At 70.8% G+C, this 55,232-nt stretch carries 58 protein-coding genes (1 of these 58 running past the window's edge); 35 read left to right on the top strand and 23 right to left on the bottom strand.

Going from position 1 to position 55,232, the window contains the following annotated elements; all coding sequences use genetic code 11:
• Both JHN45_RS16285 and JHN45_RS16280 read left to right on the top strand, forming a co-directional pair.
• Nucleotides 1–586, top strand: partial view of a S9 family peptidase gene (locus JHN45_RS16285; protein WP_201049505.1) — the 3' portion only. 542 nt of this gene lie to the left of the window's left edge; only the last 586 of its 1,128 coding nucleotides appear in the window; the start codon falls outside the window, past its left edge; the stop codon is at nt 584–586.
• Between the two features lie 168 nt (nt 587–754).
• A complete protein-coding gene (locus JHN45_RS16280) occupies nt 755–2,158 on the top strand; it encodes a hypothetical protein (protein WP_201049504.1) in 1,404 nt (467 codons plus the stop codon).
• Between the two features lie 6 nt (nt 2,159–2,164).
• Here the strand turns inward: JHN45_RS16280 and JHN45_RS16275 are convergent, their stop codons facing one another.
• Nucleotides 2,165–2,590 (bottom strand): VOC family protein, encoded by a 426-nt coding sequence (locus JHN45_RS16275; RefSeq protein WP_200711724.1) that lies wholly within the window; start codon nt 2,588–2,590, stop codon nt 2,165–2,167.
• A gap of 112 nt (nt 2,591–2,702) precedes the next feature.
• Nucleotides 2,703–3,593 carry a neutral zinc metallopeptidase gene (locus JHN45_RS16270; RefSeq protein ID WP_200711723.1) on the bottom strand — a complete coding sequence of 297 codons (891 nt, stop codon included), beginning with the start codon at nt 3,591–3,593 and terminating at the stop codon, nt 2,703–2,705.
• 241 nt (nt 3,594–3,834) lie between these two features.
• Between JHN45_RS16270 and JHN45_RS16265 the strand changes: the two genes are divergently transcribed.
• The 3 genes from JHN45_RS16265 (at nt 3,835) to JHN45_RS16255 (ending at nt 6,932) form a co-directional block, all read left to right on the top strand.
• Nucleotides 3,835–5,433 carry an ABC-F family ATP-binding cassette domain-containing protein gene (locus JHN45_RS16265; RefSeq protein ID WP_200711722.1) on the top strand — a complete coding sequence of 533 codons (1,599 nt, stop codon included), beginning with the start codon at nt 3,835–3,837 and terminating at the stop codon, nt 5,431–5,433.
• A 350-nt stretch (nt 5,434–5,783) separates the two neighbouring features.
• The gene (locus JHN45_RS16260; RefSeq protein ID WP_019060653.1) at nt 5,784–6,002 is read left to right on the top strand and encodes a helix-turn-helix domain-containing protein; all 219 of its coding nucleotides are present in this window, start codon (nt 5,784–5,786) and stop codon (nt 6,000–6,002) included.
• A 117-nt stretch (nt 6,003–6,119) separates the two neighbouring features.
• On the top strand, nt 6,120–6,932 hold the full coding sequence (locus JHN45_RS16255) for an enoyl-CoA hydratase/isomerase family protein (RefSeq protein WP_201049503.1): 813 nt from the start codon (nt 6,120–6,122) through the stop codon (nt 6,930–6,932).
• Nucleotides 6,933–6,979: 47 nt separating this feature from the next.
• On the opposite strand, the gene JHN45_RS16250 is transcribed toward JHN45_RS16255, so the two are convergent.
• Nucleotides 6,980–7,786 (bottom strand): nucleopolyhedrovirus P10 family protein, encoded by an 807-nt coding sequence (locus JHN45_RS16250; protein WP_374195621.1) that lies wholly within the window; start codon nt 7,784–7,786, stop codon nt 6,980–6,982.
• Between the two features lie 87 nt (nt 7,787–7,873).
• Between JHN45_RS16250 and JHN45_RS16245 the strand changes: the two genes are divergently transcribed.
• From JHN45_RS16245 to JHN45_RS16220, 6 genes are all read left to right on the top strand, one after another.
• Entirely contained in the window at nt 7,874–8,359 is a 486-nt protein-coding gene (locus tag JHN45_RS16245) for an Asp23/Gls24 family envelope stress response protein (protein ID WP_019067435.1), read from the top strand.
• A 58-nt stretch (nt 8,360–8,417) separates the two neighbouring features.
• Entirely contained in the window at nt 8,418–8,603 is a 186-nt protein-coding gene (locus JHN45_RS16240) for a hypothetical protein (protein WP_019060657.1), read from the top strand.
• A complete protein-coding gene (locus JHN45_RS16235; protein WP_201049501.1) occupies nt 8,600–8,992 on the top strand; it encodes an Asp23/Gls24 family envelope stress response protein in 393 nt (130 codons plus the stop codon). Before JHN45_RS16240 ends, JHN45_RS16235 begins: the two co-directional genes overlap by 4 nt.
• Nucleotides 8,989–9,663, top strand: a complete 675-nt coding sequence (locus JHN45_RS16230) for a DUF6286 domain-containing protein (RefSeq protein WP_201049500.1) — start codon at nt 8,989–8,991, stop codon at nt 9,661–9,663. Before JHN45_RS16235 ends, JHN45_RS16230 begins: the two co-directional genes overlap by 4 nt.
• Before the next feature lie 5 nt (nt 9,664–9,668).
• Nucleotides 9,669–10,247, top strand: a complete 579-nt coding sequence (gene amaP, locus JHN45_RS16225) for an alkaline shock response membrane anchor protein AmaP (RefSeq protein WP_201049499.1) — start codon at nt 9,669–9,671, stop codon at nt 10,245–10,247.
• Nucleotides 10,248–10,369: 122 nt separating this feature from the next.
• The gene (locus JHN45_RS16220; RefSeq protein ID WP_201049498.1) at nt 10,370–11,020 is read left to right on the top strand and encodes a hypothetical protein; all 651 of its coding nucleotides are present in this window, start codon (nt 10,370–10,372) and stop codon (nt 11,018–11,020) included.
• Between the two features lie 22 nt (nt 11,021–11,042).
• On the opposite strand, the gene JHN45_RS16215 is transcribed toward JHN45_RS16220, so the two are convergent.
• The 5 genes from JHN45_RS16215 to JHN45_RS16195 all read right to left on the bottom strand — a co-directional run bounded on the left by JHN45_RS16215 (nt 11,043) and on the right by JHN45_RS16195 (nt 15,835).
• The gene (locus JHN45_RS16215) at nt 11,043–11,798 is read right to left on the bottom strand and encodes an SDR family oxidoreductase (RefSeq protein WP_201049497.1); all 756 of its coding nucleotides are present in this window, start codon (nt 11,796–11,798) and stop codon (nt 11,043–11,045) included.
• Between the two features lie 5 nt (nt 11,799–11,803).
• Nucleotides 11,804–13,591 (bottom strand): glycoside hydrolase family 15 protein, encoded by a 1,788-nt coding sequence (locus JHN45_RS16210; RefSeq protein WP_200711714.1) that lies wholly within the window; start codon nt 13,589–13,591, stop codon nt 11,804–11,806.
• Between the two features lie 71 nt (nt 13,592–13,662).
• Nucleotides 13,663–14,457, bottom strand: coding sequence for an SURF1 family protein (locus JHN45_RS16205; protein WP_307783116.1), 795 nt, complete (start codon nt 14,455–14,457; stop codon nt 13,663–13,665).
• A gap of 60 nt (nt 14,458–14,517) precedes the next feature.
• Nucleotides 14,518–14,751 carry a hypothetical protein gene (locus tag JHN45_RS16200; RefSeq protein ID WP_078532401.1) on the bottom strand — a complete coding sequence of 78 codons (234 nt, stop codon included), beginning with the start codon at nt 14,749–14,751 and terminating at the stop codon, nt 14,518–14,520.
• Nucleotides 14,752–14,845: 94 nt separating this feature from the next.
• Nucleotides 14,846–15,835: a DEDDh family exonuclease gene (locus JHN45_RS16195; RefSeq protein ID WP_201049495.1), complete on the bottom strand. Its 990-nt coding sequence runs from the start codon at nt 15,833–15,835 to the stop codon at nt 14,846–14,848.
• Nucleotides 15,836–16,007: 172 nt separating this feature from the next.
• Between JHN45_RS16195 and JHN45_RS16190 the strand changes: the two genes are divergently transcribed.
• From JHN45_RS16190 to JHN45_RS16155, 8 genes are all read left to right on the top strand, one after another.
• Nucleotides 16,008–16,805 (top strand): acetoacetate decarboxylase family protein, encoded by a 798-nt coding sequence (locus JHN45_RS16190; RefSeq protein ID WP_200711711.1) that lies wholly within the window; start codon nt 16,008–16,010, stop codon nt 16,803–16,805.
• A complete protein-coding gene (locus JHN45_RS16185) occupies nt 16,805–17,689 on the top strand; it encodes an SDR family NAD(P)-dependent oxidoreductase (RefSeq protein WP_200711710.1) in 885 nt (294 codons plus the stop codon). Before JHN45_RS16190 ends, JHN45_RS16185 begins: the two co-directional genes overlap by 1 nt.
• Nucleotides 17,690–17,699: 10 nt before the next feature.
• Nucleotides 17,700–18,983, top strand: a complete 1,284-nt coding sequence (locus JHN45_RS16180) for an amidohydrolase family protein (protein WP_201049494.1) — start codon at nt 17,700–17,702, stop codon at nt 18,981–18,983.
• A complete protein-coding gene (locus JHN45_RS16175) occupies nt 18,980–20,236 on the top strand; it encodes an amidohydrolase family protein (protein ID WP_201049493.1) in 1,257 nt (418 codons plus the stop codon). The genes JHN45_RS16180 and JHN45_RS16175 overlap by 4 nt, the downstream gene beginning before the upstream one ends.
• Nucleotides 20,237–20,260: 24 nt before the next feature.
• Entirely contained in the window at nt 20,261–20,980 is a 720-nt protein-coding gene (locus JHN45_RS16170) for a VIT family protein (protein WP_200711707.1), read from the top strand.
• Between the two features lie 100 nt (nt 20,981–21,080).
• A complete protein-coding gene (locus JHN45_RS16165; RefSeq protein ID WP_201049492.1) occupies nt 21,081–21,947 on the top strand; it encodes a sterol desaturase family protein in 867 nt (288 codons plus the stop codon).
• Nucleotides 21,944–22,609: a lysoplasmalogenase gene (locus JHN45_RS16160; RefSeq protein WP_201049491.1), complete on the top strand. Its 666-nt coding sequence runs from the start codon at nt 21,944–21,946 to the stop codon at nt 22,607–22,609. Before JHN45_RS16165 ends, JHN45_RS16160 begins: the two co-directional genes overlap by 4 nt.
• A 42-nt stretch (nt 22,610–22,651) precedes the next feature.
• Nucleotides 22,652–23,698: a zinc-dependent alcohol dehydrogenase family protein gene (locus JHN45_RS16155; protein WP_200711704.1), complete on the top strand. Its 1,047-nt coding sequence runs from the start codon at nt 22,652–22,654 to the stop codon at nt 23,696–23,698.
• A 47-nt stretch (nt 23,699–23,745) separates the two neighbouring features.
• Here the strand turns inward: JHN45_RS16155 and JHN45_RS16150 are convergent, their stop codons facing one another.
• The 4 genes from JHN45_RS16150 to JHN45_RS16135 all read right to left on the bottom strand — a co-directional run bounded on the left by JHN45_RS16150 (nt 23,746) and on the right by JHN45_RS16135 (nt 28,201).
• The gene (locus JHN45_RS16150) at nt 23,746–24,756 is read right to left on the bottom strand and encodes a CopD family protein (protein ID WP_201049490.1); all 1,011 of its coding nucleotides are present in this window, start codon (nt 24,754–24,756) and stop codon (nt 23,746–23,748) included.
• 100 nt (nt 24,757–24,856) lie between these two features.
• Nucleotides 24,857–26,242, bottom strand: a complete 1,386-nt coding sequence (locus JHN45_RS16145) for a CoA transferase (RefSeq protein WP_200711702.1) — start codon at nt 26,240–26,242, stop codon at nt 24,857–24,859.
• A 22-nt stretch (nt 26,243–26,264) separates the two neighbouring features.
• Nucleotides 26,265–26,579, bottom strand: a complete 315-nt coding sequence (locus tag JHN45_RS16140) for a hypothetical protein (RefSeq protein WP_201049489.1) — start codon at nt 26,577–26,579, stop codon at nt 26,265–26,267.
• 89 nt (nt 26,580–26,668) lie between these two features.
• Complete coding sequence (locus JHN45_RS16135; RefSeq protein WP_201049488.1) at nt 26,669–28,201, bottom strand: S8 family serine peptidase; 1,533 nt, start codon at nt 28,199–28,201, stop codon at nt 26,669–26,671.
• A 311-nt stretch (nt 28,202–28,512) separates the two neighbouring features.
• Between JHN45_RS16135 and JHN45_RS16130 the strand changes: the two genes are divergently transcribed.
• The 3 genes from JHN45_RS16130 (at nt 28,513) to moaA (ending at nt 31,644) form a co-directional block, all read left to right on the top strand.
• On the top strand, nt 28,513–28,869 hold the full coding sequence (locus JHN45_RS16130; protein ID WP_200711699.1) for a DUF485 domain-containing protein: 357 nt from the start codon (nt 28,513–28,515) through the stop codon (nt 28,867–28,869).
• Nucleotides 28,866–30,485, top strand: coding sequence for a cation acetate symporter (locus tag JHN45_RS16125; protein ID WP_200711698.1), 1,620 nt, complete (start codon nt 28,866–28,868; stop codon nt 30,483–30,485). The genes JHN45_RS16130 and JHN45_RS16125 overlap by 4 nt, the downstream gene beginning before the upstream one ends.
• Before the next feature lie 169 nt (nt 30,486–30,654).
• A complete protein-coding gene (moaA, locus tag JHN45_RS16120; RefSeq protein WP_307783117.1) occupies nt 30,655–31,644 on the top strand; it encodes a GTP 3',8-cyclase MoaA in 990 nt (329 codons plus the stop codon).
• Between the two features lie 46 nt (nt 31,645–31,690).
• Here moaA and JHN45_RS16115 read toward each other — a convergent pair whose 3' ends face one another.
• Together JHN45_RS16115 and JHN45_RS16110 are read right to left on the bottom strand one after the other, a co-directional pair.
• Nucleotides 31,691–31,909, bottom strand: coding sequence for a hypothetical protein (locus JHN45_RS16115; RefSeq protein ID WP_201049487.1), 219 nt, complete (start codon nt 31,907–31,909; stop codon nt 31,691–31,693).
• 223 nt (nt 31,910–32,132) lie between these two features.
• Nucleotides 32,133–32,531, bottom strand: coding sequence for a DUF3099 domain-containing protein (locus JHN45_RS16110; protein ID WP_201049486.1), 399 nt, complete (start codon nt 32,529–32,531; stop codon nt 32,133–32,135).
• Between the two features lie 246 nt (nt 32,532–32,777).
• Between JHN45_RS16110 and JHN45_RS16105 the strand changes: the two genes are divergently transcribed.
• Nucleotides 32,778–33,056, top strand: coding sequence for a GlsB/YeaQ/YmgE family stress response membrane protein (locus JHN45_RS16105; RefSeq protein WP_043685229.1), 279 nt, complete (start codon nt 32,778–32,780; stop codon nt 33,054–33,056).
• Nucleotides 33,057–33,114: 58 nt separating this feature from the next.
• Here JHN45_RS16105 and tyrS read toward each other — a convergent pair whose 3' ends face one another.
• From tyrS to JHN45_RS16090, 3 genes are all read right to left on the bottom strand, one after another.
• Entirely contained in the window at nt 33,115–34,383 is a 1,269-nt protein-coding gene (gene tyrS / locus JHN45_RS16100; protein ID WP_201049485.1) for a tyrosine--tRNA ligase, read from the bottom strand.
• A 68-nt stretch (nt 34,384–34,451) separates the two neighbouring features.
• Entirely contained in the window at nt 34,452–35,846 is a 1,395-nt protein-coding gene (locus JHN45_RS16095) for a metallopeptidase TldD-related protein (RefSeq protein ID WP_201049484.1), read from the bottom strand.
• The gene (locus tag JHN45_RS16090) at nt 35,843–37,366 is read right to left on the bottom strand and encodes a TldD/PmbA family protein (protein WP_200711692.1); all 1,524 of its coding nucleotides are present in this window, start codon (nt 37,364–37,366) and stop codon (nt 35,843–35,845) included. The genes JHN45_RS16095 and JHN45_RS16090 overlap by 4 nt, the downstream gene beginning before the upstream one ends.
• A gap of 241 nt (nt 37,367–37,607) precedes the next feature.
• Between JHN45_RS16090 and fabG the strand changes: the two genes are divergently transcribed.
• From fabG to JHN45_RS16075, 3 genes are all read left to right on the top strand, one after another.
• The gene (gene fabG, locus JHN45_RS16085) at nt 37,608–38,327 is read left to right on the top strand and encodes a 3-oxoacyl-[acyl-carrier-protein] reductase (RefSeq protein WP_200711691.1); all 720 of its coding nucleotides are present in this window, start codon (nt 37,608–37,610) and stop codon (nt 38,325–38,327) included.
• Nucleotides 38,328–38,332: 5 nt separating this feature from the next.
• On the top strand, nt 38,333–39,100 hold the full coding sequence (fabI, locus tag JHN45_RS16080; RefSeq protein ID WP_200711690.1) for an enoyl-ACP reductase FabI: 768 nt from the start codon (nt 38,333–38,335) through the stop codon (nt 39,098–39,100).
• A 175-nt stretch (nt 39,101–39,275) separates the two neighbouring features.
• The gene (locus JHN45_RS16075; protein WP_200711689.1) at nt 39,276–39,632 is read left to right on the top strand and encodes a hypothetical protein; all 357 of its coding nucleotides are present in this window, start codon (nt 39,276–39,278) and stop codon (nt 39,630–39,632) included.
• On the opposite strand, the gene JHN45_RS16070 is transcribed toward JHN45_RS16075, so the two are convergent.
• On the bottom strand, nt 39,607–40,326 hold the full coding sequence (locus JHN45_RS16070) for a FadR/GntR family transcriptional regulator (RefSeq protein WP_200711688.1): 720 nt from the start codon (nt 40,324–40,326) through the stop codon (nt 39,607–39,609). The two genes, JHN45_RS16075 and JHN45_RS16070, sit on opposite strands and share 26 nt — an antisense overlap.
• A 70-nt stretch (nt 40,327–40,396) precedes the next feature.
• Between JHN45_RS16070 and JHN45_RS16065 the strand changes: the two genes are divergently transcribed.
• The 4 genes from JHN45_RS16065 to JHN45_RS16055 all read left to right on the top strand — a co-directional run bounded on the left by JHN45_RS16065 (nt 40,397) and on the right by JHN45_RS16055 (nt 42,833).
• The gene (locus tag JHN45_RS16065) at nt 40,397–41,707 is read left to right on the top strand and encodes a CynX/NimT family MFS transporter (RefSeq protein ID WP_201049483.1); all 1,311 of its coding nucleotides are present in this window, start codon (nt 40,397–40,399) and stop codon (nt 41,705–41,707) included.
• Between the two features lie 48 nt (nt 41,708–41,755).
• Complete coding sequence (locus JHN45_RS54040; RefSeq protein WP_019060691.1) at nt 41,756–41,872, top strand: SGM_5486 family transporter-associated protein; 117 nt, start codon at nt 41,756–41,758, stop codon at nt 41,870–41,872.
• 170 nt (nt 41,873–42,042) lie between these two features.
• Complete coding sequence (locus JHN45_RS16060) at nt 42,043–42,249, top strand: hypothetical protein (protein ID WP_201049482.1); 207 nt, start codon at nt 42,043–42,045, stop codon at nt 42,247–42,249.
• A 65-nt stretch (nt 42,250–42,314) separates the two neighbouring features.
• Nucleotides 42,315–42,833 carry a histidine phosphatase family protein gene (locus JHN45_RS16055; protein ID WP_200711685.1) on the top strand — a complete coding sequence of 173 codons (519 nt, stop codon included), beginning with the start codon at nt 42,315–42,317 and terminating at the stop codon, nt 42,831–42,833.
• A gap of 107 nt (nt 42,834–42,940) precedes the next feature.
• Here the strand turns inward: JHN45_RS16055 and serB are convergent, their stop codons facing one another.
• Together serB and JHN45_RS16045 are read right to left on the bottom strand one after the other, a co-directional pair.
• A complete protein-coding gene (gene serB / locus JHN45_RS16050) occupies nt 42,941–44,149 on the bottom strand; it encodes a phosphoserine phosphatase SerB (protein ID WP_201049481.1) in 1,209 nt (402 codons plus the stop codon).
• 255 nt (nt 44,150–44,404) lie between these two features.
• Nucleotides 44,405–46,480, bottom strand: coding sequence for a streptophobe family protein (locus tag JHN45_RS16045; RefSeq protein ID WP_201049480.1), 2,076 nt, complete (start codon nt 46,478–46,480; stop codon nt 44,405–44,407).
• Nucleotides 46,481–46,726: 246 nt separating this feature from the next.
• Between JHN45_RS16045 and JHN45_RS16040 the strand changes: the two genes are divergently transcribed.
• Nucleotides 46,727–49,231 carry an FHA domain-containing protein gene (locus tag JHN45_RS16040; protein WP_200711726.1) on the top strand — a complete coding sequence of 835 codons (2,505 nt, stop codon included), beginning with the start codon at nt 46,727–46,729 and terminating at the stop codon, nt 49,229–49,231.
• A 90-nt stretch (nt 49,232–49,321) separates the two neighbouring features.
• Here the strand turns inward: JHN45_RS16040 and JHN45_RS16035 are convergent, their stop codons facing one another.
• The 3 genes from JHN45_RS16035 to JHN45_RS16025 form a co-directional block, all read right to left on the bottom strand.
• A complete protein-coding gene (locus JHN45_RS16035; RefSeq protein WP_200711682.1) occupies nt 49,322–50,074 on the bottom strand; it encodes a transglycosylase SLT domain-containing protein in 753 nt (250 codons plus the stop codon).
• 298 nt (nt 50,075–50,372) lie between these two features.
• A complete protein-coding gene (locus JHN45_RS16030; protein WP_201049479.1) occupies nt 50,373–51,458 on the bottom strand; it encodes an S-adenosylmethionine:tRNA ribosyltransferase-isomerase in 1,086 nt (361 codons plus the stop codon).
• Nucleotides 51,455–52,150: an SDR family oxidoreductase gene (locus JHN45_RS16025; RefSeq protein ID WP_201049478.1), complete on the bottom strand. Its 696-nt coding sequence runs from the start codon at nt 52,148–52,150 to the stop codon at nt 51,455–51,457. The genes JHN45_RS16030 and JHN45_RS16025 overlap by 4 nt, the downstream gene beginning before the upstream one ends.
• A gap of 184 nt (nt 52,151–52,334) precedes the next feature.
• On the opposite strand from JHN45_RS16025, the gene JHN45_RS16020 reads away from it, so the two are divergent.
• The 4 genes from JHN45_RS16020 to JHN45_RS16005 all read left to right on the top strand — a co-directional run bounded on the left by JHN45_RS16020 (nt 52,335) and on the right by JHN45_RS16005 (nt 54,977).
• The gene (locus JHN45_RS16020; RefSeq protein WP_200711679.1) at nt 52,335–53,480 is read left to right on the top strand and encodes a GAF domain-containing sensor histidine kinase; all 1,146 of its coding nucleotides are present in this window, start codon (nt 52,335–52,337) and stop codon (nt 53,478–53,480) included.
• Nucleotides 53,473–54,114 carry a response regulator transcription factor gene (locus JHN45_RS16015; RefSeq protein WP_019067391.1) on the top strand — a complete coding sequence of 214 codons (642 nt, stop codon included), beginning with the start codon at nt 53,473–53,475 and terminating at the stop codon, nt 54,112–54,114. The genes JHN45_RS16020 and JHN45_RS16015 overlap by 8 nt, the downstream gene beginning before the upstream one ends.
• 169 nt (nt 54,115–54,283) lie before the next feature.
• Nucleotides 54,284–54,523 carry a chaplin family protein gene (locus tag JHN45_RS16010; RefSeq protein WP_093625129.1) on the top strand — a complete coding sequence of 80 codons (240 nt, stop codon included), beginning with the start codon at nt 54,284–54,286 and terminating at the stop codon, nt 54,521–54,523.
• 214 nt (nt 54,524–54,737) lie between these two features.
• The gene (locus tag JHN45_RS16005; protein WP_019067389.1) at nt 54,738–54,977 is read left to right on the top strand and encodes a chaplin family protein; all 240 of its coding nucleotides are present in this window, start codon (nt 54,738–54,740) and stop codon (nt 54,975–54,977) included.
• Nucleotides 54,978–55,232 lie beyond the last annotated feature (255 nt).

The following is a 55,232-nucleotide window of genomic DNA, read 5'->3' as shown; positions in this document are numbered from 1 at the left end:
CCGCTTCCCGGTCCTCGCCCCCGCCTACCGCGGCGACCTCGGCGCACCCCGCAACCCCGACGGCCTCAACCATCTCGGCGAGACCGAGTGGCGCGACCTGGACGCCGCGATCCGCTACGCCGTGCGCTACGGCGCCGAGCACGTCGTCGTCTACGGCTGGTCCACCGGTGCCACCATGGCGCTGCGCGCCGCCGCCCACTCCGGGATGCGCGACCGCGTCTCCGGACTGGTGCTGGACTCGCCGGTGCTCGACTGGGAGACGACGCTGCGCGCCCTCGCCACCGCCCGGCACACCCCGGGCGCGCTGCTGCCGCTCGCGGTCCGCGCCGCCCAGGGCCGCACCGGTCTGCACGGCGACCGCATCGCCGAGGCCGCCGACCCCGCCCGGCTCAGGGTGCCGACCCTGATCTTCCACGGACCCGACGACACCGTCGCCCCCTGGTCCCTCTCCCGCCGTCTCGCCGCCCGCCGCCCCGACCTGATCACCCTCCAGCCGGTCGCCCGGGCCCCGCACGGCGCCATGTGGAACGCCGACCCGGCAACCTACGAGGAGATCCTGCGCCGCTTCCTGACTCCGCTGATGTGACCCCGGCCCACTCACCGGCCCACCCCCCTCCGACCTTCCGTTTAGCCCTGTACCACTGGCCTGAACCCGGCCCCCAGCAGCCCGCCGGCCCCCCTGCCTTGGCCCTCCCCGTCGCCCGCCGTGACATTCCGTTTGGGTTTTCGGACCGTCAACCGGAAGACTGCACCCGTGACGTCCCGTATCCCGCGCGACTCCAGGCTTCGACTCGTCCGCCCGCGACCCCTGGCCGCCGCCCCCCGAGCGATGAACCAGCGGCGCTCGCGCCGCCCCGCACCCCGCCCTCCGGAGGGCACACCGGCCCCCGCGGAACTGGCCAGAATGGCACGCTCCGGCCTGGCCGGAGCGGCCCGCGTCGCCCACTGGGCCGACGCCGCACTACGACCCGGCCGTGACGGCGCGAGCCCCGACGGCAAAGGCACCCTCTCCGAAGCGACCGCCGAACTCGCGGCCGAGGATCTGGGTCTGACTCCGGCCCAGGTCCGCGCCGACTGGGACACCGCCCGCCTCGCCGGCCTCGTCGAGGTGCACGGCGACAGCGCCCGCCCCGGCTGGCGGCTGCGCGCCTGGGACCGCGACGACAGCGCCGTACTGCGCGGCTGGGTCGCCCTCTTCGACGCCTGGTCGCTCGCCCACCCGGAACCTCGGGAGCACGAGCCCTCAGCCGTCGCCGAGGTCGTCTCGGCCATGCCTCAGGTGCTCTCCTTCCTCCAGCTGTCCGCCGGGCCCGTCCCCGTCGCCCAGCTCCTCGACCTCCTCGAACAGCGCGTCACCGAACTGCGCACCGAGCGCTGCGAGATCCCCTACGGCCCGCAGCCCGAGCCGGTCCAGCAGCCGCCGGCCGCCGCCGACGCCCCTCTCGACCCCCTCCTGGACTGGGCCCTGCACGCCCTCGCCTCCGTCGGTGCCCTCACCTACGGCGACGCCCAGGCCACCCTCACCCCGCTCGGCAGCTGGGCGGTCTGGGTCAAGCTGGAGCAGATCTGCGTGGCCGCGCAGAGCCCCGCCGGGAACATCGAGCAGTCCGCCGAGGACATGCTCCGCGGCTGCTCCCAGCTCCGCCCGAACGCCGCCCGCGCCGAGTACCGCGCCTGGCTCGCCGCCCGCACCGTGGGCAGCGCGGTCGGCCAGCTGATCGACGCCGCCCGCGGTGAGGACGCCCTGCTGCGCGGCCTCGCCTTCGAGGCGCTGCGCGTCGTCGGCGCCCCCGCCGAGCCCGACGTCCGCGCGGCGGTGGACGAGGCGACGCTGCGGCCGTACGCCCTGCTGTGGCTGGCGGAGCACGACGGGATCGACCCGGAGGACGCCCACGAGGTCCTCACCCGCGAAGAGGCCACCTGGATGTGGGTCGACACCGCCGCCGCGGTCGCCGACCACGGGGAGGCCCCGCTGCTCGTGCGCCATCTGGAGTCGGCGATCCAGCCGACCGTCCCCATGCTCCTCGACGAGGTCCGCGCGGTAGGCCACCCGCGTACCGTGCAGGTGCTGGTCGCGCTCGCCGCGGCCCACCCCGACCCGGCGCTCGCCAAGGCCGTACGCCGGGCCGCCTTCCAGGTGCACACAGGGGGCAGCTAGGCGGGGTCAGGCGCCTGCCGTCCCGGGTATCTCCGGGGCGTAGGTACCGAAGCTCCAGATGTTGCCCTCGATGTCCCGGGCCATATAGTCCCGGGATCCGTAGTCCTGGTCCGTCGGGGGCATCAGGATCTCCGCGCCGTGCTCCACGGCCCGTCGGTGGTGGGCGTCGACGTCGTCCACGACGAGGTACACCCCGACGGGTCCCGCGCTCTTCATCGCCTCGTCGAAACGGCCGCCGCGGCCCTTGGATCCGAGCATCACCGCGCCGTTGCCCTGCACCAGCTCGGCGTGCATCACCGAGCCGTCCTCGCCCTCGTACACCGCGAGTTCGGTGAAGCCGAAGGCCTCCGTGAGCTGCCGGATCGCCGCCTTCGCGTCCGTGTACAGCAGGGACGGGTAGATGCTGGGACGCCCGCTGTCCTTGCCTGCCATGCCGACCACTTCCTTGTGCATCGGGTGCTTTCGCTTTTTTCTGCTGCTTTGACCGTTTCGACGAGTCTTGCACCCGCCACTGACAACGCCCCGAGCACCGGCGTCCCGGCCGTCAGCGGAAGGTGTCGCACCGCGCCATGTCACCGGTCCGGTAACCCTCGTAGAACCACTGCTGCCGCTGCGCCGCCGAGCCGTGCGTCCAGGTCTCCGGCGTGACCCGCCCCTGGAACCGCTCCTGGATCCGGTCGTCGCCCACGGCCGCCGCCGCGTCCAGGCCGTCCCGGATGTCGGCCTCCGTGAGGCTGGTGATCAGCGGCCGCCCGGTCGACTCGTCCTTCGTGGTCGTCGCGTGATGCGCCCAGACCCCCGCGTAGCAGTCGGCCTGCAGTTCCACCCGCACCGCGTTGCTGTTCGCGCCGGTCCGCCCGTCCTGCGACCGGCTGAGCGTGCCCATCAGATCCTGCACGTGGTGCCCGTACTCGTGGGCCACGACGTACGCCTGCGCGAACGGGCCGCCGCTGGAGCCGAACTTCGTCCGCAGCTCGTCGAAGAAACCCAGGTCCAGATAGACCTTCCGGTCGCCGGGACAGTAGAACGGCCCCACCGCGGAGGTCGCCGTCCCGCACGCGGTGGCGACCTGCCCGCTGAAGAAGACCGTGGGGGAGCGGGTGTACGTCCCGCCGCGCCGCGCGAACTCCTGCGCCCAGAAGTCCTGCACGCTGTTGACCACCGCCACGATGCGGCAGTCCTCCTTGGTGTTCGCGTCCTGTCCGGTACGGCAGCTCGACTGCACCTGGGCGAGCGAGGACGCGGTCGCCGCCGGTGCGTCACTGCCCGACGACAACCCCAGGTTGTCGGGGCCGACGCCGAAGAACAGCCCCAGGAGGAGTGCGATCAGCCCGGCGAGGCCCCCGCCCACGGTCGCGCGGCCACCGGGAATCCGGCTGCCGCGCACGTCCTGCACCTCGGAGGTGTCCAGATCGGCATCGTCGTCGAACTGCATGGGCCCCGCTCTCCGCGCGTGTGGACCCCCTGGCGCCCATCCTCGCCCGCGGCCCGCGCGGGGGCGCCGGGCGATCGGCCGAACGGGGGACGCCCCTGGTGGCGCCGAACACACCCGCGCACCGGAAAAACGCTTGCATTGCCCCGTTAGACTTGGCCCATGGCCATTCTCCTCGCGCATTAGACGGCGGGAACGTCCTCAGCCGCCCCTTCCGCCTACGACCCCGCTCTGGAGTCTGACCGTGATCTCCGCCTCCGGTATCGAGCTGCGCGCCGGTGCCCGCGTCCTCATCGAGTCCGCGACCTTCCGCATCGCCAAGGGCGACCGCATCGGTCTGGTCGGCCGCAACGGCGCCGGCAAGACCACCCTGACCAAGGTCCTGGCCGGTGAGGGACAGCCCGCCGGCGGCACCGTCACCCGCTCCGGCGAGGTGGGCTACCTGCCGCAGGACCCCCGCACCGGCGACCTGGACGTACTCGCCAGCGACCGCATCCTCTCCGCGCGCGGCCTGGACACCCTGATCCGCAAGATGCGGGAGAACGAACAGCGCATCGCCAACGGCAGCGGCGCCACCCGTGACAAGGCCATGCGCCAGTACGAGCGCCAGGAGACCGAGTTCCTCACCAAGGGCGGCTACTCCGCCGAGGCCGAGGCCGCCACCATCGCCGCCGCGCTCAACCTGCCCGACCGGGTGCTCGGCCAGCCCCTGCACACGCTCTCCGGCGGTCAGCGCCGCCGTATCGAGCTGGCCCGCATCCTGTTCTCCGACGCGGACACGCTCCTGCTCGACGAGCCCACGAACCACCTCGACGCCGACTCGATCGTCTGGCTGCGCGACTACCTGAAGACGTACCGCGGCGGCTTCATCGTGATCTCCCACGACGCCGACCTCGTGGAGACCGTCGTCAACAAGGTGTTCTACCTGGACGCCAACCGCGCCCAGATCGACGTCTACAACATGGGCTGGAAGCTCTACCAGCAGCAGCGCGAGGCCGACGAGAAGCGCCGCAAGCGCGAGCGGCAGAACGCCGAGAAGAAGGCCGCAGCCCTGCACTCGCAGGCCGACAAGATGCGCGCCAAGGCCACCAAGACGGTCGCCGCGCAGAACATGGCCAAGCGCGCCGACCGGCTGCTCGCCGGGCTGGAAGCCGTGCGCGTCTCCGACAAGGTCGCCAAGCTGCGCTTCCCGGAGCCCTCGCCCTGCGGAAAGACCCCGCTCATGGCCGAGGGTCTGTCGAAGTCCTACGGCTCCCTGGAGATCTTCACCGACGTCGACCTGGCCATCGACAAGGGCTCGCGCGTCGTCATCCTCGGCCTGAACGGCGCCGGCAAGACGACCCTCCTGAAGCTCCTCGGCGGTGTCGAGGAACCGGACACCGGCGAGGTCATCAAGGGGCACGGCCTCAAGCTCGGCTACTACGCGCAGGAGCACGAGACCCTCGACCCGGAGCGCACGGTTCTGGAGAACATGCGCTCCGCCGCCCCCGATCTGGACCTGGTCGAGGTCCGCAAGACGCTCGGCTCGTTCCTGTTCTCCGGAGACGACGTCGACAAGCCCGCCGGGGTCCTCTCCGGCGGCGAGAAGACCCGCCTCGCCCTCGCCACCCTGGTCGTGTCCGCGGCGAACGTCCTTCTCCTGGACGAGCCGACGAACAACCTCGACCTGGCCAGCCGCGCGGAGATCCTCGGGGCACTGAGCACCTACAAGGGCGCCGTCGTCCTCGTCACCCACGACGAGGGCGCCGTGGAGGCGCTGCAGCCGGAGCGGATCATCCTGCTGCCGGACGGAGTCGAGGACCTGTGGGGCGCGGACTACGCGGATCTCGTCGCCCTGGCCTGATCGCAGCGGCTTGATCGAATGCTTGATCCACGGCGTATGGATCATTCGGCCTACCGGTGATCCACCATCTGTGTGAGATCTCCTCGTACCGAGGTGTGTCGTACATCGATTTTCCGGCCGAGTCCTTTATCGACAAGGGCTCGGCCGTTCCGCGTCTCTGACCAGGTATTTCGCGGAGCAACTCGTTCGGCCGTGCGGACACGACCGTATGGAATTCCACATTCCACTTGTGGGGACGCGCTCCTGTCGTCAAAACCTTGTCTCACGGACCTTGCCGAATGGGTGGCCATGAACGCTTGGAGGGGTGATCATGAGGAGACCAAGAGCGCACTTCCCATGAGGAGGCACGGGTGGCCGAGACTCTGAAGAAGGGCAGCCGGGTAACCGGCGCCGCGCGCGACAAGCTCGCGGCAGACCTGAAGAAGAAGTACGACTCCGGTGCGAGCATCCGGGCGCTGGCCGAGGAGACCGGCCGCTCGTATGGCTTCGTCCACCGGATGCTCAGTGAGTCGGGCGTCACGCTCCGTGGGCGTGGCGGGGCGACCCGGGGCAAGAAGGCTTCGGCCTGACCCCGAGCGGCTCGACGGCTTCGATGGTGACCACCCGGTCGGACGACTGACCGGCCGGGTGGTTACTGTGCAGTCACTTAGCTCTGCTCTGTTGACCGCACACATCGGAGGCGCCCCATGGCTTCGCCCGAACAGGACGACAAGGACCTCGGTCCCGTACTCGACAAGGACGGCGTACGGCTCACCGTCGACGACGCGATCGCCACGGTGACGCTGACCAACCCGGCCAAGCGCAACGCTCAAAGTCCTGCTCTGTGGCGGGCGTTGGCGGAGGCCGGGCGGTTGCTGCCGGGCTCCGTCCGGGTCGTGGTGCTGCGTGCCGAGGGCAAGTCCTTCTCGGCCGGACTCGACCGACAGGCGTTCACGCCCGAGGGCTTCGACGGCGAACCGTCGTTCATCGACCTCGCGCACAGCAGTGACGCCGTGCTGGACGAGGCCATCGCCGGGTACCAGGCGGGCTTCACCTGGTGGCGACGGAGCGACATCGTGTCCATCGCCGCCGTACAGGGGCATGCCATCGGGGCCGGCTTCCAACTCGCGCTCGCCTGTGACCTGCGCGTCGTCGCCGACGACGTGCAGTTCGCCATGCGCGAGACCAGCCTCGGACTGGTGCCCGACCTGACCGGCACCCACCCCCTGGTGGGACTCGTCGGCTACGCCCGCGCGCTGGAGATCTGCGCGACCGGGCGCTTCGTCGCGGCCGAGGAAGCGGTGAGCACCGGCCTGGCCAACATCGCCGTGCCCGCCGACCAGGTCGACGACGCCGTACGCGACCTGGCGACGGCTCTGCTGGCCGCGCCGCGCGACGCCCTCATCGAGACCAAGGCGCTGCTCCAGGGCGTCCAGGGGCGTGCGTACGACGACCAGCGCGCCGCCGAGCGGGCCGCCCAGGCTCGACGGCTGCGGGACCTCGCCGGCGTCGGCGAATAGGCGCCGGCGAATAGGCGTCGGCCGACAGCGGTTCGGCCGGTCGTGGTTCAGTCGATCTTCGTGACGAGCACCGCCACGGTCGGGTGACCGGGCAGCACCTCGCCGGCCCTCGCGCGGACCTCCCGGGCCACATCCAGGGCCCGGTGGTCCGCGCGTACGGCGATCTCCACGCGCGCGTGGAGGCGTGACAGCGCGCCTTCGCCCTGCCGTTCCTCGATGTGCACCGCCCGCCCCAGCCCGCCCAGCGCACCGGTCAGCCGGACCACACCGGGGGCGCGGAGCACGGCTGCGACGATCAGGGACTCGCCGCCGTCATCAACATTGACCATCAGGTCGATTTCATCAATGTGGTCAATATCGGCGGCGGAATGATCCACATCGTCCATACGGTCAATATCGTCCATGTGGTCCAGCAAGGCTGTCACCTGTAGATCAACCTCCGTCACCACCAGCCCGAGCCGCTCCGCCGCGGCCGTCGCCAGCGCCGCGCGCAGCCGGGAGGCGGTCTCCGGAAGGGGGTCGGTCGCCACGGCCGCGAAGTCGGCCGTGATCCGCAGCGGACCGGGCGGCAGCGCCCCCGGCGGTGGCGGTACGGCGGGCTCGTGCACGTTCTCCGGATCGGCGAGCCCGATGCGCAGCGCGCTCAGCCGCACGCCCCGTACGTGCTGCGCCACGCCCCGCAGTACGGCCTCGGCCGCCCGCTCCGCGATCCACGCGCAGTCCCGCCGGTCACCCAGGGGCAACAGCCTGCCGAGCCCCAACTGCTGCCGTACTGCCCGCCCGTCGCCCACCACCGCCCTATTCGAAGGCGCTGCGCGCCGCCCCTGATTCCCAGTCCATGAGTCCGCCGTCATTCCTCCAGCCTGCCGCATCCCCGGCGCGGGAGAATGCAACCGCACTTACCGTGGTCGAAGGACGACGACCGAAAGGGACGTACGGCGATGACCGACATGACGGAGCGGAACCGGACGCAGGACCCCGACGGCGAGAGGGAGCCGCTGCAGACCCGCAAGACCCCCACCAAACGCGGCGGGGGCGATCCGGCGTCCAGGGGGCGTACGACCATCGCCGACGGGGTCGTGGAGAAGATCGCCGGGCTGGCCGCCCGGGACGTCCTGGGCGTGCATGCCATGGGCAGCGGGCTCTCCCGCACCTTCGGGGCCGTGCGCGACCGCGTGCCCGGCGGTTCCAAGTCGGTGTCCCGGGGCGTGAAGGCCGAGGTCGGCGAGGTGCAGACCGCCCTCGATCTGGAGATCGTCGTCGACTACGGGGTGTCGATCGCGGACGTCGCCCGGGCCGTACGGGAGAACGTCATCGCGGCCGTGGAGCGGATGACCGGACTCGAGGTCGTCGAGGTCAACATCGCGGTCAGCGACGTGAAGCTGCCCGACGAGGAGGACGACGAACCGGAACCCCGTCTCCAGTGACCGAGCCGACGGATGAACCCATGAACAGCGGGCCGACGAACGAGCTGAGGAGCGCAGGATGAGCAGGGCCGTGGTCGGCATGATCGCCGGAATGGCGCTGGGCTTCGCCGGATACTTCGGCGGGTTCGGCGCGTTCCTGCTGGTGGCCGCCCTGGGCGCCATCGGGTTCGTCGTCGGCCGGTTCCTCGAAGGGGACCTGGAACTCGGCGACTTCTTCCGCTCGCGCGACGACCGGCGGCGGTGACGTCCGTGAGCGGCGGGGACGGCGCGGTCGACGAACGCGGCAGACCCCTGGCGGCCGTCCCGCCCGGCGAGCGGGGCGCCACCCGGATCGCCGACCGGGTCGTCGCGAAGATCGCCGCGCAGGCTGCACGCGAGGCGCTCGGGCCGCTGCACCCCGAGGCTGCACCGCCGCATGCCACCGTGGTCGTACACCACGGCACCGCACGCGTGCGCGTGCACCTCGAACTCGACTATCCCTGCGACATCGGCGACCGCTGTCTTCGGGTGCGTCGACAGGTGGTTCAGCGGGTACGCGCGTTGGTGGGCATGGAGGTGCCCGAGGTCGCCGTCCAGGTGGAACGGCTGCATCCGGCACAGGCACACCGCGCGGCACAGGGGAGGACTCGATGAGCGAGCCCCAGGGCTCCGAAGGCACGACCCAACGACTACCGGTCATCGAGAAGGCGGCCGACCCCGGACACGGCGGGTACGACCCGGCGGCGGACCGCGGTCCCGCACCCCTGGTCGACGGCGGCGGCAAGGACGGCCGCTTCTGGTCGACGCGCCGCGTCCCCGCCGCCATCGTCGCCGTCCTGCTGCTCCTCGGCGCGGGCGCCCTCCTCTACGACATCACCGCCGTGCGCGCCAAACGGCCTTCCGCGCACTGGCGCCGCGAACTGACCCGGCAGCTCGCCGAACGGCCACTCGACGACACCTGGGTCCTCGTCGGCGCCGGCATCGCCGCCGCCCTCGGCCTCTGGCTGATCGTGCTCGCCCTCACGCCCGGCCTGCGCCAGGTGCTGCCGATGCGCCGCACCCACGCCGACGTCCGGGCCGGCCTGCAACGCGCCGCCGCCGCGATGGTGCTGCGCGACCGGGCCATGGAGGTCTCGGGCGTGCAGTCGGTCCGAGTACGCACGAGCCGGACGAAAGCCGATGTCCGCGCGGTGTCCCATTTCCGTGAACTCGACGACGTACGCGCCGACTTGGACACCGTGCTCAGCGACGCGATCACCGGTCTCGGGCTGGCCCGGCCGCTCGCGCTGTCACTGCACGTCGGCCGTTCCGGACGGAAGAGGTGAGGCCGGTGCTCAGGATCGTCAACCGCGTGGTGACCGGTGTCGTCGGTCTCGCGCTGCTCGTGCTCGGCGGCTCCGTGCTGGCCGTGGGACTGGGCGTGAAGCCGCCGTCGTGGTGGATCTACGAAGGGCGGCACGACGTCCTGCTGAGCGACGCCCGGCGGACCCGCTGGCAGGCCGACGGCTGGTGGTGGCCGACGGTCCTCGCCGCGCTCGCGGTCCTCGTCCTGCTGGCCCTGTGGTGGCTCGTCGCGGTCCTACGGCGGCGCCGGCTCACCGAGGTCGCCGTCCGCACCGGCGACGGCGAGGGCGCGCTGCTGCGGGGCCGGGCCCTGGAGGGCGTCCTCGCCACCGACGCGGGCGACCTGGACGGCGTGGCCCACGCGCACGTGCGGCTCGCCGGCACCCGCACGGCACCCGAGGCCCGCGTCCAGCTCAGCCTGGAGCCCCACGTGGACCCCGGAGTCGCCCTAGACCACCTGACGGCCAACGCCCTGGCCCACGCCCGCGACTCGGCGGGCCTGGACGCACTCCCTACGGAGGTACAGCTGACGGGTGTCAAGCACCGCGCGGAGCGGGTCAGTTGACGGACCGGTTTCCTGACTGTTCGCCACCCGGGTCGGACCGGTGATGTCCTCTTCGGGCCGACGGTCCGTCTGTTCCGATCATGCGCTCCGGGGGCGGCTACCGCGCCTATAGCCTCGGGCGCATGGCTGAAGCGAGCGGCGGGGGGCAGCCCGAGCCGGCAGGTGACGGGCCGACGCCTGCGGCTGATTCCGACGATGCGGCGCCGGCTGATCCCGCGGCGACCGCTGCGGCCGCGCCGACCTGGACCGAGATCGGGCGAGGCGTGGGCGCACTGCTCACCGTCGTCGCGGCGCTCGGCGGGCTGGTGCTCGGCGTCAGAGCCGAGCAGCGAGCCGATGAGGCGGAGCGGAGCGCGGCCGAGTCGAGCCGGAAGGCATCCGCCGAACAGGTCGACTTCTACCGGACGCCGTCCGAGGTCGTCGTGATGAACGGCAATCCTCATGCCGTGCAGATGCGCCTGTTCCTGCCGGACAGGCACCTCTGGTGGGATCTGTACGCGCTGGCGCCGTGCAGGCAGATCAAGATCCCCGACGCCGCCCTGCGGGACAGCATGCGTCGTCGATTCCCCTCCGCGCGGTTCACGGACGGCGAACTGGCATCGCTGTGGCTGGAGTTCACGGATCCGGCGGGCAAGAACTGGGTCCGCAGCAGCAGAGGAGCATTGGCCTCCTCCGCGCGGAGTCCCACGGCCGGCGCCGTCAGCCAACTCGTCCTGGACGAGTCCTGGAATAGGACGTCCCAGAGATCACCCGTGTGCGGTGGTACCTCCTGAACGGGCCCGGGGACCGGTCGGCTCAGAACCCGTGCCGCATACCGCCGTCGACCGGCACCATGATCCCCGTCAGGTAGGACGCGGCCGGCGACAACAGGAACGCCGCCACGCGTCCGAACTCGTCCGGAGTCCCGTACCGCCGCAGCGGGATCCGCGACTCGTTGGCCGCGCGGGTGGCCTCCGGATCCGCGGAGAGGCCGTCCAGCTCGCGCACACGGTCCGTGTCGATGCGCGCGGGCAGCAGTCCGACGACACGGATGCCGCGCGGCCCCAGCTCGTCCGCCAGGGACTTGCCGAAACCGGCCAGGCCGGGCCGCAGCGCGTTCGAGATCGTCAGCCCGGGGATCGGCTCGTGCACCGAACCGGACAGCACGAAGCCGATGACCCCGCCCGCCTCCAACTCCCCGGCCGCCGCGCGGGCGAGCCGTACCGCGCCCAGGAACACCGACTCGAACGAGGCCTGCCACTGCTCGTCGCTGGTGTCCGCGACGAACCCGGGCGGCGGCCCGCCGACGCTCACCAGGATGCCGTCGAAGCCCCCGAAGTGCTCCCGCGCGGCGGCGATCAGCCGGGCCGGCGCGTCCGCGTCGGCGTTGTCGACGGCCACGCCCACCGCGTTCGGCCCCAGTCCGGCCGCCGCCTCGGTGGCCCGCTGCTCGTCCCGACCGGTGACGACGACCTTCGCGCCGTCGGCCACCAGCTCGCGCGCGGCGGCGTTGCCCAGTCCACGGGTGGCCCCGGTGACGACGTACACGCGGTCCTTCAGTCCAAGATCCATGGCCCCTATCCTGCCTTCTCGTCCCCGAACAGCGCGAGGGCGGTGTTCACCAGCCCGATGTGGCTGAACGCCTGCGGGAAGTTGCCCAGTTGACGGCCGGCCACCGGGTCGTACTCCTCCGCGAGCAGCCCCACGTCGTTCGCGAGCCCCACCAGACGCTCGAAGAGCACCCGGGCCTCCTTCGTACGGCCCGTCAGGTGCAGCGCGTCCACGAGCCAGAACGAGCACGCCAGGAAGGCGCCCTCGTCACCAGGCAGTCCGTCCACAGGAGTGTCGGCGGCGGTGTCGTAGCGGCGTACGAAACCGTCGTGGCCGAGCGCCGCGCGGACCGCGTCGACCGTGCCGACGACCCGGGGATCGTCGGGCGGCAGGAAACCGAAGCGGGGGATGAGCAGCAGGGCCGCGTCCAGCTCCTGCGACCCGTAGTACTGCGTGAACGTGTTGCGCACCGGGTCGAAGCCCTTCTCGCACACGTCCTTGTGCACCGCGTCCCGCAGCTCGCGCCAGCCCGACAGGTCCCCCGGGAGGTCGGCGTACTCCTCCAGAGTGCGTACGGCCCGGTCGGCCGCCACCCACACCATGACCTTGGAGTGCACGAAGTGCCGCCGCCCGCCGCGCACCTCCCACAGGCCCTCGTCGGGCTGCTGCCACTGCGCGCGCAGCCACTCCAGGAGGACGCTCTGCAGCGACCACATGTGCGGCTTGGGCGACAGACCGGCGCGCCGGGCCAGCCACAGGGAGTCCATCACCTCCCCGTAGACGTCGAGTTGGAGCTGGTTGACGGCGCCGTTGCCGATCCGTACGGGCGCCGAGCCGCCGAAGCCGGTCAGGTGCGGCAGTTCGAACTCGGGCAGCCGCCGCTCGCCCGCCACGCCGTACATGATCTGCAGGTCCGCCGGATCGCCCGCGACCGCGCGCAGCAGCCAGTCGCGCCAGGCCTCGGCCTCCTTGTGGTAGCCCGCGGCCACGAGGGCGCCGAGGGTGAGACTGGAGTCGCGCAGCCAGCAGTAGCGGTAGTCCCAGTTGCGTACGCCGCCCATCTCCTCGGGCAGCGAGCTGGTGGCCGCGGCCACGATGCCACCGGTCGGCCGGTAGGTGAGGGCCTTGAGGGTGATCAGGGAGCGCACGACCGCGTCCCTGTAGGGGCCGTCGTAGCGGCAGCGGGCCGCCCAGCGCTCCCAGTCCGCGACGCTGTGCCGCAGCGACTTGTACGGGTCGACGAGCGGCGGACGCGGCTCGTGCGAGGGATGCCAGGTGAGGACGAAGGCGACCTTCTGCCCGGCCTCCACGGTGAACTCCGAGAGGGTGCTGAAGTCCTCGCCCCAGGTGCGCACCTCGGGCTCGCTGCGCAGCCACACCGAGTCGGGGCCCGCGACGGCCACCCGGTGCCCGTCGGACCTGCGCACCCACGGCACGACCGCTCCGTAGTCGAAGCGCAGGCGGAGCGTGCTGCGGACGGTGACCCTGCCGCTCAGGCCCTCCACGACGCGTACGACGTCGGGGGCGCGGTGGCGCTGGGGCATCAGGTCGGTGACGCGCACCGTCCCCTCGGCGGTCTCCCACTCCGTGTCCAGGACCAGGGTGTCGGGACGGTAGGCGCGGCGGGTGCAGCGGTCGGCGCCCTTCGGAGCGATGCGCCAGTGGCCGTTGTTCTCGTCGCCGAGCAGTCGGGCGAAGCAGGCCGCCGAGTCGAAGCGCGGCAGACACAGCCAGTCGACCGAGCCGTCCATGCCGACCAGAGCCGCGGTCTGTTCGTCGCCGATGAGGGCGTAGTCCTCGATACGTGGGTGCACGGGGTGCGGGTTCCCTGCCTGTTGATGAGGCAATCAAGGTTCGGGGCCGGGCGGGTGAAGCGAGGGAGGGATCACACCGTCGCGGGCTCGGCCTCCGCCGGCTCCTCGGCCTTCGCCGCCGCCTCCCGGCGGTCGCGGGCCTCGCGCCGCGCCAGGACGACGTAGCCGACCGGGACGGCCGCGGCGAACAGCCACCACTGGATCATGTACGCGTAGTTCAGCGGGGCGTCTTCCTTGCCCGGGTCGGAGATCTGCTCCGGGGTGCCGCCCTTCGCCTCGGGCGCCGTCTGCTCGACATAGCCGCCGAGCACCTGGGCGCCGAGCCGCTTCGCCTGCTCCTCACTGTTGATCAACATGATCTGGCGGTCGGGCAGGCCCTTGATGTCCTTGATGCCGCTGGCCGCGGTCGTCTCGTCGGCCATCAGACGCCCGGTGATCGTGGTCCTGCCGCTCGGCGGCGCGGGGATCTTCGGGAAGGCGGTCTGCGCGCCGGTCGCCGGGATCCATCCACGGTTGATCAACACCACCTTGCCGTCCGTCAACACGAACGGGGTGAGTACATGGAAGCCGACCTCGTCGTCGTCATTGGTGCGGCGCCGGACGACGACTTCCTTGGAGGTCTCGAAGGTGCCCGTCGCGGTGACGGTGCGGTACTTCTCCGTACGGGTGACCGCGTGCCCGGGGGTGCTGATCTGCTCCACGGGGACCGGCTTGGCGTGCAGCGCGTTCGCGACCAACTGGTTGCGGGCGCTGCGCATCTCGTAGCGGTGCATCTGCCAGATGCCCAGCCTGATCATCGTGGGGATCAGGAGGAGGGTGATCAACGCGAGGATCACCCACTGCCGGGACATCAGGAAGCGGTACACCCCACGACCGTACAACTCGGTCGCGGGGCGCATTCAGGGGGGTCTGTCCTCGGACCGTCCTCAGACCTTGTCGATGATCCCCACCTTCCCCTCCGCCCGCGCACAGTGGCCGCCGCAGAACCAGTGGCCCTCGACCTCCACGCCCTGGCCGATGATCTGCACCCGGCAGTGCTCGCAGATCGGGGCCATGCGGTGGATCGCGCACGAGAAGCAGTCGAAGACGTGCACCGCGCCCTGCGCGTGCACCTCGAAGCTCATGCCGTAGTCATTGCCGCACACTTCACATCTCGCCATGCGCCACAGGGTGGGCCGTCCGCCCGGCACGGGCGAGCGGACGCGGGGCGAGTCGCGCCCCAATCACCCGTCCGTACGGCTCCCCGTGGCGCGCTCAGTCCGCCTGCTCGACGTCCCGGAGCAGCTGTCCGAACGCCGCCTCGTCCACCACCGGTGTGCCGAACTGGCGGGCCTTGACCACCTTCGAGGTGCCCGAGTCCGGGTCGTTCGTGACGAGCAGGCTGGTCAGCCGGGACAGGCTCGTGGCGACATGCAGCCCGGCCTCCACCGCGCGGTCCTCCAGCAGCTCGCGCTCGATCGACGTGTCCCCGGAGAACGCGATCCGCATCCCCTGCTTGAGCGGCTTGCCGTCCTCGAACCGCCCCGGGTTCGGGTAGGGGCACGCGGGCCGCTTGCGCGCGGGACGCCAACTGCCCGCCCCGTAGCCGCTGTAGCCGCCCGCCTGCTGCCCGATCCGGGGCGCGGGCCGGTCGGCGGTCCACTCGGTCAGTGGCCGGCACTCGTGCAGCGGCAGCCTCACGCCGCTGCTCGCCGCCGCCCGCAGGCTCGGCCGGAACGCCTCGGCGAGCACGCGCGCGTCGTCCAGCGCGTGGTGCGCGCGCTGCTGCACGACACCGAAGTGCGCCGCCAGGGACTCCAGCTTGTGGTTGGGCAGCGGCAGGGCCAGCTCCTTGGAGAGCGCGATGGTGCACAGCCGCTGACGGACCGGCGGCTCGATCTGCACGCGCGCGTACTCCCGCGCGATCATCTGCCAGTCGAAGACCGCGTTGTGAGCGACCAGCACCCGGCCCTCCAGGCGGGTCGCGAACTCCTCGGCGATGTCCTTGAAGAGGGGCGCGCCCTCCAGTACGTCACTCGTCAGACCGTGGATCCACACGGGGCCGGGATCGCGCTCCGGGTTGACCATCGTGTACCAGTGGTCCTCGACCTCGCCGAGCGCGTCCAGGCGGTAGACGGCCGCGGAGATTATCCGGTCGTCCCGGGCCAGACCGGTGGTCTCCACGTCAACTACCGCATACCCCTGGGGATACGCGGCCGGCCACGGAGCGGCTGCGGACACTGCGGGCGAGTGGTCTTCGAGCATGGTCACTGAGGATACGGGCCGTCACTGACAGCCCTGTCCCTCAGGTGCCTTGTCCCGCCCGCCCGTTCGGGTCCGCCGAACGCACGCGCGCGTGCCTATGGACCTTTTGCCCGCCCGGTGCAAGCGTGCTGCCCGCCTGACGGATGACGGCCTACGAAGGGCGGTACGGCGTATGGCACGCGTACGGTACGGCGCACGGACCGAGGCGGAGATCGCCGCCGCACGCACGGCGAGCGCGAAGCTCCCCGACATCTGGTCCACCGGTGTGGTGGCCGTCTGGGAGAGCGACCCGGACGCGGTCGCGGCGGTCCTGCCGCCGCCCCTCAAGCCCACCGGGCGGCCCCTGGTCCGGGTGAACATCAGCAAGGTCGAACTGACCGGATACCCCCTGGGCGCGGGCTCGTTCGCGGTCGCCGCCGCGCACGACGGCGTCGAGGGCTGGTACCCGCTGGTCATGCCGATGACCCACGAACGGGCCCTCACCGGCGGCCGTGAGGTCTTCGGCGAACCCAAGAAGCTCGGCGAGGTCACCGTCGAACGCGTGGGCCTCGTCGTGCACGCGTCCCTGGCCCGGCACGGCATCGCCTTCGTCGAGGTCCGCGGCGCGGTCAGCGAGGAACTGCCCCTCCCCGGGCCGACCCAGAAGACCGACTTCTACTTCAAGTTCCTTCCCGCGGTGGACGGTTCGGGCTTCGACGCCGACCCGGTGCTCGTGCACTGCGTGCGCAACGAGAAGGTCCGCCGCCTCGAACGCGTCACCGGGGACGTCGTCCTGCGCGAGTCCATGTACGACCCGGTCGCCGACCTCCCCGTACGCACCCTCGTCGACATCACCATCGGCGAGAAGACCAGCGACCAGCGCGGCAGGGTCGTCGAACGGGTCGACGCGCGGGCCCTGTTGCCGTACATCCACCAGCGCTACGACGACCCGCAACAGGTCCATGACGGGCCTCCCGAGGGGAGCGTCTGATGGAGCTGAGGGAGGGTCAGGTCGCCGTCGTCACCGGGGCCGCGAGCGGGATCGGGCTCGCGATGGCACGGCGGTTCGCCGCCGACGGGCTCAAGGTGGTGCTCGCCGATGTCGAGGAGGGCGCCCTCGACAAGGCCGCCGCCGATCTGCGCGCCGACGGCGCCGACGTGCACGCGCGCGTGGTCGACGTCGGCGTACGCCAACAGGTCCTGGATCTGGCCGAGTCGGCGTACGACACGTACGGCGCCGTCCATGTCCTGTGCAACAACGCGGGCGTCGGGTCGGGCGCCGAGGGCCGCATGTGGGAGCACGAACCGAACGACTGGCAGTGGGCGTTCGCCGTCAACGTGTGGGGCGTCTTCCACGGCATCCAGGCGTTCGTACCGAGGATGATCAAGTCGGGTCAACCCGGTCATGTCGTCAACACGTCCTCCGGGGACGGCGGTATCGCCCCGCTGCCCACCGCCTCCGTGTACGCGGTCACCAAGGCGGCCGTCGTGACGATGACCGAGTCCCTGTACGCCCACTTGAAGGCGGAGCACGCGCGCGTGGGTGCCTCGGTGCTCTTCCCGGGACCGCACATGCTGCGCACGGGCCTGTGGGAGTCGCACCGCAACCGGCCCGACCGGTACGCCAAGGAGCGCCCCCGTAGGACCCCTTACCGCAGCCTCGACCAGTGGGAGACCGCCATGAAGGCGGCGGGCAAGGAGGTCGCCTTCACGCCCGTCGAGGAGGTCGCCGACCTCGTCGTGGACGGCATCCGCGCGGACCGCTTCTGGATCCTCCCCGAGAGCGAGCACAGCGACGCCCAGATCCGGGCCCGGGCGGCGTCGATGCTCGACCGGGCGAACCCGTCGTACCTCGAAAGCTTCATCCTGGACTGAAGGGGCTGTTGTGACCGACCAGGAGCCGTACCTGATCATCTCCTCCGACTGCCACGCCGGACTGCCCACCGAGGAGTACCGGCCCTATCTGGACGCCCGGTTCCACCGGGACTTCGACGGGTTCCTCGCCGGACGCGACCGGCGTCGCGAGGAGATGACCCGGCTCGGCATCCGCAACGAGGCGTTCGCGACCAAGTGGTTCCAGGACAACGAGGAAGGTCTGCGCGGGGGTTGGGACACCGCGCAGCGCCTCAAGGAGCTGGACGGCGACGGGGTGGCCGCCGAGGTGGTCTTCCCGGACGCCGACGCCGTGGACAGCCAGACGGCCGCGCCCTTCGGGGTCGGGCTCGGCCTCTCCGGGGACCAGGACCCCGAGTTGGGCATGGCGGGCGCGCAGGCCCACAACCGCTGGCTCGCCGACTTCGTCTCGGAGAACCCCGAACGGCACTGCGGGGTCGCTCTGTTGCCGGTGACGGCCCCCACGGAGAAGGTCGTCGCGGAGATCCACCGCGCCAAGGAGTCCGGGCTCGGCGCCCTGATGATCCCCTCCATGTGGGTCGACAAGGAGCCCTACCACGACCGCCGTTACGACCCTGTGTGGGCTGCCGCCGCCGAGTGCGCGATGCCCGTACTGACCCACTCCGGGGCGGCTCCCCGCCACGAGTACGGGGACCATCTGGGCATCTACGTCAGCGAGGTGACCTGGTGGCCCGCCCGGCCGCTCTGGTTCCTGCTCTGGTCCGGGGTCTTCGAACGCCACCCGGGGCTCAAGTTCGGTGTCGCGGAGTCGGGTTGCTGGTGGCTGCCGAACCAGCTGTGGTTCATGGACCGCCTCTACCTGGGTGCCCACGGCGGCAAGAAGCTCTCGCCCTTCGCGGAGCTGAAACGGCCGCCGAGCGAGTACCTCGACCGACAGGTCTTCATCTGCGCCACCAACACCAAGCGCCGCGAACTGGCCCAGCGCTACGAGATCGGCGTCGACAACATCCTCTGGGGCAGCGACTTCCCGCATCCCGAGGGCACCTGGCCCGACACGCGCGCGTGGCTGAAGCGCACCTTCCACGACATCCCGGTCGACGAGACCCGCCGCATGCTGGGCCTGGCGGCGGCCGACGCCTTCGGCTTCGACGTGGCGGCCCTGGAGCCCCTGGCCCGCCGGATCGGTCCCACCCCCGCCGAACTCGGCCAGCAGGACGACCAGGAGGCCGTGACGGCGTCGTGGGCGCGCTCCCGCGAGGTCGGGCGGCACTGGCTGACCGACCACGACTTCCCGGTCCTGGGGGTGACGTCATGACCGCCACAGGCCCCTTGAGGCCCGCGAGCGAGGACCGGTACACGGTCATCTCGGCCGACTGCCACGCGGGCGCCGATCTCCTCGACTACCGGCCCTACTTGGAGCAGCGGTACCACGACGAGTTCGACGCGTGGGCGGCCACGTACGTCAACCCCTACGAGGACCTGGTCGCCGACACGGCCGACAGGAACTGGAACTCCGCGCGGCGGATCGCGGAGCTGGAGCAGGACGGGATCGTCGCCGAGGTCGTCTTCCCGAACACCGTCCCGCCGTTCTTCCCGTCCGGCTCCCTCATGGCGCCCGCGCCGACGGCCGAGGAGTTCGAGCGCCGCTGGGCCGGTCTGCGCGCCCACAACCGCTGGCTGGCGGACTTCTGCGTGGCCGCGCCGGGCCGGCGGGCGGGTGTCTTCCAGATCCTCCTGAACGACGTCCAGGAGGCCGTCCAGGAGATCCGGTGGGCGGTCGAAGCCGGCCTCAAGGGCGGCCTGTTGCTCCCCGGCACCCCACCGGGCTCGGGGCTGCCGGAGCTGTACTCGTCGGCGTACGACCCGATCTGGGCCGTGTGCGCGGAACTCGGTGTGCCCGTCAACCACCACGCGGGCTCGGCCGCCCCGCCCCTCGGCGACGAACCGGCCGCCCGCGCGGTGTTCATGGTCGAGACGACCTGGTTCTCGCACCGCGCCCTGTGGCACCTGATCTTCGGCGGTGCCTTCCGCCGCCACCCGGACCTGAAACTGGTGCTGACCGAGCAGGGCTCCGGCTGGATACCCGGGGTGCTCGACATGCTGGACTACTACCACGGGCGCCTGGTCGCGGCGGCGTCGAAGGCGACCACCGCGGAGTCCAGGTTCGGCGCGGGGCTCGCCGCCTCGATGGGCAAGGGTCCGTCGGAGGTCTGGCGAGACAACTGCTTCGTAGGAGCCAGTTTCATGCGCCCCCACGAGGTGCCCCTGCGCGACCGCATCGGCATCGAGAAGATCATGTGGGGCAGCGACTACCCGCACGACGAGGGCACTTATCCGTACTCCAGGGAAGGCCTGCGCTTCGCCTACGCGCGCGTGCCGAGCGACGAGGTCGCCGCCATGCTCGGCGGCAACGCGGCCCGCGTGTACGGCTTCGACCTGGACCTACTGGACCCGATCGCGGCGAAGGTCGGTCCCACGGTGGCCGAGATCGCCGAGCCGCTCGCACAACCACCGGCGGACGCCACGAGCCCGGTGTTCGCGCGGGGGGCGTCGGTACGGGTGTGGTGAGGCCGGGGGTGGAATCCTCCGGGGGTGACTGAAACCAACGGCGGGTCCCACGCCGAGGCGCACGGCGGCAGCCTCGGCTCGCGGCTGAACTGGCTGCGGGCCGCGGTCCTCGGCGCCAACGACGGCATCCTGTCCACCGCCGGTCTCGTCGTCGGCGTGGCCGGCGCCACGGACGACCGCTCGGCGCTGCTGACGGCCGGCCTCGCCGGTCTCCTCGCCGGGTCGATGTCGATGGCGGCGGGGGAGTACGTGTCCGTCTCCACCCAGCGCGACTCGGAGAAGGCCGCACTGGCCCTGGAGAAGCGCGAGTTGAGGGAGCAGCCGGAGGCCGAACTGGAGGAGTTGACCGAACTCCTCCAGGACCGCGGTCTGACCCGTGAGGTGGCCATGGAGGCGGCGGCCCAGCTCACGGAACGCGACGCGCTGCGTGCCCACGCGCGCGTGGAGCTCAACATCGACCCCGACGACCTCACCAACCCCTGGCACGCGGCCTGGGCGAGCTTCCTGTCCTTCACGGCCGGCGCCCTGCTGCCCCTCCTGGCGATCGTCCTGCCCCCGGCCGGCTGGCGCCTCGGCGTCACCGTGGTCTCGTCCCTGGCCGCTCTCGTCTTCACCGGCTGGACCAGCGCACGGCTCGGCGCGGCCGGCCCGAGGACGGCGATGGTGCGGAACGTGGCCGGGGGCGCGCTGGCGATGGCCGTGACGTATGCGGCGGGGACGCTGCTGGGAGCGGCGGGAGCGTGACGTGTTGGCGGAGATCGCCAACAAGCAAGCGCGTACCCCAGGAAATACTTGTGGGTAACAACGTCTAGTCGTGACCGATTCGCGGTCCTACGGTTCACCCATGCCGAACCTGCCCGATGCCGTGCTCTGGTCGATACCCGCCTTCGTGCTGCTCACCGTGATCGAGATGATCAGCGTGCGCGTCCACCCCGACGAGGACGCGGCGGGCTACGAGGCGAAGGACGCCGCCACGAGCGTCGGCATGGGGCTCGGGAGCCTCGTCTTCGACTTCCTCTGGAAGATCCCCATCGTCGCGATCTACACCGCGATCTACGAACTCACGCCCCTGCGCGTGCCCGTGCTGTGGTGGACGGTCCCGCTGATGCTGCTCGGGCAGGACTTCTTCTACTACTGGTCCCACCGCGGCCACCACGTGATCCGCATCCTCTGGGCCTGCCACGTCGTCCACCACTCCAGCCGCAGGTTCAACCTGACGACGGCCCTGCGCCAGCCCTGGACGACCCTCACGGTGTGGCCCTTCTACGTCCCGCTCGTCGCCCTGGGCGTGCATCCCGCCGCGCTGGCGTTCTGCTCCTCGGTGAACCTCGTCTACCAGTTCTGGATCCACACCGAGCGGATCGACAAGATGCCCCGGTGGTTTGAGTTCGTCTTCAACACGCCGTCCCACCACCGGGTCCACCACGCCTCCCAGGGCGGCTATCTGGACCGCAACTTCGGCGGCATCCTCATCGTCTGGGACCGGCTCTTCGGGTCGTTCGTCCCCGAGGTCGATCGGCCCGTCTACGGGTTGACCAAGAACATCAACACGTTCAACCCGATCAAGGTCGCCACCCATGAGTACGTCGCCATCGCCAAGGATCTGAAGGCGGCGACCAGTTGGCGCGAGCGCGCGGGGCGGGTGTTCCGCGGACCCGGCTGGACGCCGGTGGCGGCGGTGGAACAGGCCGAGGAGTCCGTGGTCGCGTGAGAGCGTCCCGGGCGCTCCTGGCCGCCTTCGTCCTCGCCGCAGCCCTCGACCTCGTCTCCCTCTCTGTGGGTTTCCGCGCCGGCCATCTGGTCGCCAAGCCGCTGATCGTGCCGCTGCTCGCCGCGTTCGCCGCCCGCGCGGGCGGCCCCCGGCTCCTGGTCGCCGCCCTGCTGTGCGGCTGGGGCGGCGACGTCCTGCTGCTCTCCGACACCGACCCCGCCTTCATGGCCGGGATGGCCTCCTTCGCCGTCGGCCACGTCTGCTACCTCGTCCTGTTCCGGCGCCACGGTCCGCCACGCGCGCGTGCGGGTCTGCTCGCCGTCGGCTACGCCGTCGCCCTCGTCACCCTGGTCGTCCTGCTGTGGCCCGACCTGCCGACCGGCCTCCGTGTCCCCGTCGCCGGCTACAGCACCCTCCTGACCGCCATGGCGTACACCGCGGCCACCAGGCTCGGCCCCGTCGCCGGGCTCGGCGGGGCGCTCTTCATGCTCTCCGACACCCTCATCGCGACCGGCGTCGCCGACTGGCCGCAACTGCCCAGGCCCGACTTCTGGATCATGCTCACCTACGCGGCGGCACAGTTCCTGCTGGTCCGGGGCGCCCTCGATGCGCGGCCCGCACCGGCGGCGGCGTACCGTGAAGTGCGCTCGACCACCCCCTGAGCGCACCGCACCAGCAGACCAGCGACGAGAAGGACCCTCGCCATGCGCGCCACCACCATCCACGCCCCGTTCGACATGCGCGTGGAGGACGTGCCCGAGCCCATGGTGCAACTGCCCACCGACGCCGTGGTCCGCGTGCTGCGCGCCTGCATCTGCGGCAGCGACCTGTGGGCGTACCGCGGCGAGGCGGCCCGGCAGCCGGGGCAGCGGATCGGACACGAGTTCCTCGGGATCGTCGAGGAGACCGGCTCCGAGGTGAACGGCGTCAGGGCCGGCGACCTCGTGGTCGCGCCCTTCATGTGGTCCGACGGCGTCTGCGCGTACTGCCGCGAGGGCCTCACCACCTCCTGCGTGCACGGCGGCTTCTGGGGCGCCGTGGGCTACGACGGCGGCCAGGGCGAGGCGGTACGCGTCCCCTTCGCCGACGGCACGCTCGTACGGCTCCCCAAGGAGGCGGCCTCCGACGACCACCTGCTGTCCGCGCTGCTGACCCTGTCGGACGTCATGGGCACCGGCCACCACGCGGCCCTCGGCGCGGGCGCGCGCAAGGGTGCCACCGTGGCCGTCGTGGGCGACGGAGCGGTCGGCCTGTGCGCGGTGCTCGCCGCCAAGCGTCTCGGCGCCGAGCGGATCATCGCCCTCGGCCGCCACGAGGCCCGCACGGCCATCGCTCGCGACTTCGGTGCCACCGACGTCGTCGCCGAACGCGGCGAGGCCGCCGTCGAGGCCGTCCGCGAACTCACCCGGGGCCAGGGCGCGCACTCCGTCGTCGAGGCCGTCGGCACCGAGCAGTCCATGAGCACGGCCGTCAACATCACGCGCGACGGCGGCGCCATCGGCTTCGTCGGTGTGCCGCACGGCAGCGGGACCGGCCTCGACCTCGGGGTCATGTTCGACCGGAACATCGCGCTGCGCGGCGGAGTCGCGCCGGTCCGCGCGTACATCCCGGAACTGCTGCCCGACATCCTGGACGGCGCCATCGACCCCTCGCCCGTCTTCGACCTGACGGTCGGCCTGGAGGGCGTACCCGACGGCTACAAGGCGATGGACGAGCGCACGGCCCTGAAGGTTCTGGTCGTCAACAGTTGATCGATGCCGGGTTGATCAATGCCGGTGCCTGTCAATACTGGAGTCGGTCAATGCCAGCGGATCGGCACCGGCAGGGCGGTCAACAGTCCGGAGACCACGACCACCACACCCAGGACGACGACCTCGGCCCGCGCGGGTGAGCAGGCGGCCAACGGATCGGTGGCCCGCCGCAGCCGGTGGCGCGCCCACAGCGCGAGTACGGCGACGGTGGCGACGAGCAGCGCCTTGGCGAGCAGGGTGCGCCCGTACGCCGTCGTCGTCAGCTGGTCCAGGATCGTGCCGGCCGGCATCCGGCGCAGCGAACTCCACACCCCCGTCGCGGTGATCGCGGCGAGCAGCACGGCGGCCACGCGCGCGTAGAGGCCCAACAGCGCGGCCCCCGCTTCAGCCTCCCGCCACTGGCGCAACGTCCGCAGCACGTGCAGCAGCCCGCCGACCCACAGTGCCGCGCACGTCAGATGCACCAGGGTCAGCTCCGAACCGACCAGCGGACTGTGCTCGCCCACCGGGTGCGCGCGCAGCGCCTCCGCGAGGACCACGGCGGCAAGCGGCCACACCTGCGCGGCGGGCCGGCGCGACCGGGCACACAGGGCCGCCACGGCGAACGCGTTGACCTCCAGGAGCGCCAGCTTGCCGTCGCGGGACTGGTAGAGGCCGCCGACGTCGATCTCGGCGAGGCTGTGCGGCACCAGATTGCCCGTGGCCACGACCGACGCGAGCCCCAGCGCGGCGACGAATCCGGCACCGGCCGCGTACAGGGCCCAACTCCCGGGGCCGTTCGGGGGAGCGCCGGGCACGGTGCGCGCCAGCCGGTTCACGAACAACTCGCCCAACGGCACGCACAGCGCGCCGAACAACACCGCCCGCAGCAGCGCGATGCCGCCGACACCGGGCGCGGCGGCCTCCCCGGTGCCGTGCAGCGCGGCGGACGGGCCCAGCATCGGTATCAGCACGGCGAGCAGCACCAGGGCCAGTACGGCGACGGCCCGGCGCGTACCGGGGCGCCGCCCGGGGCCACTGGTGTCGGCCGCTTCGACAGTCGGTCGTATCAAGGTCACCCCAAGATCTTCACCAGCCGTCACAGAACCGGGCAAGTGCAACAAAACAACTGGCGGAACCGGATTCCGCTCATAGTTACGTTTCCGCCCCGCCCCCGGATCAAGCCCAACGAGCCGGGTCCGTGCCCCAACGACCCGGCGGGCGCGCCCAGTTCACGGGCCCGCCGGTGAAGGAGACCGGCGACAGCGCGTGCCGCAGCCGCCCGATACCGCTGTCCGTTTCGACCAGCCAGGCATCCGGCCGGTTGTACGCCGTCCCGCTCTCCTCGTACGCCGGCCCGACTCCTCCGGGTGCCATCAGCCAGGCGGCGGTTCGTGCGAGCGCCAGTCGCAGGACGAGGCCATGACCTTGGTCCGTCTGTTCCGTCAACGCCCGCAGCACCGAGGCGGACAGCAGATACCCGGTCCCGTGGTCGAGGGCCTGGGCGGGCAGCGCGCCGGGCCGCTCCGGCGCCCCCTCGATCGCCGCGATGCCGGTGGCGACCTGCACCAGGCTGTCGAACCCGCGCCGCCCGCCCCACGGCCCGTACGCGCCCCAAGCCGACAACTGCGCCACGATCAGCCCGGGCCGACGGTCGGCCAGCGCCTCGGGAGAGAGGTCGAACCGGTCCAGGGCGCCCGGCCGGTACCCGGTGACGACCACGTCGGCCTGCCCGAGTAGTTCCTCGAAGGTCCGCCGGTCGGCCGCCACACCGAGGTCCAGGCGGGTCGACCGCTTCCCGAATCCGGTGTCCGCGTGCGCGTCGGGATCCTCCGGCAACTGCGGGGCGTCCACGCGCAGTACGTCCGCGCCCAGCAGCGCGAGCGTGCGGGTGGCGACCGGGCCCGCGATCACCCGGGTCAGATCGAGCACCCGCACCCCGGCGGCAGGCAGCAACGGATCACCGTCGAGCGGCGGCAGCGCACGCGCGCGTGCCGCATCGAACCGCTCCCGCTCGACGAGAGGCCGCCCGGCCACCGCGACCCCCTGCGGGTGTACGGCCCACTCCGCCGCCGTCCGCAGCGCGACCGCGAGGCCTCCGGCGCCGTACACGGTCTCCTCCACCTCGGACGCGGACCGCCCGGCGAGCACGTCGGCCACAGCCTCCACGGAGGCGTCTCCCGGCAGCCGCAACGCGCTCAGCAGTCGCGCCCGGTGGTGCGGATAGTTCGCGTGGGTGCGGACCCAGCCGTCGGCCGTCCGCCAGAACCGCGACAGCGGCGCGAAGGAGACCGGCGCCCGTCCGTCGATCAGCAGATGCCGCTCACTGACGAACGCAGTGGCGACGGCCCCGTCGTCCACCAGTACCCCGGGCACCTCCGCGCGTCCGGCCCGCCGCGCCCCCAGCTCGGCGGCGGCCAGCGCGCACGCTCCCACGCAGGCCCGCGCCAACTCCCGTACGGGAAGCCGCGCTTCGAGCGCTCCTCGGCGCGCGACGGTCGAGATACGCGGGACCAGGGCGGGATCGCCACCCAGTGCCGACCACGCCGTGTTGATGTCAGTCATGACTGCACTATGCAGTATTGACTCAATCAATATTCGGGCCTGCGGTATTGCCCCGATGCCGCAGCTCCGACCAGGTCACACACCAGGACGGCAGCACACGCACCCGCCTCAGGATCCGGCCCACCACCTTCGCGGCACGCCGCTCGACGGACTCGCTGAACGCGAAGACCAGCTCCAACAGGTCGCCCAGGAGCAACGCCGCATCCCAGGCCGCGACGTTCACCAGACACCACACCGGGAGGATCGCGACGGTGCCCGCGAGGCGGAGGGCGAACCGCCCCCGGGGGCGCACCGGTTCGGGTCCGGCGGGCTCCTCGCGCTTGTCCAGTTCGACCATGGCGGTCATCATCCCGCACGGCCGAAACGGGCCGGGCGGAGATCCGCCCGGCCCGCGTCAACTGCATCAACAGAGAGAACAGATGGCGGCTACTTGACCGCCCGCAGCGCGTTGACGATGCCGAACCCGTAGAAGCCGTTGACGCGCTTGCCGCCGACGCAGGTCGCGTCCGCGATGCCGTCGCCGTTGGTGTCGTACACCTCGGTCGGGCAGCCCGGGTTGTCCGCCTCGGCCTTCAGCAGCCCCTGCAGCTGGGCCGGAGAGGCGTGCGGGTGCGTGGACTTGAGCAGCGCGGCCACGGCGGCGACGTGCGGGGTCGCCATCGACGTGCCCTGGAGGTAGCCGTACGTGTTGTTCGGCAGCGTGGACAGGATGCGGCCGTTCTTCGACGGGGTGTCCGGGATCTGCCGGGCGTCGCCGCCCGGCGCCGACACGTCGATCACGCCCTTGCCGTAGCTGGAGAAGTACGACTTGGCCTTCGTGACACCGACCGAACTCACCGTCACGACACCGGGCAGCTGGGTCGGCACGTCGAAGCACTCGTGCGGGTCGACCGTGCGGGTCGTCGCGGTCGAGTCGTCCGGGCTGGAGGCGTCGACCAGGGCGTGGGAGTCGAGGTCGTCGTTGGAGTTGCCGGCCGCGGCGACATTGAGCGTGCCCTTGCTCTGGGCGTACAGCTGGGCCCTGTTGACCGCGTCGACGATGGCACGTTGATCGGGGTCGTCCATGCAGTTGTACAGCCAGGGATCAACGTAGTAGCTGTTGTTGGTGATCTCCACGCCGTGATCGGCGGCGAACACGAACGCGCAGACCACGCTCTCCGGGTAGAAGAGCTGGGTCGAGTCCGGCTCGGCCACCGTGATTCCGGAGACCTTCACGCCCGGGGCGACCCCCGCCACACCGATGCCGTTGCGGGCGGCGGCGATCTCACCGGCGACATGTGTGCCGTGGTAGTGGGCGGAGTCCACGGGACGCCAGGAGCCGTAGGTCGTGTCCGCCTTGCCGCCCACGCAGTTCGCGGACTGCGAGGGGGAGAAGTTCGGGGCGATGTCCGGGTGGGTGTCGTCGACGCCGACGTCGATGACGGCGACCGTCACGCTCTTGCTGCCCGGGTTGATCTTCGCGGCCTTGTCGGCGCCGATCGCGGGCAGGTCCCACTGGTCGGCTTCGAGGGGCTCGCTGTCACCGGCCGCGGCGGAGGCCTTCGTCGTCTTCGCGGCCTGCTCCTTGGAGAGGTACTGCACCGCGCCCTCGTCCGTCGTCGAGGCGAGGCTCAGCGGCGCGGTCCGCGTGGCGCCGGCCGACTGCACACCCGGGACCTTGCGGATGATCAGCCCGAAGTCGGGGTTCGCCGAGTGCACGACGATCACGCCGATCTGCTCGTACGTCTCCACGATGCTGCCGCCGGCCGCACTGATCGCCTTCTTGACCGTGTTGATCGTCCGGTGGTCCAGTCGAGTGTTGACCACATACGAGAGGTTGGGCGCGTCGGCGGTCTGCGCGGTGGTCTCCGTGATCGGGACCGCCGAAGCCGCCGACGGGAGGAAACCGAGCGAGGCGGTCAGCGACAGCACGACCGGTACGGCGAGGGCGAGCCGGTGTCTGGGGCGCAGATGAGCCATGGGATCTCCACATCATCCGGAAACGAAAAGGCCCGAGACGTGGTGCCTCCCGGGCAGGTACATGACTAGTGGTGCCAGCTGAAGTTATCTCCCGCGAGGGCTGGCCAGCAATGACTTCCCAAAGGCGAGTCCTGAAAGAAGTCAAAGGAGTTGAACCGGTCCACGCGTGGCGCCGTGACCCTGGGCAGGAAGCGCCAGCAGGATCGAGAACCCCTCGATATCGCGCAGGGGAGTCGCTCGATCACTCCTGGTGGCGTGATCCGTAGGTCTGTGAGGTCGCAACCAGCATGTCCGCAACGCGAGGAGACACCGTGGCCACCGAGACACCACCGCCCTCGAAAGCCGAACACAAACTCCCCAGCACCGAGGAGTTCGAACAGGTCCAGGAGAGCGCGGAGTTCGCCGAACTGCGCCGCGCCCACCGCTCCTTCGCCTTCCCGCTGACCGTCGCCTTCATCACCTGGTACCTCCTGTACGTCCTGCTGTGCAACTACGCGGACGACTTCATGGACACCAAGGTCGTCGGCAACATCAACGTCGCCCTCGTCCTGGGCCTCGGCCAGTTCCTCACCACGTTCCTCATCGCCTGGTGGTACGCGCGGTACTCCGCCGCGAAGCTCGACCCCAAGGCCGAAGCCATCAAGTCCCGGATGGAGGGCGGCGCATGAGCCCCGCGATCACCCTGGCCGCCGGAGAGGCGAGCCAGCACCGGCCGCTGATCATCACCCTGTTCGCGGTCTTCGTCGCCGCGACGCTCGTCATCACCGTCTGGGCGGGCCGCCAGACCAAGAGCGCCGCCGACTTCTACGCGGGCGGCCGGCAGTTCACCGCCTTCCAGAACGGCCTGGCCGTCTCCGGCGACTACATGTCCGCCGCGTCCTTCCTCGGCATCGCCGGCGCCATCGCCCTCTTCGGCTACGACGGCTTCCTGTACTCGATCGGCTTCCTGGTCGCCTGGCTGGTCGCCCTGCTCCTGGTGGCCGAACCACTGCGCAACTCCGGCCGCTACACCATGGGCGACGTCCTCGCCTACCGCATGCGCCAGCGCCCGGTCCGTACGGCGGCCGGCACCTCCACCATCGTGGTGTCGATCTTCTACCTGCTGGCCCAGATGGCCGGCGCGGGCGTCCTGGTCTCCCTGCTCCTGGGCATCACATCCGACGCGGGCAAGATCGGCATCGTCGCCCTGGTCGGCGTCCTGATGATCGTGTACGTCACCATCGGCGGCATGAAGGGCACCACCTGGGTCCAGATGGTCAAGGCCTGCCTGCTCATCGCCGGCGCTCTGCTGCTGACCTTCCTGGTGATGCTCAAGTTCAACTTCAACATCTCCGACCTGCTCGGCAAGGCCGCCGACAACAGCGGCAAGGGCTCCGCCTTCCTGAACCCCGGCCTCAAGTACGGCGCCACCGGCACGACCAAGCTGGACTTCATCTCCCTGGGCATCGCCCTGGTCCTCGGCACCGCGGGTCTGCCGCACATCCTGATCCGCTTCTACACGGTGCCCACCGCCAAGGCCGCCCGTAAGTCGGTCAACTGGGCCATCGGCCTCATCGGCGCCTTCTACCTGATGACGCTGGCTCTCGGCTTCGGCGCCGCGGCACTGATCAAACCGGACGAGATCATCGCCTCCAACAAGGCGGGCAACACGGCGGCCCCCCTCCTGGCCCTCCATCTGGGCGGAGTCGACTCCAACTGGGGTGCCATCCTCCTGGCGAGCATCTCGGCGGTCGCCTTCGCCACGATCCTCGCGGTCGTCGCCGGACTCACCCTCGCCTCGTCCTCGTCCTTCGCCCACGACATCTACGCCAACGTCATCAAGCGGGGACAGGCGACGGAGAAACAGGAGATGGCCGCCGCCCGGTACGCCACGGTCGGCATCGGCGCCGTCTCCATCCTCCTGGGCGCCCTCGCCCGCGACCTGAACGTCGCCGGCCTGGTGGCCCTCGCCTTCGCGGTCGCGGCCTCCGCCAACCTCCCGACGATCCTCTACAGCCTCTTCTGGAAGCGCTTCACCACTTCCGGAGCCCTGTGGTCGATCTACGGCGGCCTCGTCACCGCGGTCGGCCTGGTCCTGTTCTCGCCGGTCGTCTCCGGCAAACCCACCTCGATGTTCCCGGACGTCGACTTCCACTGGTTCCCCCTGGAGAACCCCGGCATCATCTCCATCCCGGTCGGCTTCCTGCTGGGCTGGCTCGGCACGATCCTCTCCAAGGAGGAGCCCGACACCGCCAAGTACGCGGAGCTGGAGGTACGGTCCCTGACCGGCACCGGAGCCCACTGAGTCCCTCGGAGTCCCTCGGAGACCCCCCCACGTCGACGGCCGCGTCGTAGATCCCTACGACGCGGCCCCGTCGTACCTCGTGGGATCGGGCCGCCCTCGTTGTCAGAGGTGTCGCGTAGGCTCGCAGGTGTCGGAAAACATGCGATCCGAATCGAGGGAGGAGGCCCACGTGCTCATCGACACCTATGGCCGAGTGGCCACCGACCTGAGGGTTTCGCTGACCGACCGGTGCAACCTCCGGTGTACGTACTGCATGCCCGAGGAGGGCCTGCAGTGGCTGGCGAAGCCCGACCTCCTCACGGACGACGAGATCGTCCGCCTGATAGACATCGCGGTCACCTCCCTCGGTATCGAGGAGGTCCGCTTCACCGGCGGCGAGCCCCTGCTGCGCCCCGGCCTGGTCGGCATCGTCGAGCGGGTCGCGGCCCTGGAGCCCCGCCCCCGGATGTCCCTCACCACCAACGGCATCGGCCTCAAGCGCACGGCGACCGCCCTGAAGAAGGCGGGCCTGGACCGGGTCAACGTCTCCCTGGACACCCTGCGCCCGGACGTCTTCAAGACCCTCACCCGCCGCGACCGCCACAAGGACGTCCTCGACGGCCTCGAAGCCGCCCGCGAGGCCGACCTGACCCCGGTCAAGGTCAACTCGGTCCTGATGCCGGGGCTCAACGCCGACGAGGCCCCGGACCTGCTGTCCTGGGCCGTGGCGCACGACTACGAACTGCGCTTCATCGAGCAGATGCCCCTGGACGCCCAGCACGGCTGGAAGCGCGAGGGCATGGTCACGGCCGGCGACATCCTCGCCTCCCTCCGCACCCGCTTCGAGCTGACCCCCGAAGGCACGGACGAGCGCGGCTCGGCCCCGGCCGAGCGCTGGGTCGTGGACGGCGGCCCGCACCGCGTGGGCGTCATCGCCTCGGTCACCCGCCCCTTCTGCGGAGCCTGCGACCGCACCCGCCTCACCGCCGACGGTCAGATACGCAACTGCCTGTTCGCCCGCGAGGAGACCAGCCTCCGTGACGCCCTGCGCTCCGACGCCCCGGACGAGGAGATAGCCGGCATCTGGCGCCAGGCGATGTGGGGCAAGAAGGCGGGCTCGGGCCTGGACGACCCGTCGTTCCTCCAGCCGGACCGCCCGATGTCGGCGATCGGCGGCTGAGTAGCGGTCGTGGACGAAGGCGCGCTGACGCGATTTCGGACGGGCCCTACAGGGCCTCGGGCGCTTCCCAGTCCTCGAACTTGACGACGTCCTTCAGGAAGCCACGCACACCGAGGAACTGGGACAGATGCTCGCGGTGCTCCTCGCACGCGAGCCACGTCTTGCGCCGCTCCGGGGTGTGGACCTTCGGGTTGTTCCACACAAGGACCCACACGGCGTCCGCGCGGCAGCCCTTCGCGGAGCAGATGGGTGTCTCGTCACTCACGGGAACTCACGGAATTCGTCTCACAGATGCGCTGAAAAGGCGACGCCGAGCAGCCACGGGGGGAGCTGCCCGGCGTCGGTCTGTCGCTCCGACGGGGGATGCGGAGCGCGTACGAAGTATGTCACGGGTGACCGCTCGCTCGGCACCGGAACAACATGATTGATCTGAGCTTTTCTTGAGCTTGGTGCGGAGCCGACTTCCGTTTATGGCACGTTCCCCATGGTCACGACCGGCCGTACGGTTCGCCCCGCACACCCGGCGTCGGCTCGGGCACGACCTCTTCCGGGACGGGTTCCGCGACCCCCTCGTCCGACCGCGGCGGCATGATCATCGGCCGCGGCGGCGCGGTGACGAACGTCGACGGCAGACCGGGCGCGTTCTCCCGTCCGGCGTTCGCGATCACCACGGCGACATAGGGGAGGAGCACACCGAGCACCAACGCGACGATCGCGACGTGCCGTTCGACGTTCCACAGGGAACAGGCGAGAATCACCGACACCGTACGGATCGACATCGAGATGACATACCGGCGCTGCCGACCGCGGACATCCTCCGCGAGTCCCGTCCGGGCTCCGGTGATCCGGAACACCTGGGCGTTGCCTTCGCCGTGCAGCTTCCGCATCACATTCCACCATCCGCCCGCATCGGACTCTCCCCGGCCCGCACCCCGGTCCGTACCCGATCCGGGAACCGGGCCCCGACACCTCCAACGTTACGCCGCGCCTGCGCCGCCTTCGAGACCGGGGCACCCCGGGTCCGGGCGAGCGGACTGCGCCGCACCACGTACGGCCGTACCCGACATGCGGCGTACCGCGACCGGGCCCACACTTGGCGTAATGCTCACGTCGAGCCGTACAAGGAGGCAGCCATGGGCTGGTTGTGGGCGATCATCGTGGGATTCGTGCTGGGCCTGATCGCGAAGGCGATCATCCCGGGCAAGCAGCACAGTCCGCTCTGGCTGACCACCATCTGCGGCATTCTCGGCGCCATCGTCGGCAACGCGATCGCCCGAGCGGCCGGCGTCGACGCGACCAGCGGCATCGACTGGAGCCGCCACGCGTTCCAGCTCATCGCCGCGATCATCATCGTCTTCGTGGTCGACATGGCCTACATGGCGACCATCGGCAAGAACAAACAACGAGCCTGACAGGCGTACGACGAAGGGGCGGCCTCCCGAACCGGGAAACCGCCCCTTCGCCATGTGCTCACGCGCCCGTGACCTCCACGGCCGCCAGGTTCTTCTTGCCCCGCCGCAGCACCAGCCACCGCCCATGAAGGAGGTCCTCCGTGCCCGGCACGGCATCCTCCGCGGTGACCTTCACGTTGTTCATGTAGGCCCCGCCCTCCTTCACGGTCCGTCGCGCCGCGGACTTGCTCGCGACCAGGCCGACCTCGGCGAACAGGTCGACGACCGGGCCGAGTTCGGCCACCTGGATGTGCGGGACCTCGGAGAGGGACGCGGCCAGCGTCTTCTCGTCCAGCTCCGCCAGCTCGCCCTGTCCGAAGAGAGCCCTGGACGCGGCGGTCACGGCGGCCGTCTGCTCGGCGCCGTGCACCAGCGTCGTCAGCTCCTCGGCCAGCGCGCGCTGCGCGGCACGGGCCTGGGGGCGCTCCTCGGTCTGCTGCTCCAACTCCTCAAGCTCCGCACGGGACTTGAAGGACAGGATGCGCATGTACGTGGAGATGTCCCGGTCGTCCGTGTTCAGCCAGAACTGGTAGAACGCGTACGGCGTGGTCATCTCCGGGTCGAGCCAGATGGCGGTGCCCTCGGACTTGCTGAACTTCGTGCCGTCCGCCTTGGTCATCAGCGGTGTCGCGATCGCGTGCACCGTGGCGTCCGGCTCCAGGCGGTGGATCAGGTCCAGGCCCGCCGTGAGGTTGCCCCACTGGTCGCTGCCGCCCTGCTGGAGCGTGCAGCCGTACCTCCGGTAGAGCTGGAGGAAGTCCATGCCCTGGAGGATCTGGTAGCTGAACTCCGTGTAGCTGATGCCCTGGTCGGACTCCAGACGCCTGGCGACGGAGTCCTTGGTCAGCATCTTGTTGACGCGGAAGTGCTTGCCGATGTCCCGCAGGAACTCGATCGCGGAGAGGTTCGCCGTCCAGTCCAGGTTGTTGACCATGACCGCCGCGTTCTCGCCCTCGAAGGACAGGAACGGCTCGATCTGGTGGCGCAGCTTCTGGACCCAGCCGGCGACCGTCTCCGGGTCGTTCAGTGTGCGCTCCGCCGTCGGGCGGGGGTCACCGATCTGACCCGTGGCGCCGCCGACCAGCGCCAGCGGCCGGTGACCGGCCTGCTGCAGCCTGCGCACGGTGAGCACCTGCACCAGGTGTCCCAGGTGGAGGGAGGGCGCGGTGGGGTCGAAACCGCAATAGAACGTGACGGGACCGTCCGCGAGCGCCTTGCGCAAAGCATCTTCGTCGGTGGACAGGGCGAACAGCCCGCGCCACTTCAGCTCGTCGACGATGTCCGTCACGGTTCTCGTATCTCCTTGAGTGGTCTCGTGATCTCGTGATTCACGTACGACGTGAATCAGGTACGAGGTTATACGCCCTGACTGACAGAGCTCATATTGAAGTCCGGCACCCGCAGCGCGGGCATCGCAGCCCTAGTGAACCAGTCGCTCCACTCCCTGGGCAGCGTCTTTTCCGTGCGCCCGGCCTCGGTCGCCCGCCCCAGCAGATCCACCGGCGACTCGTTGAACCGGAAGTTGTTCACCTCGCCCGCCACCTCGCCGTTCTCGACGAGGTAGACGCCGTCCCGGGTCAGCCCGGTGAGCAGCAGGGTCGCCGGGTCGACCTCGCGGATGTACCAGAGACAGGTGAGCAGCAGCCCGCGCTCGGTGTTCGCGACCATCTCCTCCAGGGAGCGGTCCTCGCCTCCGCTGAGGATCAGGTTGTCGATCGACGGCGCCACCGGCAGCCCGGTGAGACCCGCGCTGTGCCGGCTGGTCAGCAGGTGCTGCAGCTCGCCCTCGCGCACCCAGTCGGTGGCAGCCAGCGGCAGCCCGTTGTCGAACACCGACTGGTCGCCCCCGGAGGTGTGCGCGAGCACGAACGGGGCGGACTCCAGACCCGGTTCGTTCGGGTCGCTGCGCAACGTCAGCGGCAGCTCGGTGAGCTTCTCACCGACGCGGGTGCCACCGCCCGGCTTGGAGAACACCGTGCGCCCCTCGACCGCGTCCCGGCCCGACGCCGACCACATCTGGTAGATCAACAGGTCCGCGACCGCGGTCGGCGGCAGCAGCGTCTCGTACCGCCCGGCGGGCAGCTCGATCTTCCGCTCGGCCCAGCCCAGTCGTACGGCCAACTCGGCGTCCAGGGCCGCCGGGTCGACGTCCTTGAAGTCCCGGGTCGAGCGGCCGGCCCAGGCCGAGCGCGTACGGTCCGGAGACTTGGCGTTCAGCTCCAGCGTGCCGTTGGGCTGGTCGTGGCGCAGGCGCAGCCCGGTCGACGTACCGAGGTAGCTGGTCACCAGCTCGTGGTTGGCGAAGCCGTACAGCTCGCGACCGCCCGCACGCGCGCGTGCGAACGATTCGCCGAGCGCCGGGGCGAAGTCGGTGAAGACGGAGGACGAGGTCTCGGCGGGGCCGTCCGTGAAGTCGGGCGAGGCGGTCACGCCCGTGACGAGCGGCTGCGCGTCCTCGGCGGGCTCGGCCCCGCGCGCGGCGGCCTCGGCGGCCCGTACGAGCGGCTCCAGTTCCTCCGGGGTGACGGCGGACCGGGACACGACCCCCGAGGCGGTGCCCTCCTTGCCGTCGACGGTCGCGATGACGGTGAGCGTGCGTCCGCGCGTGACCCCGTTCGTGGTCAGCGCGTTGCCCGCCCAGCGGAGGTTGGCGGTGGAGTGCTCGTCGGCGATGACGACACAGCCGTCGGCCCGGGAGAGTTCGAGGGCGCGCTCGACGATCTCGTGCGGCTTGTTCGTACGGGCGCTCATCGACCGGCCTCCTGCGTGGTGTTGAGGATGTTGACGCCCGTGAAGAGGGCCGACGGGCAGCCGTGCGAGACGGCCGCGACCTGGCCCGGCTGGGCCTTGCCGCAGTTGAAGGCGCCGCCCAGGACGTAGGTCCCCGGACCGCCGACGGCCGCCATGGACCCCCAGAAGTCGGTGGTCGTCGCCTGGTAGGCGACGTCCCGCAGCTGTCCGGTGATCCGCCCGTTCTCGATCTTGAAGAAGCGTTGCCCGGTGAACTGGAAGTTGTAGCGCTGCATGTCGATCGACCACGACCGGTCGCCGACCACGTAGATCCCGCGGTCGACCCCGCCGATCAGATCCTCCGTGGACAGCCCCGCCGGGTCCGGCTGCAGTGACACGTTGGCCATGCGCTGTACGGGGACATGGCCGGGGGAGTCGGCGTAGGCGCAGCCGTTCGAGCGGTCGAAGCCGGTCAACTTGGCGATGCGGCGGTCGAGTTGGTAGCCCACCAGGGTGCCGTCCTTGACGAGGTCCCAGGACTGGCCCTCGACGCCCTCGTCGTCGTAGCCGATGGTCGCGAGGCCGTGTTCGGCGGTGCGGTCGCCGGTGACGTTCATGCGCTCGGAGCCGTACTTGAGCTTGCCGAGCTTGTCGAAGGTGGCGAAGGAGGTGCCGGCGTAGGCGGCCTCGTAGCCGAGCGCGCGGTCCAGTTCGGTGGCGTGGCCGATGGACTCGTGGATCGTCAGCCAGAGGTTGGACGGGTCCACGACGAGGTCATAGAGGCCCGCCTCGACGCTCGGGGCCCGCATCTTCTCGGCGAGCAGTTCGGGGATCCGCGCCAACTCCTCGTCCCAGTCCCAGCCGGTGCCCGTGAGGTACTCCCAGCCGCGGCCCACGGGCGGCGCGATGGTGCGCATCGAGTCGAACTCACCGCTCGACTCGTCGACCGACACCGCGTTCAGCTGCGGGTGCAGCCGTACGCGCTGTTGCGTGGTCACAGTCCCCGCGGTGTCGGCGTAGAACTTGTTCTCGTGCACGGTGAGCAGCGACGCGTCGACATGGTTGACGCCGTCCGCCGCGAGCAGCCGGGCGCTCCAGTCCGCCAGCAGGCCCGCCTTCTCCTCGTCGGGCACCGAGAACGGATCGATCTCGTACGACGAGATCCACGTCCGCTCCTCGTGCACGGGCTCGGCGGCCAGTTCGACGCGCTCGTCAGAACCGGCCGCCTTGATCACCTGGGCGGAGAGCTTCGCCATCGCCACCGCCTGCGAGGCGACCTTGGCGGCGGCGTCGAGGCTCAGGTCCACGCCCGACGCGAAGCCCCAGGTGCCGCCGTGCACGACCCGTACCGCGTACCCGAGGTCGGTGGTGTCCGACGTACCGGCCGGGCGGGCGTCCCGCAGCCGCCAGGACGCGCTGCGCACCCGTTCGAACCGGAAGTCCGCGTGCTCGGCCCCCAGCGCACGCGCGCGTGCCAGCGCGGCATCGGCCAGGGCGCGTAGCGGAAGTGCCGTGAAGGCTTCGTCGATGGAATGAGGCACGGAGGTCTCCCTGCTGTCGTGGCCTGTGGAGTCCGATCATGTCGCGCGGACAGGTGCGGGGACCACACGTTTCCGCTCGGCGTCGGCACTTTCTGTAGAGACCCGACAGCGAGTCCCCCGAGCCACTGTCGGTGCCCGATTGTCCCGTGGCGCGGGCCGACCGATAGGTTTTCGATAAGGCCGTCTGCCGACCAGGGTGCACCGGGCAGGCGCGCAGGACAGCTATCGAAAGGGTGATCCGTTGAGCCGCTCGGTTCTCGTCACCGGAGGCAACCGGGGCATCGGCCTCGCCATCGCCCATGCGTTCGCCGACGCCGGCGACAAGGTCGCGATCACGTACCGCTCGGGTGAGCCGCCGGCCGCCCTCCTTGAATTGGGCTGCCTGGCCGTGAAGTGCGACATCACCGACACCGAGCAGGTGGAGCAGGCCTACAAGGAGATCGAGGCCGCGCACGGCCCCGTCGAGGTTCTGGTCGCCAACGCGGGCGTCACCAAGGACACGCTCCTGATGCGCATGTCCGAGGAGGACTTCACCTCGGTCGTCGACACCAACCTCACCGGCACCTTCCGCGTCGTCAAGCGCGCCAACCGCGGCATGCTGCGCGCCAAGAAGGGCCGTGTCGTCCTCATCTCGTCGGTCGTCGGCCTGATGGGCGGCCCCGGCCAGTCGAACTACGCCGCCTCCAAGGCGGCCCTGGTCGGCTTCGCGCGCTCGCTCGCCCGCGAGCTGGGGTCGCGCAACATCACCTTCAACGTCGTCGCGCCCGGCTTCGTCGACACCGACATGACCAAGGTGCTCAGCGACGAGCAGCGCGAGAACATCGTGAAGCAGGTGCCGCTCGGCCGTTACGCGCAGCCCGAGGAGGTGGCCGCGACGGTGCGGTTCCTCGCCTCCGACGACGCCTCGTACATCACTGGAGCCGTCATCCCTGTTGACGGCGGACTGGGAATGGGTCACTGATCACCATGAGCGGAATTCTCGAGGGCAAGCGCGTCCTGATCACCGGTGTGCTGCTGGAGTCCTCCATCGCCTTCCACGCCGCCAAGCAGGCCCAGGAGCAGGGCGCGGAGATCATCCTGACCGCGTTCCCGCGGCCCACGCTGACCGAGCGCATCGCCAAGAAGCTCCCCAAGCCCACCAAGGTCATCGAGCTCGACGTGACGAACGACGAGCACCTCGCGCGTCTCGCCGACGTCGTCGGTGAGGAGCTGGGCGGCCTCGACGGCGTCGTGCATTCCATCGGGTTCGCGCCGGCGGACGCGCTCGGCGGCAACTTCCTCAACACGCCGTTCGAGTCGGTCGCCACCGCCATGCACGTCTCGGCGTACTCCCTGAAGTCGCTGACCATGGCCTGCCTGCCGCTGATGCAGAACGGCGGCTCGGTCGTCGGCCTCACCTTCGATGCGCAGTACGCCTGGCCGCAGTACGACTGGATGGGCCCGGCCAAGGCCGCCCTGGAGGCCACCAGCCGCTACATCGCGCGCGACCTGGGCAAGCAGAACATCCGCTGCAACCTCATCTCCGCGGGCCCGCTCGCCTCGATGGCCGCCAAGTCCATTCCGGGCTTCAGCGACCTGGCCGCCGTGTGGGACAACCGCTCCCCCCTGGAGTGGGACCTCAAGGATCCGGAGCCGGCCGGCAAGGGCATCGTCGCCCTGCTGAGCGACTGGTTCCCGAAGACCACGGGCGAGATCATCCACGTGGACGGCGGCCTGCACGCCATCGGCGCCTGACCTCCCGGCCCGGCTTCTTCCACGGCGTCGACGCCCCGTTTCCCGCACCGCGCGGGCAGCGGGGCGTCACCCGTTCGGCCCCGTAGACCGGGCGGGGTCGGGCCACAACTGCGCACTCTGGATTACGCGTTCACCACGCGATTCCCTCCCCAGCACCACCGAGGAGGTTCCCCTTGTGCGCCTGTCCCGCAGCCTGGCCTCAGTGACCGCCGCCGTCGCGCTCGTCATCTCCCTGGCGTACGAGGCGATGCCCCACACGCGCGTGGAGGCCCGGAAACCGGCCGCCGCCCCCCAGCTGTTCGGCGCCGCGTGCCGCACCGCCGTCCACGGCTCGCACGTGATCGCGTACTGCCACAACCCGTACCCCCTGACCGACCGCGTCGCCCTGCACATCGAGTGCGACCGCTGGTGGGACATCGACAGCGACGGCACCGGGATCGACGCGGGTCCGGCGCAGACCGTACGGCTGGCCGGCCGCTGCTGGGAGGACGTCCGCGCGGTGTGGGTCAGCCACCAGAAGCGGGCGAGCTGAGCCCCTCGGGAGCGGGCGGGTCCAACCGCCCCGGGCGGCACAGGAACGGATAGCCCGCGGCCTCCGCGGCAGCCGCCCGCGCGTCACCCGCGCGGATCGCGTCCACGAGCCGCGTGTGGTCCATGTACGACTCCGGAGTCAGCTCCTCGCCGACGTCCGCGCGCAGCCAGTCCCGCAGCACCTCGCCCAGGTCGGCGTACATCGCCGTCATGACGTCGTTGTGCGAGGCGGCCACCACGGCCAGGTGCAGGGTCGCGTCGGCCGTCACGAAGGCCTCCGTGTCACCGGACTCCCACGCCTCCTCACGCCGTACGAGAAGGGCGTCCAGCTGCTTGAGGTCCTTCTCGGTGCGCCGCTCGGCCGCCAGCTGCGCCGCCGCCGACTCCAGGGTGGAACGCAGTTCGGCGATGTGCCGGGGGTCGGCGTCCGCGAAGCGGCGGTGCATCACGCCGGCCAGCTCACTGGTCGCCGCGACGTAGGTGCCGGAGCCCTGGCGGATGTCCAGCAGGCCGTTGTGCGCGAGCGCGCGGACGGCCTCGCGGACCGTGTTGCGGGCGACCCCGAGCTGCTCGACCAGCTCCGGCTCGGTCGGGATCCGGGAGCCGACCGGCCACTCGCCCGAGGTGATCTCGTTCCGCAGCGCGGCGATGACCTGCTCGGACAGTGCCGAACGACGGGGGTGGCTCAGGGGCATGGCACACCTTCGCATGTGCGGGGCGGGAACGGGCCGCCCGGGGGTGGACAACCAATCATCCCATGATTCTATGATGGTCGGCATGGCGAGCGAGGAAACCCGGACACTGAAGTCCACGACGACCGACACCGGCGGCCCGGCCGCGAGCGTCCCCGCGACATCAGGCGGAGGACCGGCCACGCGCGCGTGGACGACGCGTCTGGTCGTCGTCGGCATCGTGCTCGCCGCGCTGAACCTCCGCCCCGCGATCACCAGCCTCGGCGCCCTCCTCGAAGAGGTCCGCGACGGCCTCGGCATGAGCGGCAGCGTCGCCGGACTGCTCACGTCCGTGCCCCCGTTGTGCTTCGCGGCCTTCGGCGTCATGGCCCCGCGCCTGGCCCGCCGCTTCGGCCCGAGCACGGTGGTCTGCGCCGGCATGCTCGCCATCACCGCCGGCCTGCTGATACGGCCCTACGTCGGCGGTACGGCGGGCTTCCTGGCCGGCAGCGCCCTCGCGCTCATGGGCATCGCGGTCAGCAACGTCCTGATGCCGGTGATCGTCAAGCGCTGGTTCCCCGACCGCGTCGGCTCCATGACCGGCCTGTACTCGATGGCCCTCGCCCTCGGCACGGCCGCCGCAGCGGCGGTCACCGTGCCCATGACCGATGCCCTGGGCGGCAGTTGGCGCTCCGGCCTCGTCGTGTGGGCGGGGCTGGCCGCAGCCGCAGTACTGCCGTGGACCGCTCTCGCGCGGCACCGGGAGGCGCCCGCGGACCCGGCCTCCCGCGCGTGGGAGGGCGAGCGGGCGCGGCCCGAGCTGCGGATCACCCGCAGCCGTACCGCCTGGGCGCTCGCCGTGTTCTTCGGGCTCCAGGCCACCGCCGCCTACATCACGATGGGCTGGATGGCGCAGATCTTCCGGGACGCGGGTGTCTCCGCGAGCACGGCCGGGCTGCTGCTGGCCGTCACCATGGCGGTGGGCGTGCCCCTGGCCTTCGTCATCCCGCGCGTGGCCACCCGGCTGCCCCACCAGGGGCCGATCGTCGTCGTGCTCGGCCTCTGCGGCCTCGCCGGATACGCGGGTCTGTACCTCGCGCCGGCCGGGGGAGCCTGGGCCTGGGCCCTGCTGCTCGGCATCGCCAACTGCGCCTTCCCGCTGGCCCTGACGATGGTCGGCATGCGGGCCAGGACCGGCGCGGGCGTCGCCCAGCTGTCCGCCTTCGCGCAGAGCGCCGGGTATCTCATCTCCGTCCCGGGGCCGCTCCTGGTCGGCGTGCTCTACCAGCACAGCGGCGGCTGGGGACTGCCGATCGCCCTCATGGCCGGCCTGATGGTCCCGCAGATGGCCGTGGGCGTCCTCGCGGGCCGCGACCGCACGGTGGAGGACGAGGCGGCCCGCTGAACCCGCCCCGGCGGACACCGCACGGACGGGGGGTGCGAGACTGGCCGTATGCCAGTGCTCGACCCGAACCCCCAGAACGGCCAGCGGAAGATGCTCATCGTCTTCGGCTCGTTCTTCGCCATCTTCATCGTCATCGCCATCATCGCGACGATCGCGTCCCCGTGACCACACGCGTCTGAGTCGATGGTGGGGTTCTCCCCACCATCCCCTAGGGGGTGAGGCTCAGGGTCAAGTGGGTGGATCTCCGGATGGGTTGAGGGCCCCGCGTTCCGTAACTTCGAAGTGTGACCGCGAGAAGCGGATCGCGGACCACTCGGAGACCAGCGGAGGCACTCATGTCGGCCCCAGCGCACACCCGGCCCCACCCGGCGACCACGGGCGGCGTCGACATCAGGCTGCCGTGGTGGGCCCTCGCCCTGCCGGCGCTCGCCTTCGTCGTGCTGCTCGTGATGATGCTCAACCCGACGGACGCTCAAGCGGCGGCCTCGGACCCGATGATCACCCACCTCTTCGAGCGCGCGCAGCAGCTCATAGCCCGCTGAGCACGGGCGAAGCCGCCCGTCAACTCCCTGCGCCCCATGGCCTGTTTCATGCGAAGCTGGATCCCATGAGCGTCGCAGAACCCCGCAGGATTGTCCTCTTCCGGCATGCGAAGGCCGACTGGCCCGAGGTGACCGACCACGAGCGGCCGCTCGCCGAGCGGGGCCGCCTGGACGCGGCCACCGCCGGAAGCAGACTGGCCGACACCGGCATCCCCTTCGATCTGGCCCTCTGCTCCACCGCGACCCGCACCCGGGAGACCTGGAAGCTGGCCGTCCACGAACTCGCGCACCGGCCGAAAACCGTCTACGAGGAGAGGCTCTACGAGGCCTCGCCCGGCGAGCTGATCGCCGTACTGAACGAGACGCCCGACGACTCGCGGAACCTGATCCTCATCGGCCACAACCCGGGCGTCCAGGGCCTGACCGAGATCCTCTCCGGACCGGACACCGGCGAAGCCCGCGAGCGGCTGACCCGCCGCGGCTTCTCGACCGCCGCCTTCGCCGTCCTCACCTTCGACGGCTCCTGGAAGTCACTGGAGCCGGGCGTGGCGACCCTGGCCGACTACTGGGCGCCGTCCGAGTAGATCCGCAGACCCATACATCCGCACTCCCGCACTCCCGCAGACCCGTACGACAAGGGGCCCGGCACCAAGCGGTGCCGGGCCCCTGAAGGTCCTGAAGTATCCGGGGGTCAGTCCTCGTCGTGGGTGTCCGCCGCCTCGACCTCTTCGCGGGTGACGCCCAGCAGGTAGAGGACGGTGTCGAGGAAGGGCACGTTCACCGCCGTGTGCGCGGCCTGCCGTACGACCGGCTTCGCGTTGAAGGCGACGCCGAGACCGGCCGCGTTGAGCATGTCCAGGTCGTTGGCGCCGTCGCCGATCGCCACGGTCTGCGCGAGCGGTACGCCCGCCTCGGCGGCGAACCGGCGCAGCAGCCGCGCCTTGCCCGCGCGGTCGACGATCTCGCCGGTGACCTTGCCGGTCAGCTTCCCGTCGACGATCTCCAGCGTGTTCGCCTGGGCGAAGTCGAGCCCGAGCCGGTCCTTGAGGTCGTCGGTGACCTGGGTGAACCCGCCCGACACGACGCCGACTTGATAGCCGAGCCGCTTGAGCGTACGGATCAGGGTGCGGGCGCCGGGCGTCAGCCGCACCTCGCTGCGCACCTTGTCGACGACCGACTCGTCCAGCCCCGCGAGCAGCGCCACGCGCGCGTGCAGCGACTGCTCGAAGTCCAGTTCCCCGCGCATCGCGGCGGCGGTCACCTCGGCGACCTCGTCCTCGCAGCCGGCGTGCGCGGCGAAGAGCTCGATGACCTCGTCCTGGATGAGCGTGGAGTCGACGTCCATGACGACGAGCCGCTGGGCCCGCCGGTGCAGCCCCGCCGCCACGACGGCGACATCGACGCCCAGGGCCGCCGCGTGGGTGGCGAGGGCGGTGCGCAGGGGCTCGGTCTCCACCCCGGACACCGCGAACTCGACCGCTGTCACGGGGTACTTGGCGAGCCGGAAGATACGGTCGATGTTGCCGCCGGCCTTGGTGATGCGGGCGGCGATCGCGGCGGTGGACTCCGCGGTGAGGGGATGGCCGAGCACGGTCACGAGCGAACGCCCGAGTCCGCGCGGACGGTTGTCTCCGAGGCCGGAGATGATCTCCGCCTGCATCTTCATCGACTCGGCCCAGCTGTGCACGGTGGCCCGCAGATCCCCTTCGAGCCCGGCGGGCGGCGGCGTCACCAGCGCGCACAGCACCATCCGGCCACGGGTGACGACCTGCTCGATGTCGACCACGTCGACGGAGTAGGCGGCGAGGGTGTCGAAGAGTCCGGCCGTGATGCCCGGCCTGTCCTTGCCGAAGATCTTGACGAGGAGAGTGGGGACGTCAGAGGTCTGCGAAGCGCTCATGGTGTACCCACCGTATCCGGCACGGAGTGCCTTATGCCGCAGAGGTCCGCCTAGCGGACACGGAACAGTGGGTGTCGGATCGGTGGCGGGAATCTTACGGGGTGATCACGAAGGCGCTGGTGGGCGGTCACGAGCCGGTTCGGGGACGGTCAGGAGACGTGTCGAGGCGGTCGCGGTGGGGTGCGGCGCCGATCAGGAGTTGGCGGGGCGCCGGGCAGAGGGCGACCGCTACGGTTCTCGTCGCACCGAAGTGGATCACCGGCGCCCCTTGGGCCTCCCCGGAGGGGGCGGTGGCGGCGGAGGTTGCTGCCCGTCGTCCGAGTCGTCGCCCGGCCGGTCCCGCGAAGGCGTCCCGGGCCGACGCCGGGGCAGCCTGGACGGCGGCTCGTAGGGCTGGGCCATGGTCGGAGCGCCGTACAGGTCGGCGGGCGGCGCAGGGGTGCCGGGCGGCTGCGGGTCGCCGTAGGACCGAGGCTCGTCGTAGGACTGCGGTTCGCCGTAGGGACGAGTGCCGTCGTCCGCCGGGACGGCTCCGGACCGCCCCGCGCCGCCCGGCGCACCGGACGGCCGTGAGTCTCCGGCGGGCGGCCGACCGCCGCCGCGCGGCGCCCGCGCACCCGGCGGCCACGCACCCTGCTGAGGCGGACCCGAGTCCGGCGGCCACCCTGGTCCAGGACCAGGAGGCCGAGCACCGGTGCCGGACCGCGCACCGCCCGGCGGTCGGCCGACCTCGGGTTGCCGTAGCTCGTCGGGCAGTTGGAGATACGGGTTGGTCGCGGGGTTGGGTGCGCGGTACGGAGTGCTCGGCACGTAGGGGCCGGTGTGTCCCGGGCTCCCCGCGGGCTGCGCGTGTTCCGGGTGGCCTTCGTACCCCGGTGCCCCGGCATCCGGTCCCGCTCCCGGAACCGGTGCTCCCCAGTCACCCAGTGCCAGCGGCGCGGCACGCCGTCCCGCCGCTCCCGTCGCATACGCGAGCAGCCCGCCGACGCCTCCCGCGCCCGCACCCCACACCGCGCCGAGCAGCAACGCCATGCCCAGATGCCCGTGCAGCTCGATCCCGGCGCCGAACGCGTCGAACCCCAGCACCGACAGCGAGGCGTCCACCGACACATCCGTCAGCCAGGCCAGCAGCGGCAACGTCAGCGCGGTCACGACCCCCAGCCGTAAGGCGCACCGCCCGGCGAAACCGAGGGCTCCCGGACCGCCGACGCCCTTCGCGCCCAGTGGTGTCCGTGCCGCGGTGAGCACCCCCGCCAGCAGCATCATCAGGGCCGCGGCGACCCCCAACAGCCATACGCGGTTGTCCAGTTCGGCCAGTCGTCCCAGTGTCACCGGCTGGTCGGACTTCACGCTCAGGAGGTCGTCGAGGGGGTGGGGGAGCAGCTTCGCCAGCTCGCCCGTCGCCTTCCCGTCCCAGGGGACGAAGAGGCCGATCGGGACGCCGAGCCAGACCCCGTTGGGCGCGCCGAGCAGCGCGGCGCCCGCGATCCGTTTGGGGTGGTCGTCGCCGATCGCGGCGTACGCGGCCGCCGCGAGCCCGGCCGCCACCGCGACCAGCAGCACCGCGACGAGCGCGGACGCGGCCGGTCGTACGACACGGTGGACGGCCTCCCAGCCACGGGGGAGAGGCGTACGGCGCGAGGCCAGCAGGGCGATGAGGAGGATGCCGGCCGACCAGGCCAGGCCGCCCAGCAGGGTCGGCGCCGTGTCGACGGTGAAGCCGACCGCGGCCTTCGCCTTGACCAGGTCGCTGATCTTGCCGGGCAACAGGCCGCCGATGTCACCGATGTCGCCGATGCCGGGGATGTTCACCCCGCCCCCGCTACCGCCGCCGCCCGTGATCTTGTCGAGGCCCAGCTTGCCGCCGTCGATCGTGATGACGTCGTGCCCGGCCCAGGCCAGCCCGCCGAGCATCGCCACGAAGAGCGCGACCACCGAGCCCGCGCGCGCGAGGAGTTCGGCCGGTGCGATCACAACTGCCCCCGGCCGCAGGGACCGTAGGAAGAAGTACGACAGAAGAAGTGCTCCTGCCAGGCTCACGCCCAACGGTGTGATCGTGACGGCCGTGGTCGCCTGGGCGCCGGTCAGGCCGAACGCGGAGACGTCGCCGGTCGGGGTGACCGAACCGCCCGCGCCGAGCGCCACCACCGCCGCGGTCATCGGGCCGAGCGAGCCCGTCGCGTCGGCGCCGAGCAGATGCAGGCCGAGCGCCGCGGTGCCGGCCATCCCTATCAACGCCCAACTCACCGCGGCGATCGCGGACAGCAGGACGTCACCCCAGGGCACCCTCGTGTCGTAGTGCGCCGTCCTGACACTCGTCGCTGAGTTCATGGCAGACCCCCCGATCCGCGGCACGGCGTGGTGCGGACACCACGCATGTCCCCCTCGCGTGGATTACCACTCTCCGGGTCGGTTTCAACCCCGTCAACGGAACCGCCGAACGTGTAACGGCGTGCTCTTCACAAGGCCCGACTTTCGGTCAGGGGGTGCAGACTGAAATAGTTCCCGACGATGTTCGACATCCCTAGACTCCCCGTGATGGGGCGTAACTCGGGGGACTACTCAGTGGGGCATGGAGTGCCGGAACTCGTACTGGAATTGAATGGACGGACCTGGACGCTCGACGCGTCCAGGACCTACACCCTCGGACGTGATCCGCAGGGGGACATCGTGGTCGACGACGCCAGGGTCTCCTGGCGGCACGCCACGATCAGCTGGAGCGGCCGGAGTTGGGTCATCGACGACCACGGCAGCACCAATGGCACGTTCGTGCAGGGCCAGCGCATCCATCAGATGGAGATCGGCCCCGGCTCGTCCGTGTATCTGGGCAACGCGACCGACGGCCCGAGCCTGAGCCTGTCCGGGGCCGCCGCCGCGGTGGCGAGCCCGCAGGCCCAGCCACAGCAACAGCCGTACGCGGCACAGGGCGCGGGCCCCGGCTGGGCCCAGCAGGCGCCGCCGCAGCAGACGCCTGAGCAGCAGCGATTCCAGCCGGCGGCCGCCGCGCAGATTCCGCAGCAGCCGGGAGCCGGTGTCGGCGCGGGGGCGCCGCCGGTCTACGGCGACCGCAGCCCGACCACGTTCCACCAGTTCTCGCTGGACCGTGTGATGCGCATCGGCCGTGCGCTGGAGAACGAGTTGGTGGTCTCCGACCTCCAGGTCTCGCGCCACCACGCCGAGTTCCACGCGACACTCGACGGCCGCTTCGAGATCCGTGACCTCGGCTCGCACAACGGCACGTACGTCAACGGCCAGCCGATCACCAAGGGCGGCTCGGCGCTGCTCGGCCCGAACGACATCGTCGGCGTCGGCCACTCCACGTTCCGCCTGGTCGGGGACCGGCTCGAGGAGTTCGTCGACACCGGTGAAGTCTCCTTCTCCGCCCGGCACTTGACGGTGACGGTCGACGGCGGCAAGCAGATCCTCAAGGACGTCTCCTTCGGCGTACCGGAGAAGTCGCTCATCGCGGTCATCGGCCCGTCGGGCTCCGGCAAGTCGACCCTGCTCAAGGCGCTCACCGGCTACCGGCCCGCCAATCAGGGCGACGTCCTCTACGACAACCGCAACCTGTACAAGCAGTTCGCCGAGCTGCGCCAGCGCATCGGTCTGGTCCCGCAGGACGACATCCTGCACAAGGAACTGACCGTCAAGAAGGCCCTCAAGTACGCGGCCAAGCTGCGCTTTCCCGCCGACACCACCGGCGACGAGCGCGAGGCCCGCATCGACGAGGTGCTGCGCGAGCTGAAGCTCGACATCCACAAGGAGAAGAAGATCACTTCTCTCTCCGGTGGCCAGCGCAAGCGCGTCTCGGTGGCCCTGGAACTCCTCACCAAGCCCTCGCTGATCTTCCTGGACGAGCCCACCTCGGGCCTCGACCCGGGCATGGACCGCGATGTCATGCAGCTGCTGCGCGGCCTCGCCGACGACGGCCGCACGGTCCTCGTCGTCACCCACTCCGTGGCCGAACTGGCGATCTGCGACAAGCTGTTGGTGATGGCTCCGGGCGGTGCCGTCGCCTACTTCGGGCCGCCCGAGGAGGCGCTGAACTTCTTCGGCTACGACACCTGGGCCGATGTCTTCTCCGCCTTCGAGAACTACCGCGACTACGACTGGGCGGGCCGCTGGAAGGGCTCGCAGCACTACCAGATGTACGCCGCCGACATCGACGCGATCGCACCGCAGTCCGTACAGATGCCGCCGATGCAGGCCATGAAACCGCCGAAGCCACAGGGCTGGATGTCGCAGTTCGTCACCCTGGTCCGCCGCTACGTCACGGTGATCGCCTCCGACAAGGGCTTCCTCGCCCTGATGGTGATCCTCCCGGGCGTGCTGGGCGCGGTGAGCCTGCTCATCGACTCGGGCAACAGCCTGCTGCCCAACCCGGCCAGGGCGAACGGCACCATCATCCCGAACGGCACGGCCACCACCGTCCTGCTGATCCTCGCGGTCGGCGCCTGCTTCGCCGGCGCGGCCAACTCGGTCCGTGAGCTGATCAAGGAACGGGTCATCTACGAACGGGAGCGCGCGACGGGGCTGTCCCGGTCCGCGTACCTGATGTCCAAGGTGTTCGTGCTCGGCGTGATCACCGCGCTGCAGGGCCTGATGGTCGGTGTCATCGGCTTCTCCAGCCGGGAGATCCCGAAGCAGGGCCTGGTCCTCGGCAGCCAGACGATGCTCGAACTCTGCATCCCGATCATGGGCCTCGGCTTCACCGCGATGATGTTCGGCCTGATCATCTCCTCGCTGGTGAAGACGGCCGAGAAGACCATGCCGCTGCTGGTGATGTTCGCGATCATCCAGGTCGTGTTCACCGGCTGCCTGTTCACGCTGAACGGCGCGATCGGCGTCAACCAGTTCTCGTACCTGATGCCCTCGCGCTGGGCGGTCGGTGCCGCGGGCGCCACGCTGGACTTCAACAAGATCAGCCCGCCCAAGCCCGGCGACAGCAACGACCCGCTGTGGGAGCACACCGTCGGCGCCTGGGGCATGGACATGGCCGCCCTGATCGCCCTCGGCATCATCTGCGGCATCTTCGTGGCCCGCTTCCTGCGCCGCCACGAGCCGGAGGTCATGCGCAAGTAGCGGTGCCCGTACGACGCCGAAGGGCGGCGCCCCTGGAGGGGGTGCCGCCCTTCGGCGTCGGTACCGAGACCAAGAGGTCCGCCGGAGGCCTCAGTACGCGCTGTTGACGTTGTCGATCGAGCCGTACCGCGCGGCGGCGTAGTTGGCCGCGGCGGTGATGTTGGCGACCGGGTCGTAGATGTTCGTCGAGGTACCGGAGACGTGGTAGGCGTTGAACGTCGGCTGGATGACCTGGAGCAGACCGATCGACGGGGTGCCGTTGACCGCGTTGACGTCCCAGCCGTTGACGGCGCTCGGGTTGCCCGAGGACTCCCGCATGATGTTCTTGTACAGGCCGTAGTACGAGCCCGGGATGCCCTTCTGCTTCATGATCGCCAGGGCGTGGTTGATCCAGCCGTTGAGGTTGTTGGCGTAGGTCGTCGCGGCGACGGGCTGGAGCTTGACGCGCTGGCTGGAGCGGCTCGCGGCCTTCTTGGCCTTGCGCGCGGCCTCCGCCTTCTTCGCGGCGGCGGCTTCGGCGGCCTTCTTCTTCGCGGCGGCGTCCGCCTTGGCCTTGGCCGCCTTCGCCTTCGCGTCGGCCTTCGCCTGGATCGCCTCGGTCTTGAGGCCGGCACCGGCGAGCTGGTCGGTGACGCTGACCTTGACGCCCTTGATGGGCTCCGTGCTGTACGCCACCTTCGCCGTGGACGCGGCGTCGGTGGTGGTCGTCCCCGCGTCGCTGGGCACCGCGGAGAAGGCGAGGGCGGCGGCGCCGAGCGTGGCGACACCGGCGAGCGCGATCCTGTGCTGCTTCGTCAGCTTGGTCAGGCGACTGTGACCGGGAGCGTTCGTGTTCTCGGGCATGGCGGATGGACCTCTTCGAATGGTGCGGAGGTCGCTCACCGTCCGGCGGGGACGCGGGTGCTTCCGGCACAAACGCCGCGGACGGGATCCGCGGCGCTGAGCGACGGCTGCAATTCTTAGCGGTCGCAAAAACCTGTGGCAAAGGTGTGACGTACGATCCCCGGTAGTGGACCAGGGAAGGGCAAAACGGGACAGACGTGACCGTCTGTCCCGCTCAAGCGGGTCGGCTTTATCTCCTATGTGTCCTAGTACGTGATCTGCGCCCTATGTGCGGGCTCACACCGGCAACACGGCAACCTCACTCGCAGTTGCTCACGCAACGCACTGTGTGAGGATCCTCCTCCGGGAGGATGAGGTGCACGTCCCCGAACTCGTGCCACAGGTAGAGCCCGCGCAGCGCCTCCTCATAACTGCGGTCGACAGCGGCCCGCCCGGCGACCGCCTCCAGCATCAGCAGATGCGAGGCCTCAGGCTCGTGCAGCCCCGTCAGCAGCCCGTCCACCACCCGCACCCCCCGCTCCGGCGTGACGACGAGGTCCGTCCACCCGGCACGCGCGCGTACGACCCCATCACTGCCGGCGGCGGACTCGACGGCCCGCACGGCGGTGGTCCCCACCGCGATCACCCGCCCGTCCCCCGCGCGGGCGGCATTGATCAACCGGGCCGACGCCTCCGACACCGCGAACCGCTCCGGATACGGCGGCTCGTGCACCTCGGCCGACGCCACCCCCGTGTGCAAGGTGATCGGCGCGAACTGCACCCCCCGGCTCAGCAGCTCCGCCACCATCCGCGCGGTGAAGGGCCGCGCGGCACTCGGCATCTCCGCACTGCCGACCCCGTCCTCCGACGGCAACGAGAACACCGTCTGGTAGACGGACAACGGCTGATCCCGCTCCGTATAGGAGTAGCGAATGGGCCGCCCGTGCTCACGCAACAGCTCCGCCACCCCCGAACCGGACACCCGCGCCCACCACAACCGCTCGCCCCGCCCGCTCAGCGGCTCCTCCAGGGCCAGCCGCGTATCCCCGGGCAGCCGCACCTCCGTCCCCGCCGGGCCGCCCGCACGCGCGCGTGAGGTGCCCTTCCCGTCCGGCTCCCGCAGCTCGACCGCCCACCGCCCGTCGTCGCCCCGCGTCGAGAAATGCACCACCACGCGCGCGTGCCCGATCCACCCGTCCACCGCGGCGGCCAACGTCGGCGACGTGTTCACGACCAGCAGATCCCCGGCCCGCAGCAGCCGCGGCAACTCCCCGAACCCGTGATGCGACACCTCGGTACCCCGCGACACCAGCAGCCGTACGGCGTCCCGGTCGAGCCCGGGCCCGCGCTGCTCGGCCGGCACCCGCGCGGACAACTCCTCGGGGACCCGCACGGCCACCGTCATCGCTCCTCCAGCAGGGCCGGGGCTCCATAGCGCCCGCTCGCCGGCCGCTCGTCCAGAAGTCGTAGGAAGGCCGGCACCACAGAGGCGGGCTTCGGCCGTACATCGTCGTCGTCCGGTACGGCCGCCGCGTACAGGTCCGTGCCCATGTCCCCGGGGTCCACCGCCCACACCCGCAGCCCGGGCTCCTCCGCGCCGAGCACCGCCGCGAGCTGGTCGAGGGCCGCCTTGGACGCCCCGTAGCCGCCCCAGGTCTCGTACGCCTCGGCCGCCGCGTCCGAACTGACCGCGATCACCGCACCGGCCCGCGAGGCCCGCAACAACGGCAGCGCCTCCTGGACCAGCCCCAGCGCGGCCACCACGTTCACCTCCAGCGCGCGCCGCAATCCGTCCAGGGGCAACTCGTCGAGCCGTACGAGCGGCTCGGCCCCCAGCGCGCTCGCGTTGCTCACCACCAGGTCGACACCGCCCAGCTTCTCCGCCGCGGCCACCAGCCCGGCCCGGTGCCCGGCGTCCGTGACATCCCCCGGGACGGCCTCCACACGCGTGCCGTACGCGCCGACAGCCCCAGCGGTCTCCCTCAACACCCCCTCGGTCCTGGCGTCCAGCACCAGGTCCCAGCCCCGCGCGGCCAGCGCCTCGGCGAGCGCCCGCCCCAGCCCCTTCGACGCCCCCGTGATGATCGCTACCGACATGACACACGTCCCCTCGTCCACTACGCCTCCGTCGGCGTGCCCCCAACGTAGGAACGGGACCGCCCCCGCCGCCTCGGACGCCGGCCGCAGTCCACCGGGGCCCTTCGCCCTAGGCCTTCCGGACCAGACGAGAGCCGTCACCGGCCCGATCCGCGTTGTCACACCCCGCCGGTACCGTGAGGACATGAGTCAAGGTCCACGGTCCGGCCTCGCGGCGGTGAGCTCCGCACTGCTGGCCATGAGCAGGCACCTGGAGGTGCGCGACGTCCTCAAGACGATCGTCGCCTCGGCCCGCGAGCTGCTCGACGCCCAGTACGCCGCGCTCGGCGTCCCCGACGACCACGGCGGCTTCGCCCAGTTCGTGGTCGACGGCGTCAGCGACGCCCAGTGGAAGGCCATCGGCCCGCTCCCGCGCCAGCACGGCATCCTCGCCGCGATGCTGCACGAGGCCAAGGCCGAACGCCTCGCGGACGTGCGCAAGGACCCGCGCTTCGAGGGCTGGCCCTCGGCCCACCCCGACATGTCCGACTTCCTGGGTCTGCCCATCCGCGACGACGACGAGGTCATCGGCGCCCTGTTCCTCGCGAACAAGAACTGCCCCAAGAGGGACGGCACCTGCGGCTTCACCGAGGAGGACGAGGAACTCCTCTCGATCCTCGCCCAGCACGCGGCCATCGCCCTCACCAACGCCCGCCTCTACGAGCGCAGCCGCGAGCTGACCATCGCCGAGGAGCGCTCCCGGCTCGCCCACGAACTGCACGACGCGGTGGCCCAGAAGCTGTTCTCCCTCCGCCTCACCGCACAGGCCGCCGCCACCCTCGTCGACCGCGACCCCTCCCGCGCCAAGGGCGAACTCCAGCAGGTGGCCGCGCTCGCCGCCGAGGCCGCCGACGAACTGCGCGCCGCGGTCGTCGAGTTGCGCCCCGCCGCCCTCGACGAGGACGGACTCAGCGCCACCCTGCGCACCCAGATCCAGGTCCTCGACCGCGCCCACACCGCGCGCGTGACCTTCACCGGCCGCGGCTTCCGCGCTCTGCCCGCAGCCCAGGAGGAGGCAATGCTCCGCGTCGCCCAGGAGGCCCTGCACAACGCCCTGCGGCACTCCGGCGCGGAGCACGTCGCCGTGACCCTGGAGCGCAGCGGCTGCGGAGCGGTCCTACGGATCACCGACGACGGACGCGGCTTCGAACCCCAGTCGATCCGCCGCGCGGGACGCCACCTCGGCCTGGTCTCCATGCGGGACCGGACCAACGGCGTCGGCGGCACACTCACCGTGGAATCGGCGCCCGGAAAGGGCACCACGATCGAGATGGAGGTCCCCGGTGGCTGACGCAATCAAGGTGCTGATCGTCGACGACCACCAGGTCGTCCGCCGGGGCCTGCGCACCTTCCTGGAGGTGCAGGACGACATCGAGGTCGTCGGCGAGGCGGCCGACGGCGCCGAAGGAGTCGCCCGCACCGAGGAGTTGAAGCCCGACGTCGTCCTCATGGACGTCAAGATGCCGGGCATGGACGGCATCGACGCGCTGCGCAGACTCCGCGAACTCGACCACCCCGCGCGCGTGCTGATCGTCACCAGCTTCACCGAACAGCGCACGGTGATACCCGCCCTACGCGCGGGCGCCGCCGGTTACGTCTACAAGGACGTGGACCCGGACGCCCTGGCCGGTGCCATCCGCTCCGTCCACGCGGGCCACATCCTGCTCCAACCCGAGGTCGCCGGCGTCCTGTTGTCCCAGGAGGAGTCCAACTCGGGCCAGGGGAGAGGCGGTTCGCTCACGGAGCGGGAGCGCGAGGTGCTCGGCCTGATCGCGGACGGCCGCTCCAACCGCGAGATAGCCCGCGCCCTGGTGCTCTCCGAGAAGACGGTCAAGACCCACGTCTCGAACATCCTGATGAAGCTCGACCTGGCGGACCGCACCCAGGCCGCACTGTTCGCGGTACGTCACGGCCTGACGCGATAGCGATCGGCGAGGTGGGAGGGGCGTGACGGCAACACGGAGCGTCCCCTTCCGGGCCGAGATTCATACCGTCGTGGGAATGTCCCCCGGATGGCGCATCCTTCGTGGATCTCCGCCGTTCTCCAATGCGTGCCGCGGCGCCTGCCGCGGTGATCGCTAGGAGGGCTCAGAAGTGAAGAACCTGAAGAAGGCAGCGGCCGTGACGATGGTGGCCGGCGGGCTGGTAGCCGCCGGTGCCGGGCTGGCCTCCGCCGACAGCCTGGCGAACGGCCAGGCCGTCGGTTCGCCCGGCGTCGGCTCGGGCAACGTCGTCCAGGTCCCGGTGCACGTCCCGGTGAACGTCGTCGGCAACAGCGTCAACGTCATCGGCGTCCTGAACCCCGCCTTCGGCAACCTGGGCGTCAACCACTGACGCACGTCGCTCCGCGACAGTGACCTCCGGCCTCCCAGGGCGCTCCCTGGGAGGCCGGTCTGCTCGTCACCTGGTCATCCGGTCGGCTTGTCGCGCCAATGATCCGAACGGGCAGTCAAACGCGCATTCCCGTGCCGTTTCCGGCACCACCTGCGTTGTTCAGCGCACGACCCGCGGCCGGGTCGGTCACGCAATCGCAGGAGGAACGCTTCCCATGAACATCGCCAAGAAGGCCGCCGTGGCCCTCACCGTCGCCGGTATCGCCGCTGGCGCCTCCGCCGGTGCCGCTGTCGCCGACGCGGGTGCCGACGGCGCGGCCGTGAAGTCGCCGGGCGTCGGCTCCGGCAACGTCGTCCAGGTCCCGGTCCACGTCCCCGTCAACGTCGTCGGTGACAGCGTCAACGTCATCGGCCTGCTGAACCCCACGTTCGGCAACAAGGGCATCAACGGCTGACACCCACAGCCGTAAGGAAGGGCCCCGAGAGTCAACGACGACTCTCGGGGCCCTTCCTGCACGTGAGCACCATCAGCTCTTCCGGCGCCTTGCCAACTCAGGCTGCCAATCCTCCGCCCGACCGGCACCTTTCAACGCAGACCGCAGAATCAGCCCGTCCGGCGCCTTTCAACGCAGGCCCACAAAATCAGCCCGTCCGGCACCTTTCAGCGCAGGATCGCAAAATCAGCCCGTCCGGCGTTTGAGGACGAGGCC

The organism is Streptomyces sp. MBT53, assembly GCF_016654115.1.
In the GTDB taxonomy this organism is placed as follows: Bacteria; Actinomycetota; Actinomycetes; order Streptomycetales; family Streptomycetaceae; genus Streptomyces.
The sequence above is the reverse complement of the archived record's forward strand: the minus strand, read 5'-3'. Positions and strand labels throughout refer to the sequence as shown.

Coding starts and splice junctions, on each gene's coding strand:
- JHN45_RS16275 (WP_200711724.1), bottom strand. CDS start 2,590: ATGGCAGGCAAGGACAGCGGGCGTCCCAGCATCTACCCGTCCCTGCTG.
- JHN45_RS16270 (WP_200711723.1), bottom strand. CDS start 3,593: ATGCAGTTCGACGACGATGCCGATCTGGACACCTCCGAGGTGCAGGAC.
- JHN45_RS16255 (WP_201049503.1), top strand. CDS start 6,120: ATGGCTTCGCCCGAACAGGACGACAAGGACCTCGGTCCCGTACTCGAC.
- JHN45_RS16250 (WP_374195621.1), bottom strand. CDS start 7,786: ATGACGGCGGACTCATGGACTGGGAATCAGGGGCGGCGCGCAGCGCCT.
- JHN45_RS16245 (WP_019067435.1), top strand. CDS start 7,874: ATGACCGACATGACGGAGCGGAACCGGACGCAGGACCCCGACGGCGAG.
- JHN45_RS16240 (WP_019060657.1), top strand. CDS start 8,418: ATGAGCAGGGCCGTGGTCGGCATGATCGCCGGAATGGCGCTGGGCTTC.
- JHN45_RS16230 (WP_201049500.1), top strand. CDS start 8,989: ATGAGCGAGCCCCAGGGCTCCGAAGGCACGACCCAACGACTACCGGTC.
- JHN45_RS16220 (WP_201049498.1), top strand. CDS start 10,370: ATGGCTGAAGCGAGCGGCGGGGGGCAGCCCGAGCCGGCAGGTGACGGG.
- JHN45_RS16215 (WP_201049497.1), bottom strand. CDS start 11,798: ATGGATCTTGGACTGAAGGACCGCGTGTACGTCGTCACCGGGGCCACC.
- JHN45_RS16200 (WP_078532401.1), bottom strand. CDS start 14,751: ATGGCGAGATGTGAAGTGTGCGGCAATGACTACGGCATGAGCTTCGAG.
- JHN45_RS16195 (WP_201049495.1), bottom strand. CDS start 15,835: ATGCTCGAAGACCACTCGCCCGCAGTGTCCGCAGCCGCTCCGTGGCCG.
- JHN45_RS16190 (WP_200711711.1), top strand. CDS start 16,008: ATGGCACGCGTACGGTACGGCGCACGGACCGAGGCGGAGATCGCCGCC.
- JHN45_RS16185 (WP_200711710.1), top strand. CDS start 16,805: ATGGAGCTGAGGGAGGGTCAGGTCGCCGTCGTCACCGGGGCCGCGAGC.
- JHN45_RS16175 (WP_201049493.1), top strand. CDS start 18,980: ATGACCGCCACAGGCCCCTTGAGGCCCGCGAGCGAGGACCGGTACACG.
- JHN45_RS16165 (WP_201049492.1), top strand. CDS start 21,081: ATGCCGAACCTGCCCGATGCCGTGCTCTGGTCGATACCCGCCTTCGTG.
- JHN45_RS16155 (WP_200711704.1), top strand. CDS start 22,652: ATGCGCGCCACCACCATCCACGCCCCGTTCGACATGCGCGTGGAGGAC.
- JHN45_RS16145 (WP_200711702.1), bottom strand. CDS start 26,242: ATGACTGACATCAACACGGCGTGGTCGGCACTGGGTGGCGATCCCGCC.
- JHN45_RS16140 (WP_201049489.1), bottom strand. CDS start 26,579: ATGGTCGAACTGGACAAGCGCGAGGAGCCCGCCGGACCCGAACCGGTG.
- JHN45_RS16135 (WP_201049488.1), bottom strand. CDS start 28,201: ATGGCTCATCTGCGCCCCAGACACCGGCTCGCCCTCGCCGTACCGGTC.
- JHN45_RS16125 (WP_200711698.1), top strand. CDS start 28,866: ATGAGCCCCGCGATCACCCTGGCCGCCGGAGAGGCGAGCCAGCACCGG.
- JHN45_RS16110 (WP_201049486.1), bottom strand. CDS start 32,531: ATGCGGAAGCTGCACGGCGAAGGCAACGCCCAGGTGTTCCGGATCACC.
- JHN45_RS16105 (WP_043685229.1), top strand. CDS start 32,778: ATGGGCTGGTTGTGGGCGATCATCGTGGGATTCGTGCTGGGCCTGATC.
- JHN45_RS16095 (WP_201049484.1), bottom strand. CDS start 35,846: ATGAGCGCCCGTACGAACAAGCCGCACGAGATCGTCGAGCGCGCCCTC.
- fabI (WP_200711690.1), top strand. CDS start 38,333: ATGAGCGGAATTCTCGAGGGCAAGCGCGTCCTGATCACCGGTGTGCTG.
- JHN45_RS16070 (WP_200711688.1), bottom strand. CDS start 40,326: ATGCCCCTGAGCCACCCCCGTCGTTCGGCACTGTCCGAGCAGGTCATC.
- JHN45_RS16065 (WP_201049483.1), top strand. CDS start 40,397: ATGATGGTCGGCATGGCGAGCGAGGAAACCCGGACACTGAAGTCCACG.
- JHN45_RS54040 (WP_019060691.1), top strand. CDS start 41,756: ATGCCAGTGCTCGACCCGAACCCCCAGAACGGCCAGCGGAAGATGCTC.
- JHN45_RS16060 (WP_201049482.1), top strand. CDS start 42,043: ATGTCGGCCCCAGCGCACACCCGGCCCCACCCGGCGACCACGGGCGGC.
- JHN45_RS16055 (WP_200711685.1), top strand. CDS start 42,315: ATGAGCGTCGCAGAACCCCGCAGGATTGTCCTCTTCCGGCATGCGAAG.
- serB (WP_201049481.1), bottom strand. CDS start 44,149: ATGAGCGCTTCGCAGACCTCTGACGTCCCCACTCTCCTCGTCAAGATC.
- JHN45_RS16045 (WP_201049480.1), bottom strand. CDS start 46,480: ATGAACTCAGCGACGAGTGTCAGGACGGCGCACTACGACACGAGGGTG.
- JHN45_RS16035 (WP_200711682.1), bottom strand. CDS start 50,074: ATGCCCGAGAACACGAACGCTCCCGGTCACAGTCGCCTGACCAAGCTG.
- JHN45_RS16030 (WP_201049479.1), bottom strand. CDS start 51,458: ATGACGGTGGCCGTGCGGGTCCCCGAGGAGTTGTCCGCGCGGGTGCCG.
- JHN45_RS16025 (WP_201049478.1), bottom strand. CDS start 52,150: ATGTCGGTAGCGATCATCACGGGGGCGTCGAAGGGGCTGGGGCGGGCG.
- JHN45_RS16020 (WP_200711679.1), top strand. CDS start 52,335: ATGAGTCAAGGTCCACGGTCCGGCCTCGCGGCGGTGAGCTCCGCACTG.
- JHN45_RS16005 (WP_019067389.1), top strand. CDS start 54,738: ATGAACATCGCCAAGAAGGCCGCCGTGGCCCTCACCGTCGCCGGTATC.